This window comes from Seonamhaeicola sp. NFXS20 (assembly GCF_049132085.1).
Taxonomy (GTDB): Bacteria; Bacteroidota; Bacteroidia; order Flavobacteriales; family Flavobacteriaceae; genus Seonamhaeicola.
In genome coordinates this window covers 57,672-115,342 of sequence record NZ_JAFMPU010000010.1, presented here as the reverse complement: position 1 = coordinate 115,342, position 57,671 = coordinate 57,672, and the positions used below count along the sequence as shown (strand labels likewise).

The window sequence follows — 57,671 nt, the reverse complement described above, 5'->3', positions numbered from 1 at the left end:
GTTATAACTGCAGTTATGTTTTCTTTTGAAATATAATCTAAAAGATACTTAACCGATGGTGATACCCAATTTTTTCTAGCATCTGGAATAAAAAAGTTACCACGCACATAAAGCATAATCTTTTCAACTAAACTCTGGTTTTCTGCTTCTGAAATAATACCTTTACTAATGGTATTAGATTTTCTTTTTGAAAAAAACCTAGCTAACTTATAAGGTTCTTTTATAGGCGACTTTAATACTTTTAAATTTGAAGAAACCTCTTTACTTAAGCTTTCATCTATTAAAGCATAATTTGGGTTTTTAGGCACAAACACTATAGGTTCAATATTAAAATCTGGCAAGTATTTCACAAATTTTAACCATCGTTGCACACCAGGTCCACCAGCAGGAGGCCAATAATACGTTATGATTAGTGCTTTTTTACGCACTTTCTTTGATTTTACTATTCTTCTTAAACTCAAAAAACAAACCAGCAAGAAGCAAAATACCTAGTATTACAGAACTAGCTAAAGCAATACTGCTTCCTGTTTTAACTACATCGGGGTCAAATTTAAACTCAATAATATGTTTTCCCTTCGGAATCTCCATACCTCGTAATGTGTAGTTAACACGCATATGAGTAGTTTCTTTACCATCAATAAATGTTTTCCAACCATTACCATAATATATCTCTGAAAACACCGCAAACCCATCATTTGAATTATTAGATTCATACTTTAAGTAATTAGACTTAACTTCTTTTAAATCAATAATTGACAAAGAATCTACTTTAAAACTATCTTTAAAATCTGAATCTACTGTTCTTAAATCTATGACAGCTTCGGTTTTGTTATTTAAGCTATCTAATGCTAAAATTTCATCATTAGCAGATGAAACACCTATTAGTCTTTTCACAAACCAAGCATTGCCATTAGCTTCATCATTTAAATAAGAAACCACACCATTTTCAGTATCTGCTATAATATATTTAGTATTTAACATATTAAGCACATTCAAATTATTTTTTGCAACATAAAAATCAAAAACTTCCCGATAGCGTTTTAGTTCTGCAGCATTGTAACCATTTAATGAATTATGGTAATAAGACGCTTTTGTTCTGTTTTGCAAGCCTTCATTTGAAATATCAAAAACCCTATAGTAGCTTTTATCCTTTAAAATTTCTTTATCGGCAGCATTAGCTGTAAAAGGTTTATTAACTTTTATAGCCGATACAAAATCATCATTATTTACATAACGTTTATCTACCCCTACCAAATCGAAAATAATTAGAGCTCCAAAAGCTACTATCAACCATTTTTCTTTTAGTTTTTCTTTTAAAAACATAAAAATTGCCCCTGCCGAAAGCAACACCAAAACTAAGGTTCTCAAGGTGTCTGCTGTAAAAATAGCTTTTCTATCTTCTTTAACAGCATTAACAAACTCCTGACCATAACTTTGAATATAATACCCATCATTAGCTCCAGAAAAAGTAAATAATGAGTTTTTAAAGAGTAGAAATATCAATGCCAGTCCTCCGGTAATAATTGTTGAATATTTTAAAGCTTTCAGCTTCTCTTCTTTCTTTTCAAAATCATTTAACAACCTAACAAGACCCAAAATTGATAAAACAGGTACACATAATTCTAAAATAACCTGTATTGAACTTACAGCCCTAAATTTATTGTATAGCGGCACATAATCAATAAAGAAATTGGTTAAAAAACTTAAATTTTTTCCGTAAGAAAGCAATAACGACATAATTGTACCTGCTACAAGCCACCATTTCAATCTGCCTTTTACTAAAAAGAGCCCTAACACAAACAAGAAAATTATCACAGCTCCTATATAAGCTGGAGCCTCAACAATGGGTTGATCTCCCCAATACGTTGGGGATTCTTCTGATCGGAATTTTTTATAAGTTTCAGAGTTTTTACCAACATGCTCAAAATTCCCTCCTCCCATAAATCGCGGTATAAAAAGATTGAAAGTTTCAACAATACCGTAACTAAACTGTGTAATATAATCTCTATCTAAACCAGTGGTAACTTCTTTAGGTGTTCCATCGGCATTTATAGTTAACTCACTTTTACCCCTAGTACTTTCCTTTACATATTCTTGAGTAGCTAATACACCTGTAGCATTAAGTCCTACGGATAAAATTACAGCAACTACTAAAATTCCAACCGACTTAAAATAATGCGGTAAAACCTTCTTTTTAAAAGCATCAATTAAATATACCACACCTAAAACAATGACTAACAGTAATAAATAGTAAGTCATTTGAAAATGATTAGACACAATTTCTAACCCCATTGCAATGGTAGTTAATAAAAAACCTGCAATATATTTTCTTTGAAAAGTAAGTATAATACCACTTAAAACCAACGGCATATAAGCTATAGCATGTGCTTTACTGTTATGGCCTACTCCTAAAATAATTATTAAATAAGTAGAAAACCCAAAAGCTAAAGCGCCAATAGCTGCTAGTTTAAAATCTACTTTTAAAACCAAAAGCAGAACATAAAAACTTAATAAATATAAAAACAAATAATCTGCTGGTCTTGGCAAAAACCGAAGCGATAAATCTAGTTTTTTAATATAATTGTGTGGATATTTAGCACCTAATTGATAGGTAGGCATACCACCAAAAGCGCTGTTAGTCCAATAGGTTTCTTCTCCTGTTTTTGCTCTAAAATCTTTTTGTTGCTTAGACATCCCAATATATTGTTTGATGTCGTTTTGAAAAATAGCTTTTCCTTGTAAAACAGGACTAAAATAGGCTAATGAAATAACAATAAACCCTATTAAAACTAATAAATGCGGAAGAATTTTTTTAAATGAAAATTGCATGAAAGTGCTTTAAAAACAATGATGGTGAAATTAATCAATTTCTTCGAAATCTACATAATCTCCTACATCTTTATTCGAAGCTTTTTGGTTAGGTATTTTATCAATGGTTACCTCGCCTTCTTTTTTGGGTTCTGCACGTTGTTGTTGGTTTCTATATTGCCCAAATTGATCACCAAAGCGTTTCTCTGCTTTTTTAGCTGCAAACCTCATTAATATTGGCGCAAATATTCTACCTAATACCCTAAACAAATACCAAACTAATACAATTATAAATATGGTTCTTAATAAACCCATGCTGTTTTTTAAAATTATTACTACTGCAAAAATACAATTCTACTCGCTTAAAAAACATTCAAAAATGATAAAAAAAGTATAAAATATCTATATTTGAGAACACGTTAATAAATAAATTGTTACTTGTGTTATATAATTTTATGCTACTTACAACATAAAAAACTAATTATGAAGCCTTTCAAATCTACCCCCATCATTTTATTTTGTTTAATAAGTACTTTCGGGTTCAGTCAATATACAGATGTTATAAATTCTAACAGACCAGGCGCATCTAAAAGCGCATTTTCTGTTGGAAAAAATGTAGTTCAGTTTGAAATAGGCCCCTATTTTGTAAAAGAGAAACGAACACCTGCTACTACTTATGAAGTTACAGGTTTTGGAGCCGATTTTACAGCTAGATACGGGTTTTTATTTGAAGAACTTGAAGTAAATATTGAAGGGAATTATCAAAACGATACTAAAAAATACACGTATTATCCAGATACAGAAGATAATCGAGCTAATTTTAAACATCTAACTTTAGGTGTGAAATATTTAATTTTTGACCCCTACAAAAACGAAGAAGCTAATAAACCAAATTTATACAGTTGGAAAGCAAATCATAGCTTTAAATGGAAGAGCTTAATACCTGCTGTATCAGTTTATTTAGGCGCTAATTATGACACAAAAAACAATCCTTATACAGCACCAGAAATTGAAGGTTTTAGTCCCAAAATAATGGTGGCAACTCAAAATAATTTTGCTGGCGGTTGGGTGTTTGTTATGAATTTAATAAAAGACAGAATAGGTACAGATCAATCTGATTTTACATATATATTAACATTAACACATTCTTTTAATCCAAAGTGGGTTATATTTGGTGAAACACAAGGAATAAAGAGCGACTTTTATGCCGATAATTTATTTAGAGTTGGGGGTGCACGATTATTAGGTAAAAACTTTCAGTTAGATGCTGCGTTAACTTTTAATACAAAAGACACACCATCTGTATTAAATGTAGGTATTGGCGCATCTTACAGATTAGATTTTCACAGAGACCCTGTATTAGATAACGGTACAGATGCAAAAGACGAGGGAGCAAGACGAGAAAGAAGAAATGGCACAAAATCTAAAAGAAAAAAGAATAAAGTAAATAGTTTAGATGATAATAAAATTAGAAAACAAAAAAAGAAAGCAATTGATTTTGACTAAAACTAACAACTAAAGACGTTAACTATATATGATTACAATTAAAGAAGTTAGCTCAAAAAAAGACCTAAAAACCTTTATAAAATTTCCGTTTAAGCTTTACAAAGACTCAAAATACTGGACACCACCAATTATTAGTCAGGAAATGAAAACGTTTAATAAAAACGAAAACCCTGTATTTAATGATGCCGAGGCTAGATTATTTCTAGCATACAAAAACAATGAAGTTGTAGGTAGAGTGGCCGCTATTATAAATTGGTTAGAGGTAAAAGAACAAGACCAACAAAAAATGCGTTTTGGATGGTTTGATTTTATTGATGATTTAGAGGTATCTAAAGCACTTTTTAATAAAGTAGAAGAAATTGGAAACTCTAATAATTTAAAATATACAGAAGGGCCAGTTGGATTTTCTAACCTAGATAAAGTAGGAGTTGTTACAGAAGGTTATGATGCCCTAACACCAATGGTTACTTGGTACAATCACCCATACTACGTAAAACATTATGAAGCCGCTGGTTACAAACCTGAAAAAGGATACAATGAAAGCATATTCCCGTTTAGCAATGTTAACCCCGAAACCTTTAAAAAGGCTCAAGAGTTAATTAAACGTCGTTATCAATTAAAAGCTTTAAAATTCACAAAGACAGCTGAGGTTATGCCTTATGTAGATAAAATGTTTGATCTTTTTAATAAAACTTATGCATCATTATCTTCATTTGTGCAAATTACAGATATTCAAAAAGCATACTTTAAAAAGAAGTTTATAAGTTTTGTAAACCCTGAATACATAAAATTTGTTGTTGATAAGAACGATGAACTTATTGGTTTTGCTATTGTTATGCCTTCGTTTGCTAAAGCCCTAAAAAAGGCAAATGGCAAGTTGTTTCCTTTTGGGTTTAAACACATATTAAAAGCAAAAAAGCACAGTAAAGATGTTATTTTTTACTTAATAGGCATTCACCCTGATTATCAAAATAAAGGTATTCATTCTGTAATTTTTAATGAATATTACGATGTGTTTACTGAAAAAGGTATAGAAAATTGCTACAGAACTCCAGAATTAGAAGATAATATTGCTATTAAACAAATCTGGAAACATTTTGATCCTGTGGTGTTTAGAAAACGAAAGACCTTTAGAAAAAACCTTGAATAAAAAAAGAGGTAAACTATTTTTAATTTACCCCTTTTTTTTAAACAACTAACACGTTTTTATGAAAATATATTTTCCGTATAAAAACTTGTCTTAACGCTTAACAAATTTATAAGTGTAATTTTTATTTGAATTTTTAAGATTTAGCAAATACAATCCCTTGTTTAAACTTGTAATATCTATGTTATTTACTCCTGAATTTGATTTCACATTAAATAACTGCTTACCATCTAAACTATAAATTTCATAATCAGAATATTTTGAGATATTATTTAAAACTTCTATCGTATTATCTTTTGTAACAATTTTAATTTTATTGGAAGCTATATCTTCATTGGAAAGTGAAGCATCAAAAACACTTACCATTGAAACCGTAGTACCATTTAACAAACCTGATAATAATGCTCCTAACCCACTCATTTTATAAATACGTATATAATACACATCTGTATCAATTATATTATTTATAACTAACTCAAATTCACCTCCTACCCCTAGCACAACGCCATAAGAATCACAAGTAATTGGCGTTAAATCGTTAATATCGCCATTATTAGCTCTTAAAACTTGGTAGTCAACGGTAGCTGCTACCGCACCTATCGCTCCAGAAAGCATACCTATGGTAATTTTATTATCTCCAGATGTTGGTATATGCTTATAAAACACATCTTCAGTAGAACCACAAGCAGGTGTTAAACCAGATGCTGTTACCGTTACTGAACTTAAAACATTCAAATCTGTTGTTACTCCATCAAGAGAAATTGCATCTGCAATAGTATTTCCTGATTGTCCAAACATTAAGGTAGTACTGAAAATTGTAAAAAAAAGTAATAATGCTCTCATAATATATAAATTTAGGTTAATATTTAAATTAAATTGTGAGAGACTTAAAGGTGAGAGATAAAATATATCTATATAAATATTTTATAATATAATATACGATATAAAGCTAAATGTGTACAATGCAATCTTTTTTAAGTTACAACAAAAAAAACTAATTTTTATATTAAATTTTATTATTTCTACAAAACACACAAAAATTTAACATATAACATAAATATATTAAATCATTTTTCAATAATTAATTAAATGGCATATATATATAAAAAGCCCAACTGTAAGTTGGACTTTTTTATAATTTATTTAATACTTTATTCTATTCTCCCATTGCAGCCATAACTGCAGCAGATAAACGCTTATATGTTCCGTTGTGTAATCTATCTCTAATACCTTCAAAAGCAGCTAGAGTTTCTTCTACATCTTTAAGAGTATGCGTTGCTGTAGGTATCATTCTTAATAAAATTAATCCTTTAGGAATTACAGGATACACTACAATTGAACAGAAAATACCGTAGTTCTCACGTAAATCCTTTACAAGTGCCATAGCCTCAGGAATACTTCCTTTTAAATAAACTGGCGTTACACAACTTTGTGTAGTTCCAATATCAAAACCGCGTTCTTTTAACCCTGATTGTAATGCATTAACAATGGTCCAAAGATTTTGCTTTAATTCTGGCATTGTTCTTAACATTTCTAATCGTTTAAGTGCACCAGCAACAAGTTGCATTTGCAAAGATTTAGCAAACATTTGCGAACGTAAATTATACTTTAAATAGTCTATAATTTCTTTATCGCCAGCAATAAAAGCACCTGTACTAGCCATAGACTTAGCAAATGTTGCAAAATAAACATCAATATCATCTTGCACACCTTGCTCCTCACCTGTTCCCGCTCCCGTGGCTCCTAAAGTACCAAAACCATGAGCATCATCAACAAAAAGTCTGAAATTATATTTTTTCTTTAAAGCTACTATTTCTTTTAAACGTCCTTGTTCTCCACGCATTCCAAAAACACCTTCAGAGATAACTAAAATACCTCCGCCAGTATGTTCTGCCATTTTAGTTGCGCGCTCTAAGTTTTTTTCTAAACTTTGAACATCATTGTGTTTATAAGTAAAACGCTTGCCCATATGCAAACGCACACCATCAATAATACATGCATGTGCATCTACGTCATAAACAATAATATCATCTTTAGCAACAAGAGCATCTATAGTAGATACCATACCCTGATAACCAAAATTTAAAAGATAAGCTGCTTCTTTTTTAACAAAAGCTGCTAATTCATTTTGAAGTTTTTCATGTAAATCTGTATGACCAGACATCATTCTTGCTCCCATGGGATAAGCAGAACCGTATTGAGCTGCTGCTTCCGCATCAATTTTTCTAACTTCGGGGTGATTTGCCAACCCTAAATAGTCATTAATACTCCATGTTATAACTTCTTTACCTTGAAATTTCATTCTATTTGAAATTTCACCTTCTAGCTTAGGAAACACAAAATATCCCTCTGCTTGAGCCGCCCATTTTCCTAATGGCCCTTTATCTTTATAAATTTTCTCGAATAAATCCTTCATTTATTATAATATAAGTATGCTATTAAATTTAAGATATCTAACTAAGGGGTTGCGTAATATTAGATTTACAAAACATATTTTTAAATTGAAATCTCTTAATTAGTTTTGGCCTCAGTTAGCTCTTGCAAAATTAAATATTTTAATGGTTTGAGCATAATTTTTACCCTTCAATTATTCTCAAAATAAAAAAAGAGATTAAATCCTGTTTCTGCAACAAAACGTAATCTCTTTTTCCAAATAATTATGTATTATTTAATGTATTCTACTTTTTGAACAGCTTCTTCATTAATGCTGTCAAAAAATCCTTGATCATTCATCCACTTATCGCTATATACTTTACTCATGTACCTTGATCCATGGTCTGGGAATATAACAACAATTTTATCTTCTTCTTTAAACTCTCCAGCCGCATTTAATTGCTTTAATGCTTGCACTACTGCACCTGATGTGTACCCTACAAACATCCCTTCTGTTTTGGCTACTTCTCTTGCTGTATGAGCACTATCTTCATCTGTAACTTTAACAAACTCATCAATAACATCAAAATCTGTTGCTGTAGGAATTAAATTTTTCCCAAGTCCTTCAATTCTGTAAGGATAAATTTCTTTTTTATCAAACTCTCTGGTTTCATGATACTTTTTAATTACAGAACCATAAGCATCAACCCCAATAACCTTTATATTAGGATTTTGTTCTTTTAAATATTTAGCTGTACCAGAAATAGTTCCTCCTGTTCCACTACACGCAACTAAATGAGTGATTTCACCCTCTGTTTGACTCCAAATTTCAGGACCTGTTGAATGATAATGAGCATCAATATTAAGTTTATTAAAATATTGATTGATATAAACTGAACCTTTAGTTTCAGAATGAAGACGTTTAGCTACTTCATAATATGATCTTGGATCATCTGCACTTACATGTGCTGGACATACATAAACTTTGGCTCCTAAAGTTTTTAGCATATCTATTTTATCTGGTGATGATTTAGAACTCACCGCCAAAATACAATCATAACCTTTAATAATGCTTACCATTGCTAAACTAAACCCTGTATTACCAGAGGTAGTTTCTATAATGGTATCTCCTGGTTTTAAAATGCCTTGTCTTTCGGCTTGTTCTATTATATAAAGTGCTATTCTATCTTTTGAAGATTGCCCTGGATTAAAGGACTCTATTTTTGCGTAAAAATCTCCTTTAAAACTTGAGGTTATTTTATTGAGCTTAACTAGCGGCGTGTTGCCAATTAATTCTAATAAATTGTTGAAAACCTTTTTATTTTGTTCCATTAAATGAATTTTGTAAGTAACACAAAATTGCCAATGTGCAACTTAAAACCTGACAAAAATAAGATATTTTTTTTATTTAGACATTAATCCCTTCTAAATATAACAAAAATGCATATTCTAGTGCAACTTCTTTTAGACTTTCAAACCTACCGGATAGTCCCCCGTGTCCAGAATTCATATCTGTGTGTAACAGTAATATATTGGAGTCTGTCTTTAAATCTCTTAATTTGGCTACCCATTTGGCAGGTTCCCAATATTGCACTTGAGAATCATGTAAACCCGTTGTTACTAACATGTTAGGATATGCTTTAGCTTCAACATTATCATATGGCGAGTATGATTTCATATAATCATAATATTCTTTCTTATTAGGATTACCCCATTCATCATATTCTCCTGTGGTTAACGGAATGGTGTCATCTAACATAGTAGTTACAACATCTACAAAAGGAACTGCTGCTATAATGCCATGATAAAGCTCTGGGTTCATATTGATTATTGCACCCATAAGTAATCCTCCAGCAGAACCTCCATATGCATATAAATGCTCTTTAGAGGTGTATTTTTGTTCTATTAAAAACTTTGAACAATCAATAAAATCGTAAAACGTGTTCTTTTTAGTTAGAAGTTTACCATTTTCATACCAATCTCTTCCTAAATATTCGCTTCCTCTTACATGTGCTATTGCATAAATAAAACCTCTATCTAGTAAACTTAACCTAATAGATGAGAACGATGGGTCTGTAGTTGAACCGTATGAACCATATGCATATTGTAATAACGGATTGGTTCCATCTAATTTCAATTCTTTTCTATATACTAAAGATATTGGTATTTTAACACCATCTCTTGCTGTAGCCCAAATACGCGTAGATTTATAGTTGTTTTTATTAAACTTTCCACCTAAAACTTCTTGCTCTTTTTTAACTTTTTGTTCTTTGGTTTTAAAATTATAATCTATTACAGAGGTTGGGGTTGTTAAAGAATTATAAACATAACGTAAAGTGTTACTATTAAAATCTGGATTATTGCCTATATAAACAGTGTAGGTTTCTGAAGGAATAGCTAAGTAATAATCTTCATTTCCATCCCAACTTATAATGCGCAATTTATTTAAACCATTTTCTCGTTCATTTACTACCAAGTAATCTTTAAAAATTTCAATATCTTCTAGTAACACATCTTTTCTGTGTGGAATAACTTCTTCCCAATTGTTAATAGAAGTATTATTTTCATTTGTTTTAAGCAACTTAAAATTAGTAGCTCCATTATGATTTGTTAGAATATAAAAACACCCATTATAATGAGCAATACTATATTCTAAATTGGGCTGACGTTCTTGAAAAATTTTAAATTCACCTTCCGGATTATCGGCCTTTAAAATGCGATATTCTGTTGATAGAGTACTTGAAGACCCAATAATGATATATTTTCTAGATTTTGATTTATAAACAAAGGTGTTATAGGTATCATCTTCTTCATGATAAACCAAAACATCATCACTAGTTTTAGAGCCAAGTTTATGCCTAAACACTTTATGAGAACGAAGTGTAACTTCATCTTTTTTAGCATAAAATAACGTTTCATTATCATTTGCCCAAGTAATACCTCCTGTTGTATTTGGTATTTTGTCTTCTAAAATTTCACCCGTTACCAAATTTTTAATTTGAATAGTAAATTGGCGTCTACTAACTATATCTGTTGAAAAGGCAGCTAATTTATTATCAGAGCTTATAGCAATGCCACCCAACTTAAAATAAGCATGCTCTTTAGCCATTTCATTACAATCAAAAAGTATTTCTTCTTTAGCTTCTAGGGTTTCTTTTTTTCTGGCATAAATTGGGTAATCTTTTCCTTTTTCAAAACGTGTTAAATACCAATATCCGTTAAGTTTATAAGGTACAGAAGCATCATCTTCTTTAATTCTAGATTTCATCTCTTCAAACAATGTTTTTTGAAAAGATTCTGTGGGTTGCATTACTGCCTTGGTATATTCGTTTTCGGCATTTAAATAATCAATAACTTCTTGGTTTTCTCTTTGGTTTAACCAATAATAGTTATCTACTCTAATATCGTTATGAACACTTAATTCTTTAGGCTTTTTAGCAGCAACAGGTGCTTTAATTTTTGTTTTCAAAAGCAATTGTATTTATTCTTGAAATTTTAGCTTTCAAAAATATAAAAATTAAATAGCTTTGTACTGATAAAAAAATATAAGATTATGTTTGGAGATATGATGGGTAAACTTAAAGAAACCCAAAAAAAAGTAGAGGAAACAAAAAAACGACTAAACACTGTTTTAGTTGATGAACAAAGCTCTGATAAAAAATTACAGGTAACTTTAACTGCCAACAGAGAAATTAAATCTATTACAATTGATGATGAGTTACTAAAAGACAAAGAACAACTTGAAGACTATCTTATTATAACTTTAAACAAAGCTATTGAAAAAGCTACAAAAGTTAATGAAACAGAACTTGCTGCAGCAGCTAAAGCGGGTTTACCAAACATACCTGGTATGGATATGTTTAAGTAATTGATTAAATTTTTCTTAATACTTGTAATACGTTTTCATGCATATCATTAGTATAATCTAAATGAGTTACTATACGTAGCTTGTGGTTTCCCATACTAATAATATGTATATTTTTTTTGGATAACTTTTTAACAAAATTGTTTTCATCAACATCGTTATTTAATTCAAAAATAACAATATTAGTTTCAATGGGTTCTACCCTTTTAATTACAGAAAGTTTTGATAAAACTTCACCTATTTCTTTAGCTTTATTATGATCTTCTGCTAGCCTGTTTATGTGGTTATCTAAAGCATAAAGTCCTGCTGCTGCCAAATATCCTATTTGTCTCATATTGCCACCAAACACTTTTCTAATTCTTAGAGCATTTTTCATTATTTGCTCATCTCCCAATAAAACAGAACCTACAGGACATCCAAGTCCTTTACTTAAACAAACCGAAATGGTATCAAATAAATCACCGTATTGTTGTGTAGTTTCTTGTTTAGCTATTAGAGCATTCCATAATCTAGCACCATCTAAATGAAAGCCCAAATTATTGTCTCTACACACTTTTTTTATTTTTTTTAATTCCTCAAAATCCCAACAAGCTCCTCCCCCTTTATTAGTGGTATTTTCTACTTCAACCAAACTAGTTTTTGCGTACCAATAATCAGTAGGATTTATAGCTTCTTTAACCTGTTTAGCTGTAAACATACCTCTTGTGCCATCTATTAATTTACAAGATACGCCGCTATTAAAAGCTGCACCTCCAGATTCATAATTATAAATATGTGCATATTTATCGCAAATAACCTGTTCACCAGGTTGTGTGTGTAATTTAATAGCTGTTTGGTTAGCCATGGTGCCACTAGGAAAAAACAAAGCAGTAGATTTACCAAACATATTGGCAACGCGCTGTTCTAATAGATTTACAGTTTTATCTTCTCTAAATACATCATCACCAACTTCTGCACACATCATGGCTTCTAACATAGCTTGTGTTGGTTTTGTAACAGTATCACTTCTAAGGTCTATTATCATTCTAAAAATTTTAGACAATAAAACTAAAAAAATATCCGAAGTATTTTTTGTCAATGACTATTAATTCTATTTTTGTGACAAACAAAATTTACTATGATAACTTCAGATCAAATTAAAGATCTTAATACCCGCCTTGACAAACTAAGGCACTATCTTTGACATAGATAGAAAACTTATTGAAATACAAAACGAAGAAGAACAAACTTACGCTCCCAATTTTTGGGACAATCCAAAAACGGCAGAAGTTGTAATGAAATCACTCAGAGTCAAAAAAAAATGGGTAGAAGATTACAACAACTTAAAGACTCAAATTGAAGATTTAGAAGTACTTTATGAATTTTATAAAGAAGGTGAAACTTCTGCAGAAGATGTTGATGCTAACTATTACAAAACAGCTACTTTACTTGAAGATATAGAGTTTAGAAACATGCTTTCTGATGAAGGTGATAGTCTAAGCGCTGTACTTCAAATTACAGCAGGTGCAGGCGGAACAGAAAGCTGTGATTGGGCCAGCATGCTTATGCGTATGTATTTAATGTATGCCGAAAAATCTGGTTTTAAAGTAAAAGAATTAAACTATCAAGAAGGTGATGTTGCTGGTATAAAAACGGTGACATTAGAAATTGAAGGCGATTTTGCTTTTGGTTGGCTAAAAGGAGAAAACGGCGTTCATAGATTAGTGAGAATATCACCTTTTGATAGTAACGCTAAACGCCATACTAGTTTCGCTTCTGTTTATGTGTATCCGCTAGCAGATGACACTATTGAAATAGATATAAACCCTGCAGATATTGAGATTACTACAGCTCGCTCTAGTGGTGCCGGAGGACAAAACGTAAATAAAGTTGAGACCAAAGTACAATTATTGCATAAACCAACAGGTATTCAAATTCAATGTTCAGAAACCCGCTCACAGCACGATAATAGAGATCGAGCCATGCAAATGTTACGTTCTCAATTATATGAAATTGAACTTGAAAAACAACGTGCCCAAAGAGACGATATTGAAGCCAGCAAAATGAAAATTGAATGGGGTAGCCAAATTAGAAATTATGTTATGCATCCTTATAAATTGGTAAAAGACGTTAGAACAGGTCATGAAACCGGAAATGTAGATGCCGTAATGAATGGTGATATAGATTCATTCTTAAAATCATACCTTATGATGATGGGTCAAAAAGTTGAAGACAACAACCAATTATGAGTAAAATAGATACTATCATTTTTGACCTTGGCGGTGTGTTAATAGACTGGAATCCAGAATACGTGTATCTAAAGGAGTTTATTGGAGACCGTGAAAAAATGCAATGGTTTTTTGATACTATTTGTACTAATGATTGGAATGAAAATCAAGACGCCGGTTATCCCTTAGCAAAAGCTACAGAAGAACGTGTAGCCATGTTTCCAGAATATGAAAACTTAATAAGAATGTTTTACGGTAAATGGACAGAGATGTTAGGTAATGAAATTTCAGGAACCGTTAAAATTTTAAAAAAATTAATTGATAGCTGTAGTTATAAAATGGTAGCACTTACTAATTGGAGTGCAGAAACCTTCCCTATTGCCTTAGATAAATTTGAATTTTTACAATGGTTTGAAGGTATTGTAGTTTCTGGCGAAGAAAAAACTAGAAAACCCTTTGATGACATCTATCATTTAACCCTAAATAGATACAACATTAAAGCAGAAAATGCCCTCTTTATAGACGATAATTTAAGAAATATTAAAGCGGCTTATAAAATTGGAATAAATAGTATTCAGTTTAAAAATCCAGAACAGTTAATTGAAGATTTAAAAAAATTCAATATCAATTTAAAATGATTAAAATATATCACAACAATCGCTGTAGTAAATCACGTTTAGGTTTAGCAGTTTTAGAAGAATCTGGTAAAGAATATGAAGTTATAAAATATCTTGAAGATGTACCTACTAAAGCAGAATTAACAGAAATTATTAATCTTTTAGGCATTAAACCCATTGAATTAGTAAGAAAAAATGAAACCGTATGGAAAGAAAAATATAAAGGAAAAGAATTAAGTGATTCTGAAATTATTTCTGCCATGGCCGAAAACCCTAAACTAATTGAAAGACCAATAGTTATAAATGGAAATAAAGCGGTAATTGGCAGACCTACAGAAAAAATACTAGATATAATTTAACATTTCAAAATTCTCTTAACAGAATTTTAACCTTTTCTAACTAAACCAAAGGTTAGTTTTGTGGTCTAAAAAACAAACGTTTTAATGAAACCAATACTAACCTGTATACTGGTTGCTTTTTGCATTTCTATTGCTGTAGCGCAACCTAATATTAAAGATAATTCCACAACTCATAATTCTGAGTTAAAAGACGCTATTATTACTGGAAAAGTAATAGATAAAGAAACTAAAGACCCTTTAGAGTATGCTACTGTATCTTTTTTTAGTAAAAAAGAAAACAAAATTGTAGCAGGAAGTATCACTGATATGGAAGGCAATTTTAGTATTCGTGTTCCAAAAGGTGTTTATGATATTTCTATTGAATATATTTCTTTTAAAACAATAAAAATATTTGATAGAGACATATCAAAAAACGAGAATATTGGTGTTTTTGAATTAGAAGTAGACATAGAATCTTTAGGAGAAGTTGAAATTATTGCAGAAAGAACAACTGTTGAAATTAAATTAGATAAAAAAATATACAACATTGGTAAAGATTTAACCACTGCTGGCGGTACAGTAAGTGACGCTCTTAACAATGTACCTTCTGTATCTGTTGATATTGAAGGAGCTATTAGCTTAAGAGGAAATGAAAATGTTAGAATTTTAATTAATGGAAAACCATCTGCCATGGCTGGTTTTGGAGATACTAATGTACTAAGCCAATTACCAGCAGAAGCCATTGAACGTGTAGAAGTAATAACCTCTCCATCTGCCCGTTATGATGCCGAGGGTACCGCAGGTATATTAAACATTATTTTACGTCAAAAAGAAACATTAGGATTTAACGGCTCACTTACATTAACTGGAGGAAATCCAGAATATGTAGGCGTTGCTACTAATATTAATTACCGTACAGAAAAATTTAATCTATTCTCAAACCTAGGATTTAGATATTTTGATGCACCAAGAAATAGCTATAGCAATACTACTTATTTAGATCAAATTGAAGATGGCAATATCATAGCCCCAGAATATGAGCAAATAGTAGAAGACCAAGATGTTACGCGTTTAAACAGAAATTTTAACGCCAATATTGGTATGGAATATTTCCTATCTAAAAAAACCTCTATAACAGGTAGTTTGTTTTACAGATATGGTGAAGATGCAGATTTATCTAAGGTTTATAGCGATAGATTTAACAGTAATACTTTAGTTGAACAAACACTAAGAAACGAAAAGCAAGATGAAGACGGTAACAATTACCAAATAGCACTTAATTACATTACTAAGTTTAATAATGAAGGCCATGAGTTAACAGCAGATTTTCAATATGAAACAGGTTCTGAAACCCAATACACTGCCATTGATGAAGATTATATTATTACCAATGAAACAAACCCTGATCCATTTCAAAATGAAATAGAAGATGAAACCGAAGATGAAAAAGAATATTTAGTACAAGTAGATTATGTGTTGCCAATTGGTAAAAATGCTAGATTTGAAGCAGGATACCGTGGTAATTTTAAAAATGAAGTGAAAGATTACATTTTACAGCAAGAAGATATTACTAATGGTAGTTTTTATATAAATGACACTTTAACTAATGTTTTTGATTATTCAGAAAATATAAATGCCATTTATTCACAATACGGAACTAAATTTGGTAAATTTTCTTTCCTATTAGGATTACGATTAGAAAACACCCAATTAAAAGGGAAAATAGACTCTAGATTAACAGACGAGGAATTACAAGAAGCCTATGGTTTCCCAATAGATACAGATTTTGACAACAATTATTTTGGTCTCTTCCCTACACTTAATCTTATATATAATATAGGAGAAGATGATTCAGATTCTGAAGAAAGTATTACTTTAGGTTACAACAGAAGAATTAATAGACCAAGAGGTTATTACATAAACCCATTTCCAACGCGTTCTAGTAGAACCAATGTTTTTCAAGGAAACCCCAATATAAGTCCTGCTTTTGCTAGTGCTTTTGATATTGGGTATTTAAAACGTTGGGACAAGTTAACATTTACAACTTCAGTTTATTATCAATATGAAACCGATTCGTTTGAACGTATTGAAGAAACAACCGGTCAGCAAACTACAGATGGTATTGATATTATTAGAACCATTCCTGTTAATTTATCATCAAATGCGCGTACTGGTGGAGAATTTGGATTTTTATACAATCCAAACAAATGGCTACGCTTAAACTCTAGTTTCAATATTTTTCAATTTAAAACCAAAGGTGAATTTAATGATGTAGATTATAGTGCAGAAAACACAAGCTGGTTTGCTAGATTGAGCAGTAAAGTAACCTTACCTAGCAAAATAGATTGGCAAACAAATGCTTTTTACAGAGGTGCCCAAGAAGATGCACAAACAGAAACCGATGGTATTTTATCTATTGACTTAGCCTTTAGTAAAGAAATTTTAAACGATAATGCAACCATTTCATTAAACGTTAGAGACCTTTTAAACTCTAGAAAAAGAGATGCTTTAACTACAACAGATTCTTTTATAAGAGAAAGTGAGATGCAATGGAGACAACGTCAAATTAATTTGTCTTTCATGTACAGATTTAATCAGCAAAAACAACGTAACGAGCGTAATAGAAACAACAATGGTGATGATGATGAAATGGATTTTTAAAAAATATAGTTAAGCACAAAAAAAGGAAGTTAATTTTTAACTTCCTTTTTTTATTTATTTATAGATTGATTATTGAGCCGCTTCGCGTTTAGCTTTCTTTTCTTCTTTAATTTCTTTTAACCTTTCAATTAAAGAACCTCCTATCCAGTAAGGAATTACAAAAGTTAATAAAAATATCATTAACCAAAATCCTATAGTTAATATAGTTAAAAATGCTAAAAAGCCTAAATATTGATCAAAATCAAACATAATTATAAATTTCTTTTAAAACTTAGGCAAAGATAATGCAAAGCAAAGTCTTATACAATACTCCTAATAAATTTATTAACATAGTTTTCCACTAATTTAAATTAGGCTGTGGTGTTAATCTTAAATAAGGTTTAACTTCTTTAAATCCTTTAGGAAAAATATTAGGAATATCTTCGGTAGCTACTGCAGGTACTACAACACAATCATCACCATTTTGCCAATTAGCAGGTGTTGCTACTTTATGATAAGCCGTTAATTGTAAAGAATCTATAACACGTAAAAGCTCATCAAAGTTTCTTCCTGTAGATGCTGGATACGTTATAATTAACTTAACTTTTTTATTATTATCAATTACAAAAACAGAACGCACTGTTAAATTACTATCTGCATTAGGGTGAATCATGTCATATAATTCAGAAACTTTTTTGTCTTCATCTGCTATAATAGGAAAGTTTACTGTAGTGTTTTGTGTTTCATTAATATCCTTTATCCATCCTTTGTGGGATTCTAATCCATCTACACTAAGAGCAACTACCTTTACATTTCGTTTATCAAATTCTGCTTTATATTTAGCTACAGTACCTAACTCTGTGGTACAAACAGGTGTATAATCTGCTGGGTGTGAAAATAAAATACCCCAACCATCACCTAACCATTCATGAAAGTTAATCTCTCCTTCTGATGATTGCGCTACAAAATTTGGAGCTTCATCTCCTAATCTAATTGTTGCCATAATTTCTATATTTATTTAGTTTTAATTTTTATTCCTACTAAATTAATAGAATTAACATTTATAGCAATAATTTTTTAGTTATTTATATGTTAAAACCAAGCACGCATTTACTGTAAATAGCATTAATAATTGATGCGAAATTTACCATTTGTAACAATTACTTTATCCAGATCATCACAATATTTTTCTGGTTCAGGAAATGCAAGTTCTCTACAATAGGCTTCAAAACTAAACGTACCTTCAATTCCAATTTCATCGTCAGAAATTACACTTACTAAGCTATAACCTTTTGTAAACTCATAAGAATGCTCATACGTCTTATCAATAGTTACATCGCCATAAACAATTCTATGAAAACTATTGTTTTCAATACCATTATAGTCTTTCTTACCACTATAAGGGTCTATATAGACAACTATGCCTTGTTTGGCAATTGTATCTACACCATAAATAAAAATACCTTTAGCTACATCATCAATTAAATTTACTTCTACAATTAATGAGTCAGATTCAAAAAAAACACCATTTACAGTTGCTGAAATATAAGAATCTCTCTGTTTAATTTGCTCATTAGTGTCTTTATCATCTTTAGAGCACGCCCAAATTGTAAGAAGTAAAAAAGTAAGAATTAAAAAATTAGATTTCATAATAAAAATATTTATAAGTTTTATAAGTATCGAATCATTTTAAAAATGTCATCATAAAGCAGTAAAATATTTAAGAAACAAATAACAAAAGCTATTGTAAAATGTTAAAAAAACTAACAAATATCATAGATAAAAAAGTAGTATACTGTAACTTTGTAGCTCACAACTAAAAAGGATAATAACCATGAGTTTTAGAATAGAAAAAGATACCATGGGCGAGGTAAAAGTACCTGCCGATAAACTTTGGGGAGCACAAACAGAGCGATCTAGAAACAACTTTAAAATAGGGCCTGCAGCCTCAATGCCTTTAGAAATTGTTTATGGCTTTGCCTACCTAAAAAAAGCGGCTGCATATACAAATTGTGAATTAGGTGTTTTATCTGAAGAAAAACGTGACTTAATAGCACAAGTATGCGATGAAATTTTAGAAGGAAAACATGATGATCAATTTCCTCTAGTAATTTGGCAAACGGGTTCTGGTACACAAAGCAACATGAATGTTAATGAAGTTGTTGCTAATAGAGCACATCAATTAGCTGGCAAAGTAATTGGAGAAGGAGAAAAAACCATTCAACCTAATGATGATGTTAACAAATCGCAATCATCAAATGACACCTTCCCTACAGGAATGCATATTGCTGTTTACAAAAAAATAGCAGAAGTAACCATACCAGGAGTAACCCAGTTACGTGATACACTAAAGAAAAAATCTGAAGCATTTAAAAATGTTGTTAAAATAGGTAGAACTCATTTAATGGATGCAACACCACTAACCTTAGGACAAGAGCTTTCTGGTTATGTTGCTCAGTTAGACCATGGCTTAAAAGCTTTAAAAAACACTTTACCACATTTAAGCGAATTGGCACTTGGTGGAACTGCAGTTGGTACTGGTTTAAATACTCCAAAGGGGTATGATAAACTAGTAGCAGAATATATAGCAGAATTTACAAATTTACCTTTTGTAACTGCTTCTAATAAATTTGAAGCTTTAGCAGCCCACGATGCTTTAGTTGAAACCCACGGAGCTTTAAAACAATTAGCTGTTTCTTTAAACAAAATAGCTAATGATATTAGAATGATGGCTTCAGGACCACGTTCTGGTATTGGAGAAATAACAATTCCTGCAAATGAACCTGGTAGTTCTATTATGCCTGGAAAAGTTAACCCTACGCAATGCGAAGCTATGACTATGGTTTGTGCACAAGTAATAGGAAATGATGTTACTGTTTCTGTTGGAGGAACTCAGGGGCATTATGAACTTAACGTGTTTAAACCTGTAATGGCAGCTAATGTGTTACAGTCTGCTCAATTAATTGGAGATGCATGTGTTAGTTTTGATGTTAATTGTGCTGTAGGTATTGAGCCTAACCAAGAGGTTATTACTAAATTGCTTAATAATTCTTTAATGTTAGTTACTGCTCTTAATACTAAAATTGGGTATTATAAAGCAGCAGAAATAGCTAATACTGCTCATAAAAATGGAACTACTTTAAAAGAAGAAGCTATAAATTTAGGTTACGTAACTGAAGAAGAATATGATGAATGGGTTAAACCTGAAGATATGGTTGGTAGTTTAAAATAAGCTAACATACATATAATAGAATAAAAAAAACAGGTAAATAAATTACCTGTTTTTTTTGGTTGGTTGGTTAGCTATCAATCCTTTGTATTTTTACAAATGCCTAAGGAAATCACTTCAAATATATAATATAGCTTTTTGCAAACTATTAACAAATGTTAATCTGCATCAATTTTCTTTCTAATTCTACTTAATTGTACAGGTGTAATTCCTAGAAAAGATGCGATGTGATATTGTGGCACAAGCGAATCTACATCTGGAATTCGTTCTTTTAACATTAAATACCTTTGTGTAGCATCTAATGATATCATGTCTATAATACGCTGTTCACAAAATGTAAATGAGTCTTCTAAAACTTTTGAATACATTGTATTTAACGCTTCGTCTGATTTACATAATTTTATTATATCATAATAATTAACTTCATAAAGTTGACATTCTGTAATTGCTTGATAAGATAATAATGAAGGTTCTTTCTTTATAAGTGCTGTTAATGGCCCTACAAAACACATAGAGAAATAAAGTGTTTTATTAAATTCTTTACCAGACTCTGTTCCTAAATAACACCTTAGTACACCTGATACAAGCATATATATGTTTTTGGGTATGTCTCCCATCTTCACTAAATGTGTGCCTTCTTTTATTGTTTTAAACTTTGCAATACTTCTTAATTCTTCAATTGTTGCTTCTGAAAGAGAGCTAATAGAATTTAAAAAATCGACATGAGATTTATCTGGAACCATTTTATATTTATAAAAACTTAATTAAAACTAAGTATTACGTTTAATTTTTCACTAGCTTTTCTATAAATTGGTATAAATAATTGTTTAGCTGCATATTTATATAAAATAAAAGGCCTTAAGTAAATACCTAAGGCCTTGCTTTTAAGTGTTATATTTAAGTTTACTTTAGTGTAAACTCTGAGGTTGATACTAAATCTTTTTCATTAAACACATTAACTATATATCTTCCTTTTTCAAATTTATCTTCTCCTTTAGCTGCAACAAACTCACAAACATTGAGGTTTGCATTTTCATAGTTAAACTTACTAATCATGCTGTAGTTTAACGTTTTATCTTCAAACTGCACTTGCTCATTTAAACCTAAAGTATTGTTTTTTGGGTCTATTACTTGAATATACAACTCATGGTCTCCTGCTTGTACTAAACTGTTTTTAGCCACAGTAAAACATACTCTAATTTTATCTGTTCTGCTAGCTCTTTCTGTTGGTATTAATTTACCTGATGTTCTTTCAATTACTCCAAATCCTTTTAAACCAACGGTACCTAGTATAGAAGCGTTTTCTACTACTTCGGCTAAAGCTGTATTTTGAACTAATAAAGAATCTGTAAACATAGTACGCTCTTCTAATTTAACTCTAGTACTATCTAAAGAGGTAGCTAAATAACTATTCTCTACTCTTAAAGAATCGTTTTGCGCAAGTAATACATCCATTTCTTTTTGAAGTGATAAATATTTCTTTTTATATCTCCATAAACTTCTAACGTTTGTTTCAGATATTTTTAAAGAATCTATTAAACCTTGAATTCTTTCTCTAGCTTCTACCAAGTCTTTGCTTTTAGCTTCATTTTCTCCAATGGCTTCATCATATTGTTTAGCCATAGCATTTAAATCATTCATTACTAACTCTTTTTCCTGAGTTAACTCATTTTGAACCTTTTTACTATTACTATAAAGATTTATTGTATAAAAACCTACGGCTAAAAATAATGCTAAAACAATTCCTAATGCTATTTTTAATCCCTTACTACTACTTTTTTTATCTTCTTCCATAATTATTTGTTTTAAATGTTAGTGGTTTCTGTGTTAAGTTTAATTTTTATTGTTTCTTTTTTAATGCTAAAAATAATTATTAATGTATTTTTATTAAAATTAAAAAACTAAAATGGATAAACTAATTTTATTTAATAATACATATAAAAATAAACTTTTAAACAAACGCGTTGGCGAATCCAAATTTGGTCAACATGTTAAATTATTAACTCGCATTTCTAACATATACGAACAACTTAAAAATTTAGATGTTACGCATGTAATTTTTGGTATTCCTGAAGACATTGGGGTTTTTGCCAATCAAGGAAACACAGGTGCAGCAAAGGCTTGGGAGGCTACACTTAAAAATTTGTTAAATATTCAAAGTAACAAATACAATAAAGCTAAAAAGCTATTAATATTAGGTCATTTAGATTTTAGTGATGAAATAAACCAAATATCTAAACTAGATAATTCTAAAAAAGGAAACCTAAAAATAGCTAGAGATATAGTTTCTGATATAGATAAACATGTTACATTTTTAATTAATCAAATTGTTTTAGCTGGCAAAAAGCCAATAATTATTGGTGGCGGGCATAACAACGCTTATGGTAACATTAAAGGAACTTCTTTAGCCTTTAATAAGCCCATTAATGTAGTTAATTTTGATGCCCATGCCGATTTTAGACCTGAAGAAGGACGCCATAGCGGTAACGGTTTTAGTTACGCTTTTGCGGAAGGTTTTTTAAACAAATATTTTGCTTTTGGTTTACACGAAAATTACAATTCTGATAAAACGTTTACTACACTTAGCAAAGTTAAAGCTGTTAAATACAATACTTATGAAAGTATTGAAGTTAGACAAGAATTAGATTTTAACACTCAAATGCAACGCGCTTTAAAACATGTTTCTAAAGATATTTTTGGAATTGAAATTGATTGTGATGCTATTGAAAATATACCTAGTAGCGCCATGACTCCAAGCGGATTTACGGTTAGTAAAACCAGAAAATTTGTGAACTTTTTTGGTAAACATGAAAATGCTCAATATCTACATATTTGTGAAGCGGCTCCTAAAAGAAAAACCGAAGCGCAAGTTGGTAAACTTATTTCTTATTTAATTACAGATTTTATTAAGGCTTAAAGTTTTTTAAAATTTATCAATTCATAAATACATAGAATGAAATGAACAATACTAAAAAAATAACTATGTATAGTATATAATCCCTAATACTATCGCTTTTAATTTTTTTTCTTATTCCTTGTTTTAAGCTTTCAAGTTCAGTTGGTTTTAATTTTGGAGTATTAAATTCAAGCTTATCTCCTTTAAGGTTATAATTTAATTTCTTTTTATCAAATTTTCCACTAGCCTTGTTTTTTCTTTCACTACGCCTTTTTGCAACCTCTTTGTAAAGCCTATCGCCTTCTAACATAACTCCTTAATTAATGTTTTTTAAAGAATCTATCTGCTTTTGAAGATTTTCAATTTGAATTTCTTTTTCGGTTTTTATTACAGTAGAATCTGCTGTTTGTTCTACAATATCGATGTCTTTAGCTTCTTCAACATAATAATAACCAATACCTTCGCTAGCTCTCCAAGCTTCACTTAATTGATCATACACAGTTTTATCCCATTGGCTAGGGTGCTTTACATCTATCCAAACTACATCTCTATATTCACTATCAACCAAAGCTAAATCTGGTGTTGCAGAACCATCAAATTTTTCAGCTTCATTTTCTCTAATAGCAGAAATGGTTCCTAAGAAAAACATACGTTTTCTACCTGCAATATTTTTTATATATGGTCTAAATTCTACTGGTTTATTAACAGACCAATCAACCTCTTTTCTAGACTCTATTACTTTTAAAGGCATTGCCGAAACACCGGCGTATCCCTGTTTTTTAGATGCGTGGTCATAGTAATAAAATTTATCGCTTCCATCTGCGGGAATAAATACACTAAAGGTTAAACTGGTGCGCTCATCTCCTACGGGTTCTAAACCAAACCAATGATATAGCCCGCTGTAAGCATCAACATCTGTATCAGAAAAATCAAAATCTGTTACAAATGGTTGCTGATTTTGGTCATCTGGTAAATTTGGAATTTTTACTGCTGTTTCCATATTCCAAGGTAGTGGGTCACTAAATCCTCCTAAAAATTTTAAAGACTCTGCTTGTAATCGTGATACCTTTTCGGCAAGTGTATTTTGACGTGTTAAAAAGGTGTGATTCTTCATTTTATCCGGACTAATGTAAGTGCCTTTACCTATTAAAATACGCTCTAAATAATCACCTAAATCATGTTCGCCATTTTCAATTATCATTACACCCCCAAATGTTGGATACGGAAAGAAAAAACCTTTCCATTTAATTAGGCTTACCACTTCTACCCATTGTCCATCATCATTTTTCATGTAATACGTATCACTAGGCTCTAAAGTAAATAACTGAAAAATATTAAACCGTTGAACTACAGCATTATAAGTGTTTCTGCTAAACTTTAAAGATTCACCTATAGAAAACGTTACTGGAATGCGATTTTCACTTGAAAAACGTGGGAATGGTGTGGTGCTAGACACGGCAAAAACTTCTTCGGTATTATCAGTCATACCTTGCCAAACGTATTTTTCTGTTGGTTGAATGGCCATGGTCCATTTATTCTCGTCATCAATTCTAACCAAATGTGGTAAGGACACGTCTTTGGTTTCGCCAACACTTTCATTTGCCATAGAAAAAATGTTTCGTAATGGTTGAATACGTTCATTTTGTGTTAATGGTAATTCATTTATTTCAATACGATTTAGGTTGTTAAAAACATTATAAGTTTTCATATAATCGTACATTTTAAAATGCCAACCAACAACATATAGAATGCCGAAGAAAATTATTAAAGCCCCCAAAACAACTAATCTGCTACCTGTACTAGAGGTTTTTCTAAATTTTCTAAGTCCGAAAAACAACACCAAACCACTTAAAAGAATGATGAAAATAAATTTTCTTATAAACAATAATGCTGGTTGGTAATCGTCTCTTAAAACAAATAAAATAATGATTAAAATTAAACCTAAAACAATAGTGTTTCGTTTTTGCTTTCTGCCTTTATTCCAGTAGTTTTTTAACATAATTATTAATTCTCTCCGTGTTTGTTAACGTGTTTTATACTTGCTATCATAGCTATAATCATTAAAATTGGAATTATTGGTTTTAAAAAATTCTGCCAATGCCAAAACTGATTGTAGTTTAAAGTTATTAATTCAAATATTAACAGTATTGCAAAAGCTACAATTAAAATGTAACGAAACTTATTTGATATTAATTTCATTTTAAATAACCTTTATCTTTTAAACGCTCTCTTGCACTTTTTTTAGGTTTTGTTGAAGATTCTTCTTTTACTTCTTCCTTTAAAGTTTCATCATCGTTTGCTTTAATATCCTCAATAATATCTTTTCCTTTTTCAATGGTTTCTTTAACTATATCTTCTAGAGAATCGCTTTTTTCTTCAATTACTTTACCAGATTTTAGTACAAAATTTGCAACATAAGTACCTATTAATGTTCCGGCAGAAATAGATGAAAATGCCGAAATTCCATTATAGCTGGTAAAAATTTCAAAGGGTGATATAAACTGAATGGCTAAACCAACTATCAAAAACAACCCAACAACATAAACTAACCTTGGTAAAAAGGCTTGTTTATAAACAAATCCTTTTTTATTACTAGGTTTCATTTGTAACTCTTTACTGTTGAATATTTTATTAAAAAAACGATATAAAGAATTGCTTTGAGATTCTCTCCAATAAATAAAAATTCCTAGCAAAATGGCCGCTATAAAAATTACTAATTCTAATCCCATATTTTTTTTTAATTAAAAGTGATCTGCTTACGTTTAAAACTATTAGTCTGCTTTATTTAAATATTGTTACTAATTGTTTCAACCACCCAATCTTTTAAAGATTCATCCCAATTTTTATAATTCTTATAAAAATCTTCTTTATTATACCAATACCAATATAATATATCTTTTGGAGAAATATTTACCAGTAATTTCCAGATTAAATCTTGATGTTTTGTTTCTAAAGATGAATGTGGTTTATGCAGCGCATAAAACAACATAGAATCTACAATATCGGCTATTTTAAACTCATTACTTGTTTCTAATTTCTCCAAATAGCGCTCTACACTCATTACTTTTTTTCTTGTATCTATATCTAATTTATTTAAATAACTTTTAAACAAAATGGGGTTACTTAAAATATCTTTTATGGGGTGTTGGGGGCTCTTTAAATGTAATGCCAATTCATATTTTTTTATACGCTCATAACGCTTTGTTTGTACAGCTGTTTCTAGGTTATACTCTATAATGACATGATCTCTTAACTTTGCTATTAATTCTTTTTGGTGAATGTGATAAATAAGCACCTCATGTCTTGTATCTTTAATAGCCTCTTTGTGCCATTTTTTGTCTTCAAAAACTACTATTGGCGATATAAAATCGCGCAATACATAAACACCTCCAAAAGCCCTAGTATAAAATGAACTTACCTTAAAATCTATAGCTGGAAGATTTAAATCTCTTTCTCTTAAATCTCCATATTTCTTAGCCGAGTTTAATAATTCTGCTTGAATATCTTCATTAATAAAATTATAATTTTTTTTGAATTTTTCTATTAATTGGAGTTGCTCATTTTGCTGATGATATAAATTATTCATTAAATGAAAATTTATATGTATGGTATTATATTTAAGCACATCTAAGGGTTCATAAAACACATCAATTTTTTGATCAAAATCTATACAAATGGCAGAATCTCTGGTAATATCTTTTATTTTTTCATCATAAATTTTAAAGATGTATTTCATCATTTCCCTATCAAAAGAATGAAAAGGTAAATACACTGGTTTTCCTTTTTGTAGTGGTGTAATAATAACACCATGAGGATTAGCTTCTCCGTTATTAAGGTAATTTAAATTTTGTTTTTCCTCTGCTATTTCTGGGCTCCAACCTATACCATCAATTAAAAAAGTTTTTAGTTTAGTTGGGGTAAAACCAAGTTTCTCTAAACATTTGTTGTAGCGTTCTACTAACTTCCCGCTTACAGGGATTAATTCGCTTTTGTATAGATTAGCTTTTATTAATTTTTGCATTATTTTACTCTATCAACTTATGAATTATAGCATATTGTAGGAGTACAATGGTTCTGGTATCAACTATTTCTCCGTTATGTAACATACTAACTGCTTTGTTAAAAGGCAGTTCTATTACTTCAATATCTTCGTGTTCACTGCCTAATCCACCACCTTCATTAACTTTCATTTCATCGGTATATTCACCAATAAAAAAATGCATCTTTTCGGTCATTACACCTGGTGATGAGTATGCTTCATATACCTTTTTAACACTTTTTAAACAGTATCCTGTTTCTTCTTCGGTTTCTCTAATAATACAGGCTTCAGGATTATCTTTATCTAGCATTCCTGCTGCAATTTCAACTAAAAAGCCATCGTCATTATCATTTAAAAAAGTGGGCATTCTAAACTGTTTAGTTAAAATAATTGTTTTCTTTTTTTTGTTGTACAGAAGAATACCAGCACCATCTCCTCTATCATACACCTCTCTCATGGTGTTTACCCAACGACCATCTTTCATTAAATAATCAAAATTGACTTTATTTAAAATATAATAGTTATCTGAAAGAAGGGTTGTTTTTATGTTTTTAATACGCTTTTTAGTCATCTTCAAATGTTTTTCTTGCTTCTTTTTCAATATTTAACTGGTTTACTCTAGCATCAACTTTTCGTTTAAAATCGGTATCAGCTATAGTAGCTACATTGTCTAGGTAGCGCACTACTTCTTGACGACGGATTTCTGAAAAATCGAGGCCTTTCATATTAGCTCTCATTAATTCTTGTAGCATATTGAATTTGGTTTCATAATCTTGTTTAAAGTATATTTCTGGATTTTCAAACCAATCTTTTTCTAAATCAAAATCGGTTAAACGTAATGATATCGCACTTTGAATATTTCTAACATCTCTTGATGAAAAAAAAGGGAATTCCTTTTGCATAGATTTATACAAGTTAGCATAAAACAAATGCTGGTTTGCGTTGAATTTTTTTTCTACATCATCATAAATTTCATGAACACGTTCTTCTGAAGGTTTTTCAATAGAACTCAATATTTCTCCCATATTTTTAGCCAATCCTTGATCTTGAAGGTATTTGTATTTTTGGGGATTTTGCATGTTTACAAAATCTGGTAGAGTTTCATCTAGTTTACGCCACCAAAGATAATCTTGATCTAAAAAATCATGCTCTGTTCTAGCGCCATCTATTTTAAAACGCCCCTGTACACGAGAAATCACTGCTTTATCTAACATTTCTGGAAGGTTTGTAAATAAGCCAATAGAACTGTTTCCGTAATTTACTGCGTAAGCGCCTTCGGTATATCTTAAAAAGACTCCTATAACCTCTTTTACACCAGCCGAAACACCTTGAGCGGTACGCTCTTGTAAATTATTTTCGGCATCATCAATAGGTGCAAAAATTAATTTTGAAGGGTCTTGTAAGGGTTTCATCCAAGCTACCATTTTTTCGGCAGAACCACCTTGAAATGTACTAATTAAAGTATCTGGCATAGGATGAAAGAGAAACGGAATATCTAGTTCATCGCAATATTCTTTAAGACGCGTTGCTATGGCTGCAATAAGCATACTTTTTCCTGTTCCTGGAATACCATAGCCCATAAATACTGGCATGAAACCACCTAATTCTTGAAACGGATTTTTTTTAGCTTCAAAATCATAACTCAATAAGCGTTCTGTTAAACGGCGGGCAAAATGTTTTGCATCTCGGTTTCCCACAATTTGTTCAAACCTAATTTTATTAAATTCTATACTTTTGGCGACGCCTTGAAATATATTACTCCACCCTGAAATTGCAAACTCTGAGTTTTCTAATTTATAAGTTCTATCTTCAATAGTTTCTGTGTATTCTAAACTATTTTTTCTAAGTTGAATTTCATCTATTAACGCCTCAAAATAAACTACTGTAAAGTTGATAACATCTTTGTCTGATTTAATAATTTCTGGATGCCCTAAATATTTATTATAATAATACAAACAACAGGAAATACCTTTATTGGGTGATAATAATGATACTTCTGGAATGCCTGCAAATTTTTGTTTCATAACACTTAAATCATCAGACGCATGTGGTTTTAAATCGTGCAAAATTTTATAGGCCATAGAAAACAACATAAAAGCCGTACCGGTGTGCATTTTGCTTTCAAATTCTCTTTTTCCTTTTGTATCTAAAGCAGATTTATTTTCATTTAAACTAGACAAACCAGAGGCATCAGAGTAGCTGTCTTTAATCCAAATGCCTAATGTTATACCTTCTTGAACAGCAAAAAGAGTTTGATTTAAAAAAATTGGAATAGCTACAGAATCTGGTAATAAACGTTTCTTTAGGGCTAAAATAGTTTTAGAAACAGAGGTGATTTCAGTAGATCTACTGCCATTATTGGCACGAGACAGGTACAGTAAAATAGATTCCTCTTTACCATTATTTTCTCTATTTTTAGCTCTAGAGCTTTGCTCCCATTGTATACTTTTTAAATATGATGTTGCTTCATCACGAAGCATATCTAATTCTGCTTGTTTTATAGGAAATGTTGAGTTGTGTTCCATTTTTAGTATTCAGTTTGCAGCCTTCAGTATTCAGTTAAAACACCTAAAGCATGTGGTTTTACCTAATCTATTTAAATTTATCAGGATTATTCATCATGTAATTAATAAGTTTACCAATTTCTTCACTTTTACTTAATAAATCTCGTTTCTTTGCATTTGAAATATAATTGCAGGCTTCGGCAAAATCAAGCTAAAGTTGGGTTTCAGTATTTTCACTATCAGCATCAGATAATTTACTTTTAAAATGCTTTATATATTGTCTTTTCCTGTAACTTTCTGCTATATTTGAATAAACAGACCTGCTAGAACGTATTATTTGTGATGTTAAAGAAAATGTTTCAGATTTTGGAAACTCTTTAGTTAAATGAAATATTTCCATTGCTAAATCAAATCCTTTTTGAAAAGCTAAAAGTGTTCTAAAACTCATCTACTATTCTCTTTTTTTATTATTCCTTCAACAGCTTCAGCAATTTGTGTTGAATAAAGAGCAATATGCTCTGCTGCACTTAAACTATCTGGTTTTTTTTTCTATTAACACAGGGCTTATCTTAATTGCAACATTAATAACAAGATTCTTATACTCTTCTAGTGATAATTCTAAACTCATTTTAATATTTTATTTTCAAACTTTTAATTAATTTATATCTAGGACTGCCTACTGTATACTGCCAACTGCTAACTATTTATTAACCAATTGTTCTATCTTTAAACCTGCCATTTCTATAGGTGGTTTAGCAAGGTCATTCATTATTTTTGGTGTTTTATTGTATAACAGCTGAATGATTCTATGTGGTGCAAATACATAGTTTTGCATAAAAACGTCATCCCAACGTTGCAATATTTGTTTGTTAAAAAAGCTACCTTCTTTAAATTGACTTTTAGATTTTACTACGTCTATTTTTAATGATAAAGCATAAGACTCTACAGGAATATTTTTTTTAATTATACCTTCTAAAATAGTATGAGTTAGCTCGTTTTCATCTTTTGCAAACATATTGTGTAATGGCCCTAAATCAATACGTTTTATAAGTTTTGGCTGCACTTTTTCTAGTTTTCTATCAATACCATAAGCCATAGTATCTAAATTCATTTTCCTATCGGCTGTATGTTTTAAAACCTCATATATTTCATCTTTATAATCGTTTATTTTATTACCATCATAATTGAAATACATAAAACATACAAACGGACGGTTATTGGCTACATCATAAAAACTCCAGCTTGTTACTAAATCTGCAATTGATCCTTTGGGTGCATTAATAATTTTGCCTTGTACAAAGCGGTTAAAGATATACTCTTTATTAACTGATGAATAGTATACAATAGATGCTGCTTTAAATAATTTACTACGCTTAATAGGTTCTTTTCTTCGCAATAAAGTATCTAGAAACTCTTCTTGTAGAACGCTTATTGGGGTTAGTTTTTCTATGTAATCATCGCGTAATTCTAAATCGTTAAACAGATACCTAAATTCTAAATAATTAGGAAAACCAGACTCTGTTAAATCTACCTTCATATTATCTTCTTCATCATACATGTATTTAACTCGCATAGCTTCAATGGAATACAATAGCAAATCGCAATATTGTTTAAACATATTGAGTTCCTGATTATTAACAAGTTTATTACGTTGTACAGCCACAATAAGTTCTTTAAATACAAAATCTACCATTTTATGGTAAAAAATATAATGTTCTTTAGAGTTTAAAGTAGCAGAATCTAATGGTGTTGTAATGTGATTAATTGACATTTTTATTTGAGTGTGCAAGTAAGCAGAAAATACCTTTTGGTTTTTGCTTTTGTTAGCAAGTAAGTGCGTTAAGGATTGTAGTGGAAAGCCCACAGCGTAGCGAGGACTTGCAACGGAAAGCCTGACCCCGCCCTAAAGCGGGGTAACGCCCTGTGTATTTTAAGACAATAAATCGTCTTCTGTTGCTTCTGGTTTTGGTTTGTCTTTTGGAGTATCGTCTCCTTTTGGTTTGCTAGTATCTGCTTTATAGTATTCTTCAAAAATTTCTTTCATATCAATACCGTAGCGTTCTGCAAAATTCTTTTGTATATCTACGTCTTTCTCACGAATTTCTTGTAAGGCTTCGGCATAACTACTGTAAACACCTTGCATTATTTTTTCATGTACAGGTATGTTATCCATCATATCTTGACGAGCTTTGGCACTAGCTGTATGCATTGCTGCAAGGGTTTCACCTATATGTTCATCTGTTTTAACACCCAAATGTTCTAAAATAGCTGCAAATTCTTGGTCTGTACGTGCTTTTAAAGCCACTACGTAACCATCGTAATATTTAAGGCGCTCTTCTGTATCACTTTTTAATTTAGCGCGGTGTGTTTGTAAATTGCTTCGTAAAGAAGTAAGCACTTTTATTGTTAAATTATGCTTGTGCACAAAACTGTCTTTACTGGCAGCCAATGTGGTGTAAGCGTTTTTAAGACCTTCTAATTCTTCAACTTTTTGTTCTAACTCTGTTACTTTTCCTATAGCCTGAGCATATTCTGCAGATTGTTTGTCTGCAATATCTTCAAGTCCTTGTCTTGCTTGTTTTAACAGTGCATACTGTTCTTCAAGTTTTGCTTCTACCTGTTTCTTTTTTTCTAAGGCTTTGGTATGGTTTTTAGTAGCTTCAACAATAGCATCTTGAAGTTTGTCTTCAACCTCTTTTATTTCTACTTCACGATTTTTAAGACGTGTTACTGCGGCTTGACTTTTATAAGATAATTCTGATAGTAGTGTTTGTACATCGGCACTTTCAATACGTGCTTGAAACATGGCTTTGGCTTTATTATCTGCTTCGGCTCTTGTTTTTTCAGCTACTTTAAGAGCGTCTTGAGCTTTTTTAATTTTGCTTTTACGCCCCCAAAGGTTATTCCACCACGTATCTAGCTTATTTTCAGCATCTTCAAGTTCAACTTTAGCTCGCTCTAAGGCTTTTTGAGCATCATCTATTACCTTTTGCTCTGTGGCGTTTAGTGATGAGAATTTTTCAAAAAGAATACCTACTTCATCTTGATAATCTGTTAAATCTTTTATGGCATCTAAAAGTGTAGTCCTGTCCTTTTCGGCCATATTTACTACATCATCTAAAGTAGCGTTTAATATTTTTTGGCGGACTTCAGGATCATCTTCTTGTGCTAATTTAGATTTCATAGTGTCTATGGCTTTCCCCCAATTAACATCTACTTTCTCGGTTTTTTCGTTAGAATTAGTTTCTAATAAGTCAAAATCATCAGACATAGTAAGTTTTCTGTATTAAGTTGAACAATTTTATAGTTAAGCAATTTCGTTAAAAAAGATGACTTTTAAAACTGTAATGGCTCTAATAATTGGTACAAATTATTATTAAATTGTTACAAAATATCATGTTTTCGATGAAATGCACTTAATAAATTGTAAGATTTTAATTAAACTAAAGTAGTCTAAACCCTTTTATTTGTAAGAAATTAAGCAATAAACATAATGCTATTGTTAACAAATAATGTTTATATTCTTTTCATTTTTAGTTGTTTAGTACTTAATTTAATCATTATATTTGGATTGCTATTAACAAAATTCTACCAAACTCATGTCACTTAACCTCACTCCAAACTTTCTTCTTGTTTCAGAGTATACTATATTAACCGTTTTGATTATAGTTGTTATATTTTTTGCATTACTTTTAATTTTAGGTATTAGAAAATCATATAAGTTAAAAAAGGAAAATGAACGGCTTGATAAAATAAGTAAAGAGATTGCACGTAAAGAAAGTGAAGAATATAAAGACTTTACTAGTGGGCATATGTACCAATAATAAATATTATAAAAAATAAGCCTGCTTAATAGCAGGCTTATTTTAATGTTATCTAATAAGTTTTTTATATTTTATTCGTTTTGGCATAATATCGCCCCCAAGTCGTTTTTTCTTATTCTCTTCGTAATCTGAGAAACTACCTTCAAAGAAATACACTTGAGAATCACCTTCAAAAGCAAGGATATGTGTACAAATTCTATCTAAAAACCAACGGTCGTGACTAATAACTACCGCACAACCTGCAAAATTTTCAAGACCTTCCTCTAAGGCTCGTAGCGTATTAACATCAAGATCGTTTGTTGGCTCATCTAAAAGTAACACATTACCTTCTTCTTTTAAAGTCATGGCCAAATGCAATCGGTTTCGCTCACCACCTGAAAGTAATTTTACTTTTTTATTTTGCTCACTACCAGAGAAATTAAATCTACTTAAATAAGCCCGAGAGTTAACTTGCTTACCTCCCATCATAACCAACTCTTGTTCATCACTAAAGTTTTGCCAGATAGTTTTCTCTGGGTCTATATTTGAATGACTTTGGTCTACATAGGCTATTTTAGCTGTATCACCAACTTTAAACTCTCCCTTATCAGGTGTTTCTTCTCCCATTATCATCCTGAAAATAGTGGTTTTACCTGCACCATTTGGTCCTATAACACCTACAATTCCTGCTTGTGGCAAATTAAAGTTTAAATCTTCATAAAGTAATTTATCATCATAACCTTTACTAACACCAACAGCTTCAATAACATTAGTACCTAGACGTGGCCCATTTGGAATATAGATTTCAAGTTTTTCATCTAGTTGTTTTTGATCTTGACTCAATAACCTGTCATAATTTTTTAAACGAGCTTTTTGCTTAGTTTGACGCCCTTTAGAGCCTTGACGAACCCATTCTAATTCTCGTTCTAAGGTTTTTTGACGTTTAGATGCTGCTTTTCCTTCTTGAGCCATTCGCTTAGACTTTTGGTCTAACCAAGAAGAGTAATTTCCTTTCCAAGGAATCCCCTCTCCTCTATCTAGCTCTAAAATCCAACCTGCTACGTTATCTAAAAAATATCTATCATGAGTTACAGCTATTACAGTTCCTTTATATTGCGCTAAATAATGCTCTAACCAATGTACAGACTCGGCATCTAAATGGTTGGTAGGCTCATCTAAAAGTAATACATCAGGTTCTTGAAGTAATAATCTACATAAGGCTACTCTACGGCGTTCTCCTCCCGATAGAACCCCTATTTTCTTATCACCATCAGGCGTTCTTAAAGCATCCATGGCTATTTCTAGTTTGGTATCTAATTCCCAAGCATTGGCTGCATCAATTTGATCTTGTAATTCTGCCTGACGATTCATTAGCTTCTCCATTTTATCTGGGTTGCTATATACCTCTTCTAAACCAAACTGATCGTTTATTTTATTATATTCATCAAGGATTGCTACAGTTTCTGCAGCACCTTCTCGCACCACCTCCATAACTGTTTTTTCATCATCTAATAGAGGTTCTTGTTCTAAATACCCTACTGAATAGCCCGGTGAAAAAACAACGTCTCCTTGATAGTTTTTATCTACACCAGCTATAATTTTTAATAAGGTAGATTTACCAGAGCCATTTAAACCTAGAATACCAATTTTGGCACCATAAAAGAAACTTAAATATATGTTTTTTAAAACGGGGGTATTAGCACTTTGAAATGTTTTGGTAACACCCGACATTGAAAAGATTACTTTTTTATCGTCACTCACTATTTAAAAATTTATCAGATTAGAAAATTAGATGTTTTTAGGTGATCCTATACTCTACCTTTTAAAGCATTAAACACCCAAGCAATTGCAAAAAAACCAAATCCTACTGAAGCAAAGCCCCATCCAGCTATTTCATCATATCTAAAAGCTCCTAAAGCTATTAAACCTACACCTACAAAAATCATAATCCACGTAGCCCATGCTAACACAGTGTTTTTATTCATTGACATATTTATATAAAATCTTTTAATTTAATTCTAAAAACAAATATCGTACTTTTTAAACAAAAAAAGCATTCAAAGTTTGAATGCTTTCTATATTAGTTGCTTTTAAGTTATAGCGAAACCATTGGAACTTCAATAAATAATACCTCTGTTTCTTCTTGAGTTTTAATAATGACATCTTGAGTTTCTGAAATTGCAATGGCGTCTCTAGTTTCTAAAAAATTATTATTTATTGTTATTTTGCCTGAAATATTCATGATATAAACTCCATGATTTTCACTTATTAAATAGTATGTGAACGTCTCTCCTGCTTTTAAATCTATACGAGATATTTTAGCATCTTGTTTAATTTTTAAACTCTTTTCGTCCTCATTATTAAAAGAGGTTACCAAGGTTTGTAGTTTACCTTTTCTATCTTCAGCCTTAAATTCTTTTTGGTCATATCTTGGTGATACACCTTGTTTTTCTGGGATAATCCAAATTTGAAATAAATTTAAGTTTTCATCAACAGAACCATTAATTTCAGAGTGTTGCACTCCTGTACCAGCACTCATAACTTGCACTTCTCCTGGAACTACAGAAACCCATTCATCATCCATATTATCTCGATGTTTTAAAATTCCTTTTAGAGGAATTGTAATGATTTCCATATTTTCATGCGGATGCATACCAAAACCCATTTTAGGAGCAATAACATCATCATTTAAAACTCGTAGAGCTCCAAAATGGATACGTTCTTTATTAAACCAACCTGCAAAACTAAATGAATAGTTTGCTTGTAACCAACCATGATTTACAACCCCTCTTGTGTTTGCTTTATGTATTACAGTTTTCATTTTTAATCCTTTCTGGAATTCCCCCTTTTATAATTTATCTTATTTTATCTAAAAGATTACTTAATTGAGTAGCTTCTTCTTCGGTTAGGTTTTCTAATAAATCTTCTTTAAAATCTTTATCAATGTCTTTTAACAATTGTAACCCTTCATTAGTTATTTCAATATGTACAACACGTCTGTCTTCTGGACACGGAAGCCTATTTATTAAATTTTTAGCACATAATTTATCCATTAAACGTGTTGCGTTAGGGGCTCGTTCAATCATACGTTCTTTAATAGTTTGAACTTTTAACGGTTTACCCGCACCTCTTAAAATACGTAGGATATTAAACTGCTGTGGCGAGATACCAAAAGGTTTAAAAAACTCGTTTTGATGGCTATTAATCCAGTTAGCGGTGTAAATAATGTTTATTAAAGCCTTAACTTTATTATTTACAAATTTTGAATTAATATCTTTTGAAATATCTCCCATTAATCAATTACTTATATTTTATAAAGCTTTTTGAAATATTCTCACCTGCTTAATTAATTCTGAATTTAAGTCTTTATTAATAATCTTACCTTCAGAAAAGTTTTCACCAAAAAAAGGCAAACTAAACTCTGCAACAATATTACCACCATTAAAAGGAAATCTGTTTTTTGCGATTTCTAAAACCGATGCACCACCTCTACCTCCTGGAGATGTTGCCATTAATAACATTGGTTTTCCTGCCCAAAGTTTTCCTTCTATTCTAGACATCCAATCAAACAAATTTTTAAAAACAGTGGTATATGCACCATTATGTTCTGCTAACGATAAAACAATACCATCAGAACTTTGAATTTGTTCTAAAAACTTATGAGCATCTTCAGGAATACCTTTCTGGTTTTCTAAATCTATACCGTAAATTGGCAGTTTATAATCGTTTAAATCTAAAACAGCTACTTCTACATCATCTACTAAATTAGCTGCATAAATAGCTAATTGTTTATTAATAGATGTTTTACTATTGCTACCTGCAAAGGATATTATATGTTTCATATTTAATATTTTATTTTACATTACAAATGTACAATTTAAAATAATATATTCCAAGGAATATATTTCCATGATATATAATTTGCGATTTTATTAAGAAATATACTTCTGTTTTTAAAGAAATAACTTCTTTTGTACTTTAGCATCAAACATAAATTAAATGGATATCAACTTCAATAAAAACGAAGATTACAATAAACTCTTACTAACTGAATTAAACAAAAGATTAGCCAAGGTAAAACTTGGTGGTGGCAAAACCAGAATAGAAAAGCATCATTCTAAAGGCAAAATGACTGCCAGAGAACGTATAGATTATCTTTTAGATGATAAATGTAAATCTATTGAGGTTGCTGCTTTAGCAGGAGAAGATATGTACACAGAACATGGTGGATGCCCATCAGGTGGCGTAGTGGTTAAAATAGGCTATATAAAAGAGAAGCAATGTGTTGTGGTTGCTAATGATGCCACTGTAAAAGCAGGAGCTTGGTTTCCTATAACTGGCAAAAAGAATTTAAGAGCACAAGAGATTGCTATTGAAAATAAACTCCCCATCATTTATCTAGTTGATTCTGCTGGTGTTTACCTGCCTATGCAAGATGAGATATTTCCAGATAAAGAACATTTTGGGCGTATTTTTAGAAACAATGCCATTATGAGTAGTATGGGTATTACCCAAATTGCAGCTGTAATGGGCAGTTGCGTTGCTGGTGGTGCTTACTTACCTATTATGAGCGACGAAGCTTTAATTGTAGACAAAACAGGTAGTATATTTTTAGCAGGCAGCTACCTTGTTAAAGCGGCTATTGGCGAAACCATTGATAACGAAACCCTTGGTGGCGCCACTACACATTGTGAAATTAGTGGTGTTACAGATTATAAAGCCAAAGATGATAAAGATGCTTTAGATACCATAAAAAATATAGTTGATAAAATTGGTGATTACGATAAGGCAGGATTTAACCGTATTAAGCCTTTAAAACCCTCAGAAAATCCAGAAGATATTTACGGCATTTTACCTAAAAGTAGAACCGATCAATACGATATGTATGAAATTATAAAACGATTGGTTGACAACTCTGAGTTTGATGAATACAAAGCAGACTATGGGAAAACCATTATTACTGCTTATGCAAGAATAGATGGGTGGGCTATTGGTATTGTTGCTAACCAACGTAAATTAGTAAAAACCAAAAAAGGAGAAATGCAATTTGGAGGTGTTATTTATAATGACAGTGCCGATAAAGCAACCCGATTTATTGCCAATTGCAATCAAAAGAAAATCCCGCTACTTTTCCTTCAGGACGTTACCGGGTTTATGGTTGGCAGTAAAAGTGAGCACGGTGGCATTATAAAAGACGGTGCTAAAATGGTTAATGCTGTTAGTAATTCTGTAGTACCAAAATTTACTGTAATTATAGGTAATAGTTATGGCGCAGGCAATTATGCTATGTGCGGAAAAGCCTATGACCCCAGATTAATTGTATCATGGCCAAGTGCAGAACTTGCTGTAATGAGTGGTAATTCTGCTGCTAAAGTGTTGCTTCAAATTGAGAAAGCTTCGTTAGAAAAACAAGGTGAAAAGTTTAGTAAAGCAAAGGAAGATGCGCTTTATAAAAAAATTAAAGACAGGTATGACAATCAAGTATCGCCTTATTATGCTGCCGCAAGAATTTGGACAGATGCCATTATTGACCCTTTAGACACAAGAAAGTGGATTAGCATGGGGATTGAAGCAGCTAACCACGCTCCTATTGAAAAGAAATTTAATTTGGGAATTTTGCAAGTTTAAAATAAAAAAACATAACTCTACAATAATCTATTCTATTATAAAGTTATACTACAAAAAAAAGTGCAACTTAAAATTAAGTTGCACTTTTTAATTTAACAATTTCTTGTCTATTATTTTACTTCTTCAAAGTCTACGTCTTCAACGTCGCTTCCTTCATTAGCATCACCTCCTGCATTTGCATCTGGTCCTGGTTGTGCTCCACCTGCTTGTTGCGCTTCAGCTTGTGCTTTGTACATTTCTTCAGATGCTACTTTCCAAGCTTCGTTTATTTTCTCTAAAGCAGGATCTATTACCGCAATGTCTTTAGTTTCGTAAGCTTTTTTCAATTCCTCTAAAGCTGCTTGAATTGGTTTTTTCTTATCATCAGATAATTTGTCTCCAAATTCTTCTAATTGCTTTTCCGTTTGGAAAATCATAGAATCTGCTTCGTTTAATTTCTTAGCAGTTTCAGCCGCTTTTTTATCTGCTTCAGCATTTGCTTCGGCATCTGCTTTCATTTTTTGAATTTCTTCTTCTGTTAATCCAGAAGATGCTTCAATTCTAATATCTTGTTTTTTACCAGTTGCTTTATCTTCAGCAGATACTTTAATAATACCATTGGCATCAATATCAAACGTCACTTCAATTTGAGGTGTACCACGTCTTGCTGGTGGAATACCATCTAAATGGAAGCGGCCTATTGTTTTATTATCCGCCGCCATTGGTCTTTCTCCTTGTAGCACATGAATTTCTACAGAAGGCTGATTATCAGCGGCTGTAGAGAATATTTGTGATTTTTTAGTAGGAATAGTTGTATTGGCTTCAATTAACTTAGTAAATACATTACCCATAGTTTCAATACCAAGTGATAATGGTGTTACATCTAAAAGTAACACATCTTTAACATCGCCAGTTAAAACACCTCCTTGAATACCTGCTCCTAAAGAAACAACTTCATCTGGGTTTACACCTTTACTTGGTGCTTTTCCAAAGAATTTCTCTACAGCTTCTTGTACTGCAGGAATACGTGTAGAACCTCCTACTAATATAATTTCATCTATATCACTTTTACTCAATCCGGCAGATTTTAACGCAGATTCACATGGCTCTATAGTACGTTTTACTAAATCGTCTATTAATTGCTCAAATTTAGAACGTGTTAAGGTACGTACTAAGTGTTTTGGGCCACTTGCAGTAGCTGTAATATATGGTAAATTAATTTCTGTTTGAGAAGATGATGATAACTCAATTTTAGCTTTTTCGGCAGCTTCTTTTAAACGCTGTAAAGACATCGGGTCTTCTCTTAAGTCCATAGACTCTTCAGCTTTAAACTCATCTGCTAACCAGTTAATAATTTTTTCATCTACATCATCACCTCCTAAGTGTGTGTCACCATCGGTAGATAATACCTCAAATACACCATCACCTAATTCTAATATAGAAACATCATGTGTACCACCACCAAAGTCAAAAACTACTATTTTTTGGTCTTGACCTTTTTTATCTAAACCGTATGCTAAAGCTGCAGCAGTAGGCTCATTAATAATACGCTCTACTTTTAAACCAGCAATTTCACCAGCTTCTTTAGTTGCTTGACGTTGAGAATCGTTAAAGTAAGCAGGTACTGTAATTACCGCTCTACTAACATCTGCACCTAAATAATCTTCGGCAGTTTTCTTCATTTTTTGAAGAATCATTGCAGAAAGTTCTTGTGGTGTATATAATCTACCATCAATATCAACTCTTGGTGTATCGTTATCACCTTTAACTACTTTATATGGTACACGTTCTGCTTCACTTTTAGACTCAGAATATTTATTCCCCATAAAACGTTTAATAGAATAAACTGTTTTTGTTGGGTTTGTTACCGCTTGTCTTTTTGCAGGATCACCAACTTTAATCTCACCACCCTCAACAAAGGCAATTACCGATGGCGTAGTACGTTTACCCTCTGCGTTTGGGATTACTACAGGATCATTACCTTCCATTACAGAAACGCAAGAGTTGGTTGTTCCTAAATCTATTCCAATAATTTTACTCATAATATGTTATACTTTATTGTGTTGAATGTTCATTTTTAAACTCGGTTACTAAATGTCAATGATTATGCCATTACAAAAATGCTGACACAGTGTCATATTTTATTTGGGTGTTACCCAATTTTATAGTGCATAAGAAACCTTGTTTGAATGCTAAGATGTCAATTTCAGTACTAAATTATATAAGACTTATCTCTTTAATTGGTAACTAACTAAATCATACAACACTATTTTTAAGATAAATTGAGCAAAAAGATTTTATTTAATTAAGATAAACTAATCTATATTTGTTAAGATCTAATTTAGAATTTTATGGAATGTATCTCCGTTTTCGATATGCTTAAAATAGGCATTGGTCCTTCTAGTTCTCACACTCTTGGACCTTGGCGAGCAGCAGAACAATTTATAAAAGAACTTAAAGATTCTAATAATTTAAAAGAAGTTCAAAAGGTTACCATAAATCTTTATGGCTCACTCTCTTTAACAGGTAAAGGGCACGCCACAGATTACGCAATTGTTTTAGGATTACTAGGTGCCAACCCCGAAACTATTCCCGTTAATGATATTAAAAAAAAAGTTGAAAACGTTAAATCTACTAATAAATTAAATCTGAATGGTGAAAACTTAATAGATTTCTATTTTGAAAAAGATATCAAATTCAAAAAATCATTTTTACCCTTTCATGCTAACGGTATAACTTTCATTGCACATATAAAATCTGACAAAATAACTTCTACTTTTTATTCTATTGGAGGTGGTTTTGTAGTTAAAAAGGAACGGAAAAATGCCAAAAAGAATTTTGAAATTAAATGCTCTTTCCCCTATCCTATTGAAAAAGGCACAGAGCTTTTAGAGTTTTGTAAAACACTTAATAAATCTATTTCTGAAGTTGTTTTAGAGAACGAAAAATCAATTAGAACTGAATCTGAAATTGACCATGAGTTAAAACGCATTTGGAATGTTATGCTAGAATGTATGTATACAGGTTGCCATACCGAAGGCACCTTACCTGGTGGGTTGAATGTTAGGAGGCGTGCCTATGATATGCATCAAAAATTAAAAGGCATAAAACCTTATGCTAATCCTGTAGAATGGATTTATAGCATTAGAGATACCGAAGTTAAATTTAGGCAAATTATTAAATGGGTAAGCTGTTTTGCTTTGGCAGTTAATGAGGTAAACGCATCACTAGGGCGTGTAGTTACAGCACCCACAAATGGAAGCGCCGGTGTAATTCCTGCTGTATTAATGTATTATTTAGTAATTGAAAATCACGACGGTAATTTTGATGATATTAAAAAATTCTTGCTAGTAGCTGGGGAAATTGGTAGCATTTTTAAAAAAGGAGCTACAATTAGTGCTGCTATGGGTGGGTGTCAAGCTGAAATTGGAGTGTCTTCTGCTATGGCAGCGGCAGCTCTTTGTGAACTTTTAGGCGGTACACCCGAACAAGTATTAATTGCTGCTGAAATAGCTATGGAACACCATTTAGGATTAACTTGCGACCCTATTGCTGGCTTAGTACAAGTACCTTGTATTGAACGAAATGCTATGGGGGCTATAAAAGCAATAAATGCAGCAGAATTAGCACTTGATACCTTACCCGAAAACACCAAAGTACCACTTGATAAAGTAGTAAATACCATGTGGGAAACAGCCAAAGATATGAATACCAAATACAAAGAAACTAGCGAAGGTGGTTTAGCAGTAGGTGTTAACCTTACAGATTGTTAATTTCTACTTTAAGTCTCTCTAATTAAAAAAACGATAAACATTATTTTTAAATATATTTAGTCACTTAGACTAAAATATTAGACATTTATAAAGTATTATTGCTAAATCTTATTTATATCTTTATTTTGAGGCATTATATCATTATAGTAGTATGACAGATAAATGCCGTCAAATATTTTTTTTGTTAAAAAATATTACAAAAAACATCAAACCAGAAAAAACTGTAGTAAAAGGAGCTTCTCTAAGTTTGTTAATTGTTACGTTCTTTTTTTGGATTCTATATTCTTTTCTAATTTACACCAATCTTAAAGATTTTTGGATAATAATACTATGCTTCGTTTTTGCTTTATTTATTGTTGTGTTTGGATATTTACTTAAATGGAGTACTATATTTTTAGTTCGCATACCTAAAATATTTATCATAGCTATTTCAGTAGCTACACCCTTAATATACATAATGACATCTGATGGGTTATTAACAGTACTTATTGTTATTATATTATCATTATGCGGAGCTAGTATAGTAGTTTTAAAAAAAGGATTTAAAAATTTATCTATTACACATAAAATACTCACATTGTTAGTCGCTTCTATAGGATTTGGTGGGCTAAGTGGTATTATTTTTATATATAATAAAAATGTATTTAATGTTGAACCAATAACAAATGCTGCTTTATTATCTGAGTCACAAATTGAGCCATTAGACATAATTTCCCCTTTAGAAAAGGGTCCTTATAAAGTAAAACATTTAACTTATGGTAGTGGAACTGATCTCCATAGACTAGAATATGCTACAAAAGTTGATTTTATAACTAATCCAGTAAATGGCTCTAGGTTACTTAAAGATCAAAGTGGATTTAGAGGCTGGTGGCGTAAAAAATATTGGGGGTTTAACTCAAAATCTTTACCTCTAAATGCAAGAGTTTATTTTCCAGAAGGAGAAGGTACATTTCCTTTAGTTTTAATTGTTCATGGCGACCATAGTATGCAGGATTATTCTGATAATGGGTATAGCTATTTAGGTGAGTTATTAGCTTCTAAAGGAATTATAATGGCTTCAGTTGATGAAAATTTCCTTAACAAATCGTGGTCTAATTTATTCAAAGGCTTAAACAAAGAAAATCATACAAGAGGTTGGTTATTACTAGAGCACTTAAAAACTTGGCACGAATGGAACAAACAGAAAGATCATATATTTTATAAAAAAATTGATACAACAAATTTAGCTCTAATAGGCCATTCTAAGGGAGGTGAAGCAGTTGTATACGCCTCAATATTCAATAAACTACCTTTTTACCCTGATGATGCTTCAATAAAATTTAATTACAACTACAATATTAAGTCAATTGTTGCAATAGCTCCTGTAGATGGACAAAATAAACTAGGAGGCAGTAATCCGCGACTTGAAGATATAAATTATCTTGTATTGCATGGCTCACAAGACGGAGATGTAAGTTCCTTTATGGGATCTCAACAATATGAAAGAATTGTTTTTAATGATAGCCTTTATCATTTTAAATCTGGACTTTATATTTACGGGGCTAATCATGGACAGTTTAATTCTAGTTGGGGCAGCAATGATAATTTTAACCTGTTTTCAGGATTGCTTAACCAAAAACAACTTATTAATGAAGAAAATCAGAAAAAAATTACTAAAATTTACATAAGCTCATTTCTTGATGTCACGCTAAACAATAAAAAAGAATATCTACCCTTATTTATTGACGCTAGAAAAGGAAAAAACTGGCTACCTAAAACAATTTACTTAAATCAATTTGAGGATTCAAGTTTTAAGGCTATTGCTAATTTTGACGAAGATTTTAATGTTTCAACAACTTCAAAAAAGGGAGGAATAATTGAGACAAAAAACTTATCTTTATGGAAAGAGCAAGAAATACAACTTAAATGGCGAAAAAAAGGCAGTAGATCTCTTTTTATTGGATGGAAATACGACTATGATGATAAAACTAAATCAATTAAATCTTTGCCTAAGTCATTAATTTCTTATTATACAATAAATATACCTCCCACTCCTTTAGACTCTACATCATCATTAGTGTTTTCAATGTCAGAATACAAGGAAAACAATAATCAAAAGCCTGTAGATTTTACCATCATACTAAGTGACACACATGGACATAAAATAACTTTCCCTCTGAGTAAGTTTTCTCCGCTACAAAAAAAAATAAATGTGGTTATTAAGAAGTCTGAATTCATTAAAGGCATTAAACAATCTGAAATGGTATTTCAGACGTTTTATTTTCCTTTAAAAGATTTCAAAAAAAACAATCCAAACTTTGATTTCTCAAATACTAATAAGATAAGCTTTATTTTTGATAAAAATAAAAGTGGTACAGTAGCTCTAGATAACATTGGGTTTATGAAAAGTTTAGATTAATTAATGATGTTTTTCCATTTTAGTTCTTTTTGAGGATAAAAAATACTCTAATATTCTTTTAATTATATAAGGTGTTGTAAACACCTTAGTACAAGAAGTTATAAATGCAGCAGAATTAGCACTTGATACCTTACCCGAAAACACCAAAGTACCACTTGATAAAGTAGTAAATACCATGTGGGAAACAGCCAAAGATATGAATACCAAATACAAAGAAACTAGCGAAGGTGGCTTAGCAGTAGGTGTTAACCTTACAGATTGTTAAAAATCTACATATTTGAGCATAAAAAAAGCGACTATAATAGTCGCTTTTTTTAAGATTATTGAAGCGTTTTATACTACTTCAACATTTATGGCATTTAAGCCTTTTCTTCCTTGTTCTGTGTTATATTGAACTTTATCATTTTCTCTAATTTCATCTATTAAACCAGATGAATGTACAAAAATATCTTCGTTTGAATCGGCTGGTGTAATGAAACCAAACCCTTTTAAATTGTTAAAAAACTTTACTGTTCCTTCTTTCATAATTATTTATTTTATTTATTATTATTTATTGTTTGTGTGTTATTAATTTACAAATGTGTAAGCCATTCCTGTGGTTTCTGCACGTCCTGTTCTTCCTATTCTGTGAATATAACTGTCCATACTTTGAGGTAATTGATAGTTTATAACATGCGTTACGCCTTTTATATCAATTCCGCGGGCAGCTACATCTGTTGCTACCAATATTTTTGTTTTACCAGACTTAAATTGGGCAATGGCCTTTGTTCTATAATTTTGAGATTTATTACCGTGTATCACATCAGATTTTATACCCGACTTAATAAGTTGTTTACTTAGCTTGTTTACAGCTCTTTTGGTTTCTGCAAATAACAATACTTTTTCAAAAGAAGGCTCATTAACAAGATTAAATAGTACATCAAATTTATTTTCATTCCTCCCTACTCTAATAATATCTTGTTCTACATTATCACTAGACTTAGTTCCGCTAGATATAGCCACTTGTATAGGATTATGTATAATTTGATTAATAAGTTTTTCTTGAGATGTGTTTACCGTAGCACTAAACAACATAGTTTGTTTACGGCTATGCATACCAGAAACTATTTTCTGAATGTCTTTAATAAATCCCATATCTAACATGCGGTCAAATTCATCTAAAACAAGTGTTGACATGTTATTAATTCTCAAGGCTTTTCTATCTATCAAATCGTTCAATCTTCCTGGGGTTCCCACAACTAACTTCAACTTCTGTTTAGATTTTACAATGTCTTTTTCAACATTAGTACCACCTATAAAACATGCTGATGAAAACCTTAAATCTTTTGTTAATGATTTAAATTCTTCTAAAACCTGTTGAGCAAGTTCTCTTGTAGGTACTACTACTAATCCTGTAATTTTATCACTTTCCAACATTTGTTGAATCATAGGTATAAGAAACGCTCCTGTTTTCCCAGTACCCGTTGCGGCTATTCCTATTAGGTTTTTTCCTTGTAACAAATCATCAATAGATTTGTCTTGAATTTCTGTTGTAGCAAAATATCCCTTATCTGAAATATTCTTACTTAATTGTTGATGCAATTCTATTTCAGCAAAATCTCGTGTTATAACTTGAGGTTTTACAATTGTTTGCGTTGATTTTTTAACCAGCAACTCTGGATTTAATGTAGAGGCAGGTCTTTTACCAGATAATCTTTTCTGGTTTCTATTTTTATTATAATTCATATGTTTTTATTATTTATTAAGAGTTACCTTGTATAGGTTGTAACTCCATGCGCCCCAAATCTCGGAGCATTTTAAAGTGTTTAATAACTGCAGTTAAAAAAGAACCACTAGAATGATACGGTAGCCCAAACTCTTCGGCTGTTTGTTTCACTATTGGGGAAATTTTTCTATAGTGTATATGCGAAATATAGGGAAATAAATGGTGTTCTATTTGGTGGGTTAACCCCCCAACAAACCAAGACAACACCGGGCTTTTAACTCCAAAATTACAAGTAGTTTCTAATTGATGTGCTAAACGTTCAGACTCCATGTTACCATGTTCATCTGGTAGTGGGAAAGAAGCTTCTGGAGATACATGTGCTGTTTGAAAAATTAACGAAATGGTTAATCCTGTTACAAAATGCATAGCCAAAAATGCTAAAATTACAATCCAAGGAGCAAAAGACGTTAAAATGATAGGAAGCACAAGTGCATAAGAATAATAAACCACTTTCCAAGCTATAATCTTAATTACACCGTTAATATAGGTTTTTCGGTCTTTAACCAATCCCATTTTATAATACTTTCTATAGCTAATAAAATCTTTTGATGTAATCCATGAAATGGTTGATAACCCATAGAAAAACCAAGCATAAAGATGCTGAAATCTATGGAGTTTGTTTTTAGGTGCATGAGGTGAAAACCTAAGAAAAAATGGTGCGTTAATATCATCATCATGGTCTTCAATATTAGTAAAACTATGATGCAGAACATTGTGCTGTAATCTCCACACTTTATCATTAGCACCAATTAAGTTAATGGTATACCCCATTATTTTATTAATGGTTTTATTTTTTGAATAAGAACCATGAATGGCATCGTGCATAATGCCCATACCAATACCTGCCATACCAAATCCACTTAATATGTACAATCCAAATAGTAATGGAATGCTGGCTATAGGTAAAAAAATAATTGCTGCTAAAGGCGCAAAGAACAATAATAACATAACAACAGTTTTAAAAACCATGTGCGTATTACCATATCTACTTTTGTTTGAGCTTTTGAAATATTCCGACACACGAAACTTCAATGTCTTGGGAAAATCAGAGCTTACTGATCTTGGGAATGTTAATTTTTTAATAATATAAGAATTTGTTAAACAATATTTACTTCAAAAACAGGAAAAAAACGTGAAGTAAAATCTAAATGGAAATGCTTAACGAAGAACTACTTTAAGTAGGGTATTTTTACTATTTTTTAGCTAGCTCGGATAGGCTAACTGGTCGCAAATATAAGTAATCTATTTAAGATAACCTAATTATAAATAAACATTAAATTAAACAAGCATTATATTTTCTTATAAAAACCTCTAAGAATTTATTAATTATTAAAGGCTAACTATTTATATAGCTAAAATTATTTTTCACTAAAAAGGATAGGCAATAAACAAAAATTTAACAGTTTAATTTACTACTTTTGCGTGCTATTCCTAAACTAATAAAAGATGTCTACAGCCAAAAAAGAATACAAGCGTATAACTGTAAAATCATTAGTTGACATGAAGTCTACTGGTGAAAAAATATCAATGCTCACTGCGTATGATTATACTATGGCAAAAATTGTTGACGGTGCTGGTGTAGATGTAATTTTGGTTGGTGACTCTGCTAGCAACGTTATGGCGGGTCATGAAACAACTCTACCCATTACTTTAGATCAAATGATATATCATGCATCTTCTGTTATTAGAGCTATAGATAGAGCTTTGGTAGTAGTAGATTTACCATTTGGAAGCTATCAAAGTGATCCAAAAGAAGCACTTCGTTCTGCCATTAGAATTATGAAAGAAAGTGGTGCTCATTCTGTAAAGTTAGAGGGAGGAAAAGAGATAAAAGAATCTATTAAGCGTATTTTAAATGCGGGTATTCCTGTTATGGGGCATTTAGGTTTAACACCACAATCTATTTATAAATTTGGCACCTATACCGTTAGAGCTAAAGAAGAAGAAGAAGCTGATCAGCTTATTAAAGACGCTAAAATGTTAGAGCGTACGGGTTGTTTTGCTATAGTTTTAGAAAAAATACCAGCTGAACTTGCCAAAAAAGTAGCAGAAAGTGTTAGCATTCCTATCATTGGTATTGGTGCTGGTCCTCATGTTGATGGACAAGTATTAGTACTGCATGATATGTTAGGGATGACTCATGAGTTCAACCCTAGGTTTTTACGTAGATATCTTAATTTATATGAAGACATGACCAATGCCATGAAACAGTATGTCTCTGATGTTAAGAGTATGGATTTTCCTAATGAGAGTGAACAGTATTAGCAACTAGCAAAATTAAATCTTTTGAACCTTAGCGTATTTGTGAGCATAAATAATGATAATTAAAACTCTATCAAACAAAAATAACCTTCAAGTTCTTTACGAAGATAATCACATCATCATAGTTAACAAACGTGCGGGTGATATTGTTCAAGGAGATAAAACTGGTGATAAACCTTTAAGTGATGTTGTTAAAGAATACATTAAAGACAAATACAATAAACCCGGAAATGTATATTTAGGTGTTGTACACAGGTTAGACAGACCCACAACTGGCATTGTAGTATTTTCAAAAACTAGTAAAGCATTACCCAGGTTAAATAAACTTTTTGCCGATAAAAAAGCTAAAAAAACCTATTGGGCAGTTGTTAAAAACAAACCCAAAAAACCAGAAGACACACTTATTCATTGGCTAAAAAAAAATCCTAAAAACAACAAATCTTACGCTCATTTAAAAGACGTTACAGATAGTAAAAAAGCTATTCTTCACTATAAACAATTAAAAAAATTAGACAATTATTTTTTATTAGAAGTAAATCTTGAAACAGGAAGACACCATCAAATTAGGTGTCAACTATCTACCATTGGTTGTCCTATAAAAGGTGATTTAAAATACGGTTTTTCAAGAAGTAATAAAGATGCTAGTATTCATCTGCATGCCAGACAAATTCAGTTTACCCACCCAGTTTCAAAAGAAAACCTCAATATTATAGCGTCACTACCTAAAGACCCCATTTGGGATGCTTGCCTAAATTAAATATCTTTATAAAAACTTTATTTTGGCAATTACTATTTCAGAAACCGTTTCTGCTCAACAAGAATTTTTTAAGTCTCAAAAAACAAAAGACGTCAACTATCGGTTGAAACTCCTAAATGCTTTAAAAATTGAAATTCTTTCTAAAGAGCAAGATATTTATTTTGCTTTAAAGAAAGACTTCTATAAATCTGAATTTGAAAGTTTTATTAGTGAATTTGGTTTAGTAATTTCTGAGTTAAACTTAGCTATTAAAAATCTAAAAAAATGGACAAAACCACAAAGAGTAAAATCATCTTTACTCACTTTCCCATCTAAAGACTTCATTTATAAAGAACCCTACGGAAATATTTTAATAATTGCTCCTTGGAATTATCCATTTCTACTAGCTATAGAGCCTTTAATTATGGCTATTGCAGCAGGAAATACAGTAGTTTTAAAACCTAGTGAATTAACCCAAAACACCTCGCAGGTAATTTCTGAAATAATTAAAAATGTATTTCCTATTGAAGTAGCAACATCTATACAAGGGGGTGTTGAATTAGCAACAGAATTACTTGCACAAAAATGGAGTTATATCTTTTTTACAGGAAGTGTTCCCGTTGGAAAAATTGTAGCAAAAGCAGCTGCTAAACATCTAACTCCTGTTACCTTAGAATTGGGCGGAAAATCGCCTTGTATTATTGATGATACTACCAATTTAAAACTAACTGCTAGACGTTTGGTTTGGGGTAAATTTTTAAATGGTGGACAAACCTGTATTGCTGCCGACTATATTATAGTACAAAACAATGTTAAAGAAGCTCTTATTGAAAATATTAAGAACGAAATCATTAGATTTTATGGAGATAATCCTAAAAATTCATCAGACTTTCCAAGAATAATTAATAAAAAACACACAGAACGTTTAGCTAAAACTTTGGAAGGTGTAAAGGTTATTTTTGGCGGACAAATTGATGTTGATAATTGCTACATATCTCCTACTCTGGTTGATGAACCTAATTTAAATAGCGCTTTAATGTCTGATGAAATTTTTGGCCCCATCCTGCCAATTTTAAGTTATGAATTAGAAAAAGACATTGAAAGAATTATTTGGAACTATGAGAAACCACTAGCCTTATATGTATTCTCTAAGAATACTTTTTTTATTGAAAAAATTATAAACAAATTTGAATTTGGAGGCGGAGCAATAAACGATTTACTTATCCATTTTGGAAATCAACGTTTACCTTTTGGTGGCGTTGGCACAAGTGGTATGGGTGCTTATCATGGTAAGCATGGGTTTAACACATTCTCTCATGATAAAGCCATTATAAAACGAGGTAATTGGCTAGACCCAAACATTAGGTACGCTCCATACAGTAACAAAAATTTAAACATCATAAAAAAGATGTTTAAATGGTTTAGCTAAATTTAATTATCAAATAGATTAATTAAACGGGTAAGTTATTATCATCTCTACCCCTTTTCCTACTTCAGATTTTAATTCAAAATCAGCATTAATTAAAGAGGCTCTACTTTTCATATTTAAAAGTCCAGCTCCTTTTTCAACCGTTTTAATATCAAATCCTTTACCGTCATCTTTTGCTGTAATAATTAGGTTTTTTGGTTGATAATTTAAAGTAACACTAAGGTTTTCGGCTTCAGAATATTTTACAGAATTTGATAAAAATTCCTGAATAATTCTAAATAAAATGATTTCATGTTTTTTATTATTAAAAGGTCTTTTTTCTCCTATAGTATGTTTTTGAGCAGAGGCAAATTTCATTTTTTTTAAACGCTCTAATTCATTATAAACAGACTGTTCAAAACCAATATTAAGTATTACTTCATTGTTTAGCGTTCTTGAGAGCGCCCTTACTTCTTTTAAACTTTCTTTTAAAGCTTCTGAGGTGTCTTTAAATTTATCTTTAATATCATCAGACACTTGCATTTTTAAAATACTTAGCTGCATACTAGCAAATGAAAGTAATTGACCTACATTATCATGTAATTCCCAGCCTACATTTTTTAGTGTCTGCTCTTGAGTTTCTGTTTGTGCTTGAGCTATTTCTTCTTCAAAAGCTTGCTTTTGCTTAATTTTATCTAGTATTAATTTATTTTTTCGTTTTTGAAAAACTACAAAAAACACAATAACCAATGATGTTATAACTACCAAAACTAGTATCATATACACCAATAAATGTCTTTCTGAAGTTGTACTAACAATTTGTTCTTTAGCTTGAATCATAAACATTTATTAAGCATTAACAACTTTATTTTGGGGTTTGCAAAAAATTAAGGCAAATGTAAACGTACTATACATAATTATGTTTGCTAATAGATAGATTAATCTTCTTAGGGAAATATAGTTCATATCTATGTTAGTCATGTAAATATCATAAAAAACAATAGGTGTTATAATAAGCCACCAGATAAAAATAGCAGCACTAATATAAAAGTAAACAGACTTGTAAAACGTTAATATTTTATCTGTTTGTAATACTTCTATAAAATAAAAAATAGTACAAGTAAAAATAATAATAGTTCCTAAGACACTAATTACAGGGAAATATCTATTAAAAAAATCTTCCCAATAAAATAAAATATAGGTTATTGAAACGATTAAAAACGGATAAACTGCGTATTTAATAATAGATTTAAATAGTTGTCTTTCTAAAATTTTTCTATAAAAAAAAGCGAAAAACAAAATTGCACCAATTTTCCAAAATAACGTAGACCACCAATAATTTCTGCTTATTTTAGTATTTGCTAAAAATTCTAGTATTCCTTCTGGGTAAATTAAAAGCGTATATTCATTTACAGTATCACATATAGTAAGATAAACTAAAAAATAAATAAAATATTTAACAGCTGTATTTTTGTATCTAGAAAATAAAAACAATCCTGTTATAGCAGCCATAGCTTCTACAGAATGTGTTAACAAACTATAATTATTAAAAAGAAAATCTTTCACTAAAACTATTGAGGATAATTTTGATTGCCTCCAGAACCATCATTTAGTGGTGGTACAGGAATATCTTCTTCTGTTGGTGGTAAAAAATTTAAGGTACTAGCATTGGCTTGAGTTTTGTTTCCCGTAGGAACCATAAACATGGTGGTTAAATTCTTTTTTTTAAAACCTTTTATATTTCCGTAAACCCCTAAATACACTCTAAGTCCCGTCATATTATACCCTATACTATCAGAATAGTGTTTTGCATAATCTAAATAGTTTTCTACATCTTCAACAGGCCACCAAACCCAACGGTTGTCTTTTTCTCTACCATATCTTTGAGCAGCAGAATCTACGGCTTGCTTACGTTCTTTATTCCAGTTACTATTCAAAATTTTGGCAGCTTCAACAGCAATAACACCTTGTGGTTTTACAATTTTTTTAGGCAAATTATCTCCTTCTTTAACAGGTTGTCTGGGACAAAAGAAATAAGTGGCTAATGCCCCAATAATAATCCCAATAATTAATGGCCTTAGATTTTTCATTTTTATGAGTTTTAGGTTAAAAAACAGTTTTATAAAAATAACAAAAAGATTTAACTACTTTAATAAATACCTACAAAGTTTATAGCTTATAAAAGCTAGCACATTACATCCTATATTAGCAAATAAACTATTGTTATAAAAATGTGCTTTAATTATAAATTTATTACAGTTGTATGTTTTACTTCATTTATAACAAACATACTGTGAGTACTACCTATATGACTAATAGTAGTGAGTTTTTTCACCATAAAATCTCTAAACTCTACCATGTCTTTTACCAAGACTTTTAGAAGGTAATCATAATCGCCACTTAAATGATAACATTCTAACACTTCATTTAAATTAGCAACTTCTTTTTCAAAACTAAACACATAATCTTGACTGTGCTGAACAAGTTTAATATGACAAAAAACTAAAAAATTTTTCTGCACTTTGTCTTTATTAACCAAAGCTATATACCCATCAATAAATCCTTCTTTTTCCAATTTCTTTATACGTTCATAAACTGCCGTAACCGATAAATTTAACTTATTTGCAAGTTCTTTATTAGTTTGTTTACTGTCTTGCTGCAAATATTCTAAGAGTTTTTTATCTGTAGTATCAAAAATCATACTTTAAATTTTTCATAAAAATACTTAAACCTTGCAAGATATTAGTTTTATTTTCACATATAAATCATTTTAATAAGTTTATTTTCTATAATACCACAATACTATTGATTATTAATCTAATAATAACGAGTTTTGAATAAACACAAAACAAAATCATTATGCCTTTTAAACCCGCAACCAATATTCAAGATTTACAATATTTTGGTGAATTTGGTGGAGTAAACCCGTCAATTTCAGATTCTTCAACATATACCTTCTTATCAGCTAAAACCATGTTTGATACTTTTGAAGGTAATGCAGATGGTTGCTATTTATACTCTCGCCACTCCTCTCCTTCTAATCTTTATTTAGGCGAAGCTTTAGCAGCAATGGAAGGCACTGAAACTGCAAATGTTACTTCTTCGGGTATGGGTGCAATAACATCGGTATTTTTACAGCTTTGTAATGCAGGAGACCATATAATTTCTAGTAGAACTATTTATGGTGGTACATATGCTTTTCTAAAAAACTTTGCTCCAAAACTAAACATTAACACATCTTTTATTGATATTACTAAATTAGATATTGTTGAAGCTGCTATAACTAAAAACACAAAAGTAATTTATTGTGAATCTGTTAGTAATCCACTTCTAGAAATAGCAGATATTAAAGCGCTCTCAAAAATTGCTAAACGCCATAATATAAAACTTGTGGTAGATAACACTTTTTCGCCATTATCTATCTCTCCAGCTATACTTGGTGCCGATGTTGTAGTTCATAGTTTAACAAAATTTATTAATGGTGCTAGTGATACGGTTGGCGGCGTAGTTTGTGGCACACAAGAGTTTATTAATGAATTAAGAAATGTAAATGATGGTGCCTCTATGTTGTTAGGGGTAACAATGGATAGTTTAAGAGCTGCTTCTGTGTTAAAAAACCTTAGAACGCTTCATATTAGAATGCAGCAACATAGTAAAAATGCACTATATCTGTCGCAGAAATTTGAGTCTGACGGACTTAAAACAGTATACCCAGGATTAAAATCTCACCCATCTCACAATCTTTTTAAAAGCATGATGAATATTGAGTATGGATTTGGAGGCATGCTTACTATAGACGTGGGTTCTTTAGAAAAAGCTAATAAGCTCATGGAATTGATGCAACAAAATAATTTAGGGTATCTTGCTGTAAGTTTAGGCTTTTACAAAACATTATTTAGTGCTCCTGGAACATCTACTTCTTCTGAAATCCCAGAGAAAGAACAACAAAACATGGGGCTAAGTGATGGCTTAATTCGTTTTTCTATTGGGCTAGATGCCGATATAAAACGCACTTATAAAATGATGCGCTCATGCATGGAGAAACTAGAAATAGTTAAACCTAAAATTAAATAGTAAACCAATAAAAAAATACTTCACCCCTATTTAATACGCTTAAAAAAGTAAACAGAACAATTTCTATTTGCAAACATGGCTCTAAAGTTGTAACATTACGTTTATTATTTCAAAATATCTTTATGGAGAGCCAAAACATAAAACCAAAAGAACCACTAGACGAAAATATAATAGAAAATAACGAATTAAATATATGGGAAGCCTTAATTCCGGTTTTTGCTTTGGTTGGCATGCTTTTTTACAATGTGTTTTTTATTTATGGTGATGACGCTTTAAGCGGAAGCAATCAATTTATACTATTACTTGGTGCTGCTGTAGCAGGTATTGTTGGCTACTTTAACAAAGTGTCATACAAACAAATGCTTGATGAAGTTGCCGAAAATATTAAATCTACAACAAGCGCTATTTTAATTTTACTTATGGTGGGTGCTTTAGCTGGTACGTGGCTAATTAGTGGTATTATTCCATCAATGATATACTATGGTTTACAAATTTTAAATCCTACTATATTTTTAGCAGCCTGCGTAGTTATATGTGCCATTATTTCAATTGCAACAGGAAGTTCTTGGACAACTTCTGCTACAGTAGGTATAGCATTAATTGGTATTGCTAAAACACTAGATGTATCTTTAGGAATGACAGCAGGAGCCGTTTTATCTGGCGCCTATTTTGGCGATAAAATGTCGCCTTTAAGTGATACCACCAATTTAGCACCAGCCATGGCGGGTGGTGAGTTATTCTCTCACATAAAATACATGACATTAACTACTGTTCCTACCATAGCCATTACATTAATTGCTTTCATTATTATTGGTTTATGTATAGATACTACAGGAATCCCCGATATTTCTGATAAATTAACAGCAATAGATGAAGCATTTAATATATCTCCTTGGTTGTTTTTAGTTCCTACCGCAGTAATATTAATGATAGTAAAAAAAGTCTCGCCTTTAGTAGCTCTTTTAGTAGGCACTCTATTAGGAGGAGTTGCTGCTTTAATTGCTCAACCCAATATAGTTATAGCTATAGCAGATGCAGACACACTTACTTTTAAATCGGCTTACAGAGGTATTATGGATGCTATTACTGTTGATACTGCTGTTGAAACTTCAAGTAATGAACTTAATGATTTATTTTCATCTGGAGGAATGAGTGGTATGCTTGGTACCATTTGGCTCATTATTTGCGCTATGGTTTTTGGGGGTGTTATGGATGCCATAGGCGCCCTATCTAGAATTAGTAAATCTGTTTTAAACTTATTCGATTCTGTTTTCGGACTCTTTGCTAGTACCGTTATTAGCTGTGTAGGCTTAAATGCACTAGCAAGCGATCAATATTTAGCTATTGTTGTTCCTGGTAAAATGTACCAAAAAGCATTTAAAGACAAAGGTTTAGCTCCAGAAAACTTAAGTAGAACCTTAGAAGATTCTGGCACTGTAACATCGGTATTAATACCTTGGAATACCTGTGGTGCATACCAATCTGGTGTTTTAGGTGTACCAGTGGCAGACTATTTCTTTTATGCTATTTTTAATTGGTTAAGCCCATTCATGACCTTAATTTTTGCTGCGTTTAGAATCAAAATTAAACAGCTAGTAAAAACAAATTAGTAGTTATATAGAGTATTTTATCAAAAGTTATTAAATTGATAATTTACACTATAATTTTTTATGTAA

Annotated in this window: 54 protein-coding genes and 1 pseudogene (1 of these 55 only partly in view); 19 read left to right on the top strand and 36 right to left on the bottom strand. The window is 31.1% G+C overall.

The window, feature by feature from the left end:
• The 3 genes in view from J1D01_RS13745 to J1D01_RS13735 are tightly spaced (at most 30 nt apart) and all read right to left on the bottom strand, a layout consistent with a single transcriptional unit that may run on beyond the window.
• On the bottom strand, positions 1–428 hold the start of the coding sequence (locus J1D01_RS13745; RefSeq protein ID WP_421151214.1) for a glycosyltransferase family 4 protein. Its footprint begins 850 nt before the window's first position; the window shows 428 of its 1,278 coding nt (coding positions 1–428); the start codon lies at positions 426–428; the stop codon falls past the left edge of the window.
• Positions 421–2,829, bottom strand: coding sequence for a YfhO family protein (locus J1D01_RS13740; RefSeq protein ID WP_421151213.1), 2,409 nt, complete (start codon positions 2,827–2,829; stop codon positions 421–423). The genes J1D01_RS13745 and J1D01_RS13740 overlap by 8 nt, the downstream gene beginning before the upstream one ends.
• Positions 2,830–2,859: 30 nt before the next feature.
• Entirely contained in the window at positions 2,860–3,123 is a 264-nt protein-coding gene (locus J1D01_RS13735) for a DUF4834 family protein (RefSeq protein WP_421151212.1), read from the bottom strand.
• Between the two features lie 168 nt (positions 3,124–3,291).
• Here J1D01_RS13735 and J1D01_RS13730 point away from each other — a divergent pair, with 168 nt between their 5' ends.
• Positions 3,292–4,314 carry a transporter gene (locus J1D01_RS13730; RefSeq protein ID WP_421151211.1) on the top strand — a complete coding sequence of 341 codons (1,023 nt, stop codon included), beginning with the start codon at positions 3,292–3,294 and terminating at the stop codon, positions 4,312–4,314.
• Positions 4,315–4,342: 28 nt separating this feature from the next.
• Positions 4,343–5,464 carry a GTP cyclohydrolase gene (locus tag J1D01_RS13725; protein WP_372937484.1) on the top strand — a complete coding sequence of 374 codons (1,122 nt, stop codon included), beginning with the start codon at positions 4,343–4,345 and terminating at the stop codon, positions 5,462–5,464.
• A 90-nt stretch (positions 5,465–5,554) separates the two neighbouring features.
• Here the strand turns inward: J1D01_RS13725 and J1D01_RS13720 are convergent, their stop codons facing one another.
• From J1D01_RS13720 to J1D01_RS13705, 4 genes are all read right to left on the bottom strand, one after another.
• Positions 5,555–6,304, bottom strand: a complete 750-nt coding sequence (locus J1D01_RS13720; RefSeq protein WP_421151210.1) for a T9SS type A sorting domain-containing protein — start codon at positions 6,302–6,304, stop codon at positions 5,555–5,557.
• Between the two features lie 313 nt (positions 6,305–6,617).
• The gene (locus J1D01_RS13715) at positions 6,618–7,877 is read right to left on the bottom strand and encodes an aminotransferase class I/II-fold pyridoxal phosphate-dependent enzyme (RefSeq protein ID WP_372937483.1); all 1,260 of its coding nucleotides are present in this window, start codon (positions 7,875–7,877) and stop codon (positions 6,618–6,620) included.
• Positions 7,878–8,125: 248 nt separating this feature from the next.
• Positions 8,126–9,166: a PLP-dependent cysteine synthase family protein gene (locus J1D01_RS13710; protein ID WP_372937482.1), complete on the bottom strand. Its 1,041-nt coding sequence runs from the start codon at positions 9,164–9,166 to the stop codon at positions 8,126–8,128.
• Between the two features lie 76 nt (positions 9,167–9,242).
• Complete coding sequence (locus J1D01_RS13705) at positions 9,243–11,303, bottom strand: S9 family peptidase (RefSeq protein ID WP_421151209.1); 2,061 nt, start codon at positions 11,301–11,303, stop codon at positions 9,243–9,245.
• Between the two features lie 84 nt (positions 11,304–11,387).
• Between J1D01_RS13705 and J1D01_RS13700 the strand changes: the two genes are divergently transcribed.
• A complete protein-coding gene (locus tag J1D01_RS13700) occupies positions 11,388–11,702 on the top strand; it encodes a YbaB/EbfC family nucleoid-associated protein (protein ID WP_421151208.1) in 315 nt (104 codons plus the stop codon).
• Positions 11,703–11,706: 4 nt separating this feature from the next.
• Here the strand turns inward: J1D01_RS13700 and J1D01_RS13695 are convergent, their stop codons facing one another.
• Positions 11,707–12,723 carry a threonine aldolase family protein gene (locus J1D01_RS13695; RefSeq protein ID WP_421151207.1) on the bottom strand — a complete coding sequence of 339 codons (1,017 nt, stop codon included), beginning with the start codon at positions 12,721–12,723 and terminating at the stop codon, positions 11,707–11,709.
• A 93-nt stretch (positions 12,724–12,816) separates the two neighbouring features.
• Between J1D01_RS13695 and prfB the strand changes: the two genes are divergently transcribed.
• The 4 genes from prfB to J1D01_RS13675 all read left to right on the top strand — a co-directional run bounded on the left by prfB (position 12,817) and on the right by J1D01_RS13675 (position 17,522).
• Positions 12,817–13,927 (top strand): peptide chain release factor 2 gene (prfB, locus tag J1D01_RS13690; protein ID WP_372937098.1). Its coding sequence is split into 2 segments (ribosomal slippage): positions 12,817–12,879 and positions 12,881–13,927, totalling 1,110 coding nucleotides; the frame shifts between segments, so codons are not numbered across the junction.
• Positions 13,924–14,544, top strand: coding sequence for an HAD family hydrolase (locus J1D01_RS13685; protein WP_421151206.1), 621 nt, complete (start codon positions 13,924–13,926; stop codon positions 14,542–14,544). The genes prfB and J1D01_RS13685 overlap by 4 nt, the downstream gene beginning before the upstream one ends.
• Positions 14,541–14,882 (top strand): arsenate reductase (glutaredoxin), encoded by a 342-nt coding sequence (gene arsC / locus J1D01_RS13680; RefSeq protein ID WP_372937096.1) that lies wholly within the window; start codon positions 14,541–14,543, stop codon positions 14,880–14,882. Before J1D01_RS13685 ends, arsC begins: the two co-directional genes overlap by 4 nt.
• An 84-nt stretch (positions 14,883–14,966) precedes the next feature.
• Positions 14,967–17,522: an outer membrane beta-barrel protein gene (locus J1D01_RS13675; protein WP_421151205.1), complete on the top strand. Its 2,556-nt coding sequence runs from the start codon at positions 14,967–14,969 to the stop codon at positions 17,520–17,522.
• 69 nt (positions 17,523–17,591) lie between these two features.
• Here J1D01_RS13675 and J1D01_RS13670 read toward each other — a convergent pair whose 3' ends face one another.
• The 3 genes from J1D01_RS13670 to J1D01_RS13660 all read right to left on the bottom strand — a co-directional run bounded on the left by J1D01_RS13670 (position 17,592) and on the right by J1D01_RS13660 (position 19,151).
• Positions 17,592–17,771 carry a hypothetical protein gene (locus tag J1D01_RS13670; RefSeq protein WP_076701499.1) on the bottom strand — a complete coding sequence of 60 codons (180 nt, stop codon included), beginning with the start codon at positions 17,769–17,771 and terminating at the stop codon, positions 17,592–17,594.
• A gap of 91 nt (positions 17,772–17,862) precedes the next feature.
• Positions 17,863–18,504 (bottom strand): peroxiredoxin, encoded by a 642-nt coding sequence (locus J1D01_RS13665; protein WP_372937093.1) that lies wholly within the window; start codon positions 18,502–18,504, stop codon positions 17,863–17,865.
• Between the two features lie 122 nt (positions 18,505–18,626).
• Positions 18,627–19,151, bottom strand: coding sequence for a hypothetical protein (locus J1D01_RS13660; protein WP_372937092.1), 525 nt, complete (start codon positions 19,149–19,151; stop codon positions 18,627–18,629).
• A gap of 184 nt (positions 19,152–19,335) precedes the next feature.
• On the opposite strand from J1D01_RS13660, the gene fumC reads away from it, so the two are divergent.
• Entirely contained in the window at positions 19,336–20,733 is a 1,398-nt protein-coding gene (gene fumC, locus J1D01_RS13655; RefSeq protein ID WP_421151204.1) for a class II fumarate hydratase, read from the top strand.
• A 155-nt stretch (positions 20,734–20,888) separates the two neighbouring features.
• Here fumC and J1D01_RS13650 read toward each other — a convergent pair whose 3' ends face one another.
• Both J1D01_RS13650 and J1D01_RS13645 read right to left on the bottom strand, forming a co-directional pair.
• A complete protein-coding gene (locus tag J1D01_RS13650; RefSeq protein WP_372937090.1) occupies positions 20,889–21,473 on the bottom strand; it encodes a Crp/Fnr family transcriptional regulator in 585 nt (194 codons plus the stop codon).
• Between the two features lie 160 nt (positions 21,474–21,633).
• The gene (locus J1D01_RS13645) at positions 21,634–22,524 is read right to left on the bottom strand and encodes a chromosome partitioning protein ParA (protein ID WP_421151203.1); all 891 of its coding nucleotides are present in this window, start codon (positions 22,522–22,524) and stop codon (positions 21,634–21,636) included.
• Positions 22,525–22,636: 112 nt separating this feature from the next.
• On the opposite strand from J1D01_RS13645, the gene J1D01_RS13640 reads away from it, so the two are divergent.
• Positions 22,637–23,647, top strand: a complete 1,011-nt coding sequence (locus J1D01_RS13640; protein WP_372937088.1) for a formimidoylglutamase — start codon at positions 22,637–22,639, stop codon at positions 23,645–23,647.
• A gap of 16 nt (positions 23,648–23,663) precedes the next feature.
• Here the strand turns inward: J1D01_RS13640 and J1D01_RS13635 are convergent, their stop codons facing one another.
• From J1D01_RS13635 to J1D01_RS13590, 10 genes are all read right to left on the bottom strand, one after another.
• Positions 23,664–23,936, bottom strand: a complete 273-nt coding sequence (locus J1D01_RS13635; protein ID WP_372937087.1) for a hypothetical protein — start codon at positions 23,934–23,936, stop codon at positions 23,664–23,666.
• Positions 23,937–23,942: 6 nt separating this feature from the next.
• The gene (locus J1D01_RS13630; RefSeq protein WP_421151202.1) at positions 23,943–25,625 is read right to left on the bottom strand and encodes a hypothetical protein; all 1,683 of its coding nucleotides are present in this window, start codon (positions 25,623–25,625) and stop codon (positions 23,943–23,945) included.
• 5 nt (positions 25,626–25,630) lie between these two features.
• On the bottom strand, positions 25,631–25,825 hold the full coding sequence (locus J1D01_RS13625; RefSeq protein WP_372937085.1) for a hypothetical protein: 195 nt from the start codon (positions 25,823–25,825) through the stop codon (positions 25,631–25,633).
• Positions 25,822–26,355 carry a hypothetical protein gene (locus tag J1D01_RS13620; RefSeq protein WP_372937084.1) on the bottom strand — a complete coding sequence of 178 codons (534 nt, stop codon included), beginning with the start codon at positions 26,353–26,355 and terminating at the stop codon, positions 25,822–25,824. The genes J1D01_RS13625 and J1D01_RS13620 overlap by 4 nt, the downstream gene beginning before the upstream one ends.
• A gap of 56 nt (positions 26,356–26,411) precedes the next feature.
• A complete protein-coding gene (locus J1D01_RS13615; RefSeq protein ID WP_421151201.1) occupies positions 26,412–27,647 on the bottom strand; it encodes a DUF6638 family protein in 1,236 nt (411 codons plus the stop codon).
• Positions 27,648–27,651: 4 nt separating this feature from the next.
• Complete coding sequence (locus J1D01_RS13610; RefSeq protein ID WP_421151200.1) at positions 27,652–28,236, bottom strand: NUDIX domain-containing protein; 585 nt, start codon at positions 28,234–28,236, stop codon at positions 27,652–27,654.
• On the bottom strand, positions 28,229–30,190 hold the full coding sequence (locus J1D01_RS13605) for an AAA family ATPase (RefSeq protein WP_421151199.1): 1,962 nt from the start codon (positions 30,188–30,190) through the stop codon (positions 28,229–28,231). Before J1D01_RS13605 ends, J1D01_RS13610 begins: the two co-directional genes overlap by 8 nt.
• Before the next feature lie 190 nt (positions 30,191–30,380).
• On the bottom strand, positions 30,381–30,617 hold the full coding sequence (locus J1D01_RS13600; RefSeq protein ID WP_372938004.1) for a four helix bundle protein: 237 nt from the start codon (positions 30,615–30,617) through the stop codon (positions 30,381–30,383).
• Positions 30,618–30,869: 252 nt separating this feature from the next.
• The gene (locus J1D01_RS13595; RefSeq protein ID WP_421151198.1) at positions 30,870–31,940 is read right to left on the bottom strand and encodes a hypothetical protein; all 1,071 of its coding nucleotides are present in this window, start codon (positions 31,938–31,940) and stop codon (positions 30,870–30,872) included.
• Between the two features lie 159 nt (positions 31,941–32,099).
• Entirely contained in the window at positions 32,100–33,440 is a 1,341-nt protein-coding gene (locus J1D01_RS13590; RefSeq protein ID WP_421151197.1) for a coiled-coil domain-containing protein, read from the bottom strand.
• A gap of 328 nt (positions 33,441–33,768) precedes the next feature.
• Between J1D01_RS13590 and J1D01_RS13585 the strand changes: the two genes are divergently transcribed.
• Positions 33,769–33,993, top strand: coding sequence for a hypothetical protein (locus tag J1D01_RS13585; RefSeq protein WP_421151196.1), 225 nt, complete (start codon positions 33,769–33,771; stop codon positions 33,991–33,993).
• A gap of 48 nt (positions 33,994–34,041) precedes the next feature.
• On the opposite strand, the gene ettA is transcribed toward J1D01_RS13585, so the two are convergent.
• From ettA to J1D01_RS13560, 5 genes are all read right to left on the bottom strand, one after another.
• Complete coding sequence (gene ettA, locus J1D01_RS13580; RefSeq protein ID WP_421151195.1) at positions 34,042–35,733, bottom strand: energy-dependent translational throttle protein EttA; 1,692 nt, start codon at positions 35,731–35,733, stop codon at positions 34,042–34,044.
• A gap of 47 nt (positions 35,734–35,780) precedes the next feature.
• The gene (locus J1D01_RS13575) at positions 35,781–35,963 is read right to left on the bottom strand and encodes a CAL67264 family membrane protein (protein WP_076701540.1); all 183 of its coding nucleotides are present in this window, start codon (positions 35,961–35,963) and stop codon (positions 35,781–35,783) included.
• Positions 35,964–36,067: 104 nt separating this feature from the next.
• Positions 36,068–36,793, bottom strand: coding sequence for a pirin family protein (locus J1D01_RS13570; protein WP_421151194.1), 726 nt, complete (start codon positions 36,791–36,793; stop codon positions 36,068–36,070).
• A gap of 34 nt (positions 36,794–36,827) precedes the next feature.
• The gene (locus J1D01_RS13565; protein WP_372937469.1) at positions 36,828–37,265 is read right to left on the bottom strand and encodes a MarR family winged helix-turn-helix transcriptional regulator; all 438 of its coding nucleotides are present in this window, start codon (positions 37,263–37,265) and stop codon (positions 36,828–36,830) included.
• 18 nt (positions 37,266–37,283) lie between these two features.
• Positions 37,284–37,814: an NADPH-dependent FMN reductase gene (locus J1D01_RS13560; protein ID WP_421151193.1), complete on the bottom strand. Its 531-nt coding sequence runs from the start codon at positions 37,812–37,814 to the stop codon at positions 37,284–37,286.
• A gap of 157 nt (positions 37,815–37,971) precedes the next feature.
• Here J1D01_RS13560 and J1D01_RS13555 point away from each other — a divergent pair, with 157 nt between their 5' ends.
• Positions 37,972–39,600, top strand: a complete 1,629-nt coding sequence (locus J1D01_RS13555) for an acyl-CoA carboxylase subunit beta (RefSeq protein ID WP_421151192.1) — start codon at positions 37,972–37,974, stop codon at positions 39,598–39,600.
• Positions 39,601–39,710: 110 nt separating this feature from the next.
• Here the strand turns inward: J1D01_RS13555 and dnaK are convergent, their stop codons facing one another.
• Entirely contained in the window at positions 39,711–41,621 is a 1,911-nt protein-coding gene (gene dnaK / locus J1D01_RS13550; RefSeq protein WP_372937466.1) for a molecular chaperone DnaK, read from the bottom strand.
• Between the two features lie 309 nt (positions 41,622–41,930).
• Here dnaK and J1D01_RS13545 point away from each other — a divergent pair, with 309 nt between their 5' ends.
• The 3 genes and pseudogenes from J1D01_RS13545 to J1D01_RS13535 all read left to right on the top strand — a co-directional run.
• A complete protein-coding gene (locus tag J1D01_RS13545; RefSeq protein ID WP_421151191.1) occupies positions 41,931–43,352 on the top strand; it encodes an L-serine ammonia-lyase in 1,422 nt (473 codons plus the stop codon).
• 457 nt (positions 43,353–43,809) lie between these two features.
• Positions 43,810–45,750: a chlorophyllase/cutinase-like alpha/beta fold protein gene (locus tag J1D01_RS13540; RefSeq protein ID WP_421151190.1), complete on the top strand. Its 1,941-nt coding sequence runs from the start codon at positions 43,810–43,812 to the stop codon at positions 45,748–45,750.
• A 94-nt stretch (positions 45,751–45,844) separates the two neighbouring features.
• Positions 45,845–46,015, top strand: a pseudogene (locus tag J1D01_RS13535) (L-serine ammonia-lyase, iron-sulfur-dependent, subunit alpha); the annotation flags it as partial.
• Positions 46,016–46,083: 68 nt separating this feature from the next.
• Here the strand turns inward: J1D01_RS13535 and J1D01_RS13530 are convergent.
• Genes J1D01_RS13530 through J1D01_RS13520 form a run of 3 tightly spaced genes read right to left on the bottom strand, consistent with a single transcriptional unit; the run spans position 46,084 to position 48,463 of the window.
• The gene (locus J1D01_RS13530) at positions 46,084–46,275 is read right to left on the bottom strand and encodes a cold-shock protein (RefSeq protein ID WP_372937464.1); all 192 of its coding nucleotides are present in this window, start codon (positions 46,273–46,275) and stop codon (positions 46,084–46,086) included.
• A 42-nt stretch (positions 46,276–46,317) separates the two neighbouring features.
• The gene (locus J1D01_RS13525; protein ID WP_421151189.1) at positions 46,318–47,475 is read right to left on the bottom strand and encodes a DEAD/DEAH box helicase; all 1,158 of its coding nucleotides are present in this window, start codon (positions 47,473–47,475) and stop codon (positions 46,318–46,320) included.
• A 16-nt stretch (positions 47,476–47,491) separates the two neighbouring features.
• The gene (locus tag J1D01_RS13520) at positions 47,492–48,463 is read right to left on the bottom strand and encodes a fatty acid desaturase family protein (protein WP_421151188.1); all 972 of its coding nucleotides are present in this window, start codon (positions 48,461–48,463) and stop codon (positions 47,492–47,494) included.
• A gap of 498 nt (positions 48,464–48,961) precedes the next feature.
• Here J1D01_RS13520 and panB point away from each other — a divergent pair, with 498 nt between their 5' ends.
• The 3 genes from panB to J1D01_RS13505 are packed head-to-tail and all read left to right on the top strand — an operon-like array spanning position 48,962 to position 51,942.
• On the top strand, positions 48,962–49,780 hold the full coding sequence (gene panB, locus J1D01_RS13515; RefSeq protein ID WP_372938927.1) for a 3-methyl-2-oxobutanoate hydroxymethyltransferase: 819 nt from the start codon (positions 48,962–48,964) through the stop codon (positions 49,778–49,780).
• Positions 49,781–49,832: 52 nt separating this feature from the next.
• On the top strand, positions 49,833–50,534 hold the full coding sequence (locus tag J1D01_RS13510; protein WP_421151187.1) for an RluA family pseudouridine synthase: 702 nt from the start codon (positions 49,833–49,835) through the stop codon (positions 50,532–50,534).
• 28 nt (positions 50,535–50,562) lie between these two features.
• Positions 50,563–51,942, top strand: coding sequence for an aldehyde dehydrogenase (locus J1D01_RS13505; RefSeq protein ID WP_421151238.1), 1,380 nt, complete (start codon positions 50,563–50,565; stop codon positions 51,940–51,942).
• An 18-nt stretch (positions 51,943–51,960) separates the two neighbouring features.
• On the opposite strand, the gene J1D01_RS13500 is transcribed toward J1D01_RS13505, so the two are convergent.
• The 4 genes from J1D01_RS13500 to J1D01_RS13485 all read right to left on the bottom strand — a co-directional run bounded on the left by J1D01_RS13500 (position 51,961) and on the right by J1D01_RS13485 (position 54,622).
• Positions 51,961–52,761: a sensor histidine kinase gene (locus J1D01_RS13500; RefSeq protein WP_421151186.1), complete on the bottom strand. Its 801-nt coding sequence runs from the start codon at positions 52,759–52,761 to the stop codon at positions 51,961–51,963.
• 9 nt (positions 52,762–52,770) lie between these two features.
• On the bottom strand, positions 52,771–53,487 hold the full coding sequence (locus J1D01_RS13495) for a hypothetical protein (protein WP_421151185.1): 717 nt from the start codon (positions 53,485–53,487) through the stop codon (positions 52,771–52,773).
• 5 nt (positions 53,488–53,492) lie between these two features.
• Entirely contained in the window at positions 53,493–54,011 is a 519-nt protein-coding gene (locus J1D01_RS13490; protein ID WP_421151184.1) for a hypothetical protein, read from the bottom strand.
• Between the two features lie 152 nt (positions 54,012–54,163).
• Positions 54,164–54,622 carry an Lrp/AsnC family transcriptional regulator gene (locus J1D01_RS13485; RefSeq protein WP_372938052.1) on the bottom strand — a complete coding sequence of 153 codons (459 nt, stop codon included), beginning with the start codon at positions 54,620–54,622 and terminating at the stop codon, positions 54,164–54,166.
• Positions 54,623–54,780: 158 nt separating this feature from the next.
• Here J1D01_RS13485 and J1D01_RS13480 point away from each other — a divergent pair, with 158 nt between their 5' ends.
• Together J1D01_RS13480 and nhaC are read left to right on the top strand one after the other, a co-directional pair.
• Positions 54,781–55,995, top strand: coding sequence for an aminotransferase class I/II-fold pyridoxal phosphate-dependent enzyme (locus J1D01_RS13480; RefSeq protein ID WP_421151183.1), 1,215 nt, complete (start codon positions 54,781–54,783; stop codon positions 55,993–55,995).
• A gap of 122 nt (positions 55,996–56,117) precedes the next feature.
• Entirely contained in the window at positions 56,118–57,605 is a 1,488-nt protein-coding gene (nhaC, locus tag J1D01_RS13475; RefSeq protein WP_372938054.1) for a Na+/H+ antiporter NhaC, read from the top strand.
• Positions 57,606–57,671: the final 66 nt, after the last annotated feature.

Coding starts and splice junctions, on each gene's coding strand:
- J1D01_RS13740 (WP_421151213.1), bottom strand. CDS start 2,829: ATGCAATTTTCATTTAAAAAAATTCTTCCGCATTTATTAGTTTTAATA.
- J1D01_RS13735 (WP_421151212.1), bottom strand. CDS start 3,123: ATGGGTTTATTAAGAACCATATTTATAATTGTATTAGTTTGGTATTTG.
- J1D01_RS13730 (WP_421151211.1), top strand. CDS start 3,292: ATGAAGCCTTTCAAATCTACCCCCATCATTTTATTTTGTTTAATAAGT.
- J1D01_RS13725 (WP_372937484.1), top strand. CDS start 4,343: ATGATTACAATTAAAGAAGTTAGCTCAAAAAAAGACCTAAAAACCTTT.
- J1D01_RS13720 (WP_421151210.1), bottom strand. CDS start 6,304: ATGAGAGCATTATTACTTTTTTTTACAATTTTCAGTACTACCTTAATG.
- J1D01_RS13715 (WP_372937483.1), bottom strand. CDS start 7,877: ATGAAGGATTTATTCGAGAAAATTTATAAAGATAAAGGGCCATTAGGA.
- J1D01_RS13710 (WP_372937482.1), bottom strand. CDS start 9,166: ATGGAACAAAATAAAAAGGTTTTCAACAATTTATTAGAATTAATTGGC.
- J1D01_RS13700 (WP_421151208.1), top strand. CDS start 11,388: ATGTTTGGAGATATGATGGGTAAACTTAAAGAAACCCAAAAAAAAGTA.
- J1D01_RS13695 (WP_421151207.1), bottom strand. CDS start 12,723: ATGATAATAGACCTTAGAAGTGATACTGTTACAAAACCAACACAAGCT.
- J1D01_RS13685 (WP_421151206.1), top strand. CDS start 13,924: ATGAGTAAAATAGATACTATCATTTTTGACCTTGGCGGTGTGTTAATA.
- arsC (WP_372937096.1), top strand. CDS start 14,541: ATGATTAAAATATATCACAACAATCGCTGTAGTAAATCACGTTTAGGT.
- J1D01_RS13675 (WP_421151205.1), top strand. CDS start 14,967: ATGAAACCAATACTAACCTGTATACTGGTTGCTTTTTGCATTTCTATT.
- J1D01_RS13670 (WP_076701499.1), bottom strand. CDS start 17,771: ATGTTTGATTTTGATCAATATTTAGGCTTTTTAGCATTTTTAACTATA.
- J1D01_RS13665 (WP_372937093.1), bottom strand. CDS start 18,504: ATGGCAACAATTAGATTAGGAGATGAAGCTCCAAATTTTGTAGCGCAA.
- J1D01_RS13660 (WP_372937092.1), bottom strand. CDS start 19,151: ATGAAATCTAATTTTTTAATTCTTACTTTTTTACTTCTTACAATTTGG.
- fumC (WP_421151204.1), top strand. CDS start 19,336: ATGAGTTTTAGAATAGAAAAAGATACCATGGGCGAGGTAAAAGTACCT.
- J1D01_RS13650 (WP_372937090.1), bottom strand. CDS start 21,473: ATGGTTCCAGATAAATCTCATGTCGATTTTTTAAATTCTATTAGCTCT.
- J1D01_RS13645 (WP_421151203.1), bottom strand. CDS start 22,524: ATGGAAGAAGATAAAAAAAGTAGTAGTAAGGGATTAAAAATAGCATTA.
- J1D01_RS13640 (WP_372937088.1), top strand. CDS start 22,637: ATGGATAAACTAATTTTATTTAATAATACATATAAAAATAAACTTTTA.
- J1D01_RS13635 (WP_372937087.1), bottom strand. CDS start 23,936: ATGTTAGAAGGCGATAGGCTTTACAAAGAGGTTGCAAAAAGGCGTAGT.
- J1D01_RS13630 (WP_421151202.1), bottom strand. CDS start 25,625: ATGTTAAAAAACTACTGGAATAAAGGCAGAAAGCAAAAACGAAACACT.
- J1D01_RS13625 (WP_372937085.1), bottom strand. CDS start 25,825: ATGAAATTAATATCAAATAAGTTTCGTTACATTTTAATTGTAGCTTTT.
- J1D01_RS13620 (WP_372937084.1), bottom strand. CDS start 26,355: ATGGGATTAGAATTAGTAATTTTTATAGCGGCCATTTTGCTAGGAATT.
- J1D01_RS13615 (WP_421151201.1), bottom strand. CDS start 27,647: ATGCAAAAATTAATAAAAGCTAATCTATACAAAAGCGAATTAATCCCT.
- J1D01_RS13610 (WP_421151200.1), bottom strand. CDS start 28,236: ATGACTAAAAAGCGTATTAAAAACATAAAAACAACCCTTCTTTCAGAT.
- J1D01_RS13605 (WP_421151199.1), bottom strand. CDS start 30,190: ATGGAACACAACTCAACATTTCCTATAAAACAAGCAGAATTAGATATG.
- J1D01_RS13600 (WP_372938004.1), bottom strand. CDS start 30,617: ATGAGTTTTAGAACACTTTTAGCTTTTCAAAAAGGATTTGATTTAGCA.
- J1D01_RS13595 (WP_421151198.1), bottom strand. CDS start 31,940: ATGTCAATTAATCACATTACAACACCATTAGATTCTGCTACTTTAAAC.
- J1D01_RS13590 (WP_421151197.1), bottom strand. CDS start 33,440: ATGTCTGATGATTTTGACTTATTAGAAACTAATTCTAACGAAAAAACC.
- J1D01_RS13585 (WP_421151196.1), top strand. CDS start 33,769: ATGTCACTTAACCTCACTCCAAACTTTCTTCTTGTTTCAGAGTATACT.
- J1D01_RS13575 (WP_076701540.1), bottom strand. CDS start 35,963: ATGTCAATGAATAAAAACACTGTGTTAGCATGGGCTACGTGGATTATG.
- J1D01_RS13570 (WP_421151194.1), bottom strand. CDS start 36,793: ATGAAAACTGTAATACATAAAGCAAACACAAGAGGGGTTGTAAATCAT.
- J1D01_RS13565 (WP_372937469.1), bottom strand. CDS start 37,265: ATGGGAGATATTTCAAAAGATATTAATTCAAAATTTGTAAATAATAAA.
- J1D01_RS13560 (WP_421151193.1), bottom strand. CDS start 37,814: ATGAAACATATAATATCCTTTGCAGGTAGCAATAGTAAAACATCTATT.
- J1D01_RS13555 (WP_421151192.1), top strand. CDS start 37,972: ATGGATATCAACTTCAATAAAAACGAAGATTACAATAAACTCTTACTA.
- dnaK (WP_372937466.1), bottom strand. CDS start 41,621: ATGAGTAAAATTATTGGAATAGATTTAGGAACAACCAACTCTTGCGTT.
- J1D01_RS13545 (WP_421151191.1), top strand. CDS start 41,931: ATGGAATGTATCTCCGTTTTCGATATGCTTAAAATAGGCATTGGTCCT.
- J1D01_RS13540 (WP_421151190.1), top strand. CDS start 43,810: ATGACATCTGATGGGTTATTAACAGTACTTATTGTTATTATATTATCA.
- J1D01_RS13530 (WP_372937464.1), bottom strand. CDS start 46,275: ATGAAAGAAGGAACAGTAAAGTTTTTTAACAATTTAAAAGGGTTTGGT.
- J1D01_RS13525 (WP_421151189.1), bottom strand. CDS start 47,475: ATGAATTATAATAAAAATAGAAACCAGAAAAGATTATCTGGTAAAAGA.
- J1D01_RS13520 (WP_421151188.1), bottom strand. CDS start 48,463: ATGTTATTATTGTTCTTTGCGCCTTTAGCAGCAATTATTTTTTTACCT.
- panB (WP_372938927.1), top strand. CDS start 48,962: ATGTCTACAGCCAAAAAAGAATACAAGCGTATAACTGTAAAATCATTA.
- J1D01_RS13510 (WP_421151187.1), top strand. CDS start 49,833: ATGATAATTAAAACTCTATCAAACAAAAATAACCTTCAAGTTCTTTAC.
- J1D01_RS13500 (WP_421151186.1), bottom strand. CDS start 52,761: ATGATTCAAGCTAAAGAACAAATTGTTAGTACAACTTCAGAAAGACAT.
- J1D01_RS13490 (WP_421151184.1), bottom strand. CDS start 54,011: ATGAAAAATCTAAGGCCATTAATTATTGGGATTATTATTGGGGCATTA.
- J1D01_RS13485 (WP_372938052.1), bottom strand. CDS start 54,622: ATGATTTTTGATACTACAGATAAAAAACTCTTAGAATATTTGCAGCAA.
- J1D01_RS13480 (WP_421151183.1), top strand. CDS start 54,781: ATGCCTTTTAAACCCGCAACCAATATTCAAGATTTACAATATTTTGGT.
- nhaC (WP_372938054.1), top strand. CDS start 56,118: ATGGAGAGCCAAAACATAAAACCAAAAGAACCACTAGACGAAAATATA.